Annotated in this window: 49 protein-coding genes, 1 tRNA gene and 1 pseudogene (1 of these 51 only partly in view); 48 read left to right on the top strand and 3 right to left on the bottom strand. The window is 72.0% G+C overall.

The features are described from left to right. Positions 1 to 140: 140 nt before the first annotated feature. From DEI92_RS08960 to DEI92_RS09155, 40 genes and pseudogenes are all read left to right on the top strand, one after another. Positions 141 to 1,502: a replication-associated recombination protein A gene (locus tag DEI92_RS08960; RefSeq protein ID WP_111009363.1), complete on the top strand. Its 1,362-nt coding sequence runs from the start codon at positions 141 to 143 to the stop codon at positions 1,500 to 1,502. Between the two features lie 257 nt (positions 1,503 to 1,759). Then, positions 1,760 to 2,389 carry a 30S ribosomal protein S4 gene (rpsD, locus tag DEI92_RS08965; RefSeq protein WP_111009163.1) on the top strand — a complete coding sequence of 210 codons (630 nt, stop codon included), beginning with the start codon at positions 1,760 to 1,762 and terminating at the stop codon, positions 2,387 to 2,389. Positions 2,390 to 2,506: 117 nt separating this feature from the next. Continuing rightward, positions 2,507 to 2,701, top strand: a complete 195-nt coding sequence (locus tag DEI92_RS08970; protein ID WP_111009162.1) for a hypothetical protein — start codon at positions 2,507 to 2,509, stop codon at positions 2,699 to 2,701. Between the two features lie 84 nt (positions 2,702 to 2,785). Beyond that, on the top strand, positions 2,786 to 5,443 hold the full coding sequence (gene alaS / locus DEI92_RS08975; protein ID WP_111013248.1) for an alanine--tRNA ligase: 2,658 nt from the start codon (positions 2,786 to 2,788) through the stop codon (positions 5,441 to 5,443). A 5-nt stretch (positions 5,444 to 5,448) separates the two neighbouring features. Next, a complete protein-coding gene (gene ruvX, locus DEI92_RS08980) occupies positions 5,449 to 5,892 on the top strand; it encodes a Holliday junction resolvase RuvX (RefSeq protein ID WP_181434789.1) in 444 nt (147 codons plus the stop codon). 55 nt (positions 5,893 to 5,947) lie between these two features. Continuing rightward, on the top strand, positions 5,948 to 7,459 hold the full coding sequence (gene mltG, locus DEI92_RS08985; RefSeq protein WP_258370146.1) for an endolytic transglycosylase MltG: 1,512 nt from the start codon (positions 5,948 to 5,950) through the stop codon (positions 7,457 to 7,459). A gap of 45 nt (positions 7,460 to 7,504) precedes the next feature. Next, on the top strand, positions 7,505 to 8,737 hold the full coding sequence (gene aroC / locus DEI92_RS08990; RefSeq protein WP_111013249.1) for a chorismate synthase: 1,233 nt from the start codon (positions 7,505 to 7,507) through the stop codon (positions 8,735 to 8,737). Between the two features lie 77 nt (positions 8,738 to 8,814). Further along, complete coding sequence (locus tag DEI92_RS08995; protein ID WP_111013387.1) at positions 8,815 to 9,372, top strand: shikimate kinase; 558 nt, start codon at positions 8,815 to 8,817, stop codon at positions 9,370 to 9,372. Then, complete coding sequence (gene aroB / locus DEI92_RS09000; RefSeq protein WP_258368474.1) at positions 9,369 to 10,469, top strand: 3-dehydroquinate synthase; 1,101 nt, start codon at positions 9,369 to 9,371, stop codon at positions 10,467 to 10,469. Before DEI92_RS08995 ends, aroB begins: the two co-directional genes overlap by 4 nt. Before the next feature lie 114 nt (positions 10,470 to 10,583). Next, complete coding sequence (efp, locus tag DEI92_RS09005; protein ID WP_111009159.1) at positions 10,584 to 11,147, top strand: elongation factor P; 564 nt, start codon at positions 10,584 to 10,586, stop codon at positions 11,145 to 11,147. Between the two features lie 12 nt (positions 11,148 to 11,159). Then, a complete protein-coding gene (gene nusB, locus DEI92_RS09010) occupies positions 11,160 to 11,633 on the top strand; it encodes a transcription antitermination factor NusB (RefSeq protein WP_111013250.1) in 474 nt (157 codons plus the stop codon). A 57-nt stretch (positions 11,634 to 11,690) separates the two neighbouring features. Beyond that, positions 11,691 to 12,251: a bifunctional pyr operon transcriptional regulator/uracil phosphoribosyltransferase PyrR gene (gene pyrR, locus DEI92_RS09015; protein ID WP_181434791.1), complete on the top strand. Its 561-nt coding sequence runs from the start codon at positions 11,691 to 11,693 to the stop codon at positions 12,249 to 12,251. Then, positions 12,248 to 13,240 carry an aspartate carbamoyltransferase catalytic subunit gene (locus DEI92_RS09020; RefSeq protein ID WP_111013251.1) on the top strand — a complete coding sequence of 331 codons (993 nt, stop codon included), beginning with the start codon at positions 12,248 to 12,250 and terminating at the stop codon, positions 13,238 to 13,240. The genes pyrR and DEI92_RS09020 overlap by 4 nt, the downstream gene beginning before the upstream one ends. Next, positions 13,237 to 14,598 carry a dihydroorotase gene (locus tag DEI92_RS09025; protein WP_111013252.1) on the top strand — a complete coding sequence of 454 codons (1,362 nt, stop codon included), beginning with the start codon at positions 13,237 to 13,239 and terminating at the stop codon, positions 14,596 to 14,598. Before DEI92_RS09020 ends, DEI92_RS09025 begins: the two co-directional genes overlap by 4 nt. Next, entirely contained in the window at positions 14,595 to 15,146 is a 552-nt protein-coding gene (locus tag DEI92_RS09030; protein WP_111013253.1) for a hypothetical protein, read from the top strand. Before DEI92_RS09025 ends, DEI92_RS09030 begins: the two co-directional genes overlap by 4 nt. Beyond that, the gene (gene carA, locus DEI92_RS09035) at positions 15,143 to 16,384 is read left to right on the top strand and encodes a glutamine-hydrolyzing carbamoyl-phosphate synthase small subunit (protein WP_111013254.1); all 1,242 of its coding nucleotides are present in this window, start codon (positions 15,143 to 15,145) and stop codon (positions 16,382 to 16,384) included. Before DEI92_RS09030 ends, carA begins: the two co-directional genes overlap by 4 nt. Beyond that, the gene (gene carB / locus DEI92_RS09040; RefSeq protein ID WP_111013255.1) at positions 16,384 to 19,656 is read left to right on the top strand and encodes a carbamoyl-phosphate synthase large subunit; all 3,273 of its coding nucleotides are present in this window, start codon (positions 16,384 to 16,386) and stop codon (positions 19,654 to 19,656) included. The genes carA and carB overlap by 1 nt, the downstream gene beginning before the upstream one ends. Then, complete coding sequence (pyrF, locus tag DEI92_RS09045; protein WP_111013256.1) at positions 19,653 to 20,564, top strand: orotidine-5'-phosphate decarboxylase; 912 nt, start codon at positions 19,653 to 19,655, stop codon at positions 20,562 to 20,564. Before carB ends, pyrF begins: the two co-directional genes overlap by 4 nt. Beyond that, positions 20,561 to 21,508: a guanylate kinase gene (gmk, locus tag DEI92_RS09050; protein WP_111013257.1), complete on the top strand. Its 948-nt coding sequence runs from the start codon at positions 20,561 to 20,563 to the stop codon at positions 21,506 to 21,508. Before pyrF ends, gmk begins: the two co-directional genes overlap by 4 nt. A 32-nt stretch (positions 21,509 to 21,540) precedes the next feature. After that, entirely contained in the window at positions 21,541 to 21,804 is a 264-nt protein-coding gene (gene rpoZ / locus DEI92_RS09055; protein WP_111009151.1) for a DNA-directed RNA polymerase subunit omega, read from the top strand. A 3-nt stretch (positions 21,805 to 21,807) separates the two neighbouring features. Further along, entirely contained in the window at positions 21,808 to 23,016 is a 1,209-nt protein-coding gene (metK, locus tag DEI92_RS09060; protein ID WP_111009150.1) for a methionine adenosyltransferase, read from the top strand. A 123-nt stretch (positions 23,017 to 23,139) separates the two neighbouring features. Then, positions 23,140 to 25,146 (top strand): primosomal protein N', encoded by a 2,007-nt coding sequence (locus DEI92_RS09065; RefSeq protein WP_111013258.1) that lies wholly within the window; start codon positions 23,140 to 23,142, stop codon positions 25,144 to 25,146. Between the two features lie 30 nt (positions 25,147 to 25,176). Continuing rightward, on the top strand, positions 25,177 to 26,127 hold the full coding sequence (locus tag DEI92_RS09070) for a methionyl-tRNA formyltransferase (protein ID WP_111013259.1): 951 nt from the start codon (positions 25,177 to 25,179) through the stop codon (positions 26,125 to 26,127). Further along, complete coding sequence (locus tag DEI92_RS09075) at positions 26,124 to 27,548, top strand: RsmB/NOP family class I SAM-dependent RNA methyltransferase (RefSeq protein ID WP_258370147.1); 1,425 nt, start codon at positions 26,124 to 26,126, stop codon at positions 27,546 to 27,548. Before DEI92_RS09070 ends, DEI92_RS09075 begins: the two co-directional genes overlap by 4 nt. A 60-nt stretch (positions 27,549 to 27,608) precedes the next feature. Further along, on the top strand, positions 27,609 to 28,265 hold the full coding sequence (gene rpe, locus DEI92_RS09080; RefSeq protein WP_111013261.1) for a ribulose-phosphate 3-epimerase: 657 nt from the start codon (positions 27,609 to 27,611) through the stop codon (positions 28,263 to 28,265). A gap of 5 nt (positions 28,266 to 28,270) precedes the next feature. After that, positions 28,271 to 28,534: a phosphoribosyl-ATP diphosphatase gene (locus DEI92_RS09085; RefSeq protein WP_111013262.1), complete on the top strand. Its 264-nt coding sequence runs from the start codon at positions 28,271 to 28,273 to the stop codon at positions 28,532 to 28,534. A gap of 67 nt (positions 28,535 to 28,601) precedes the next feature. Further along, complete coding sequence (gene hisG / locus DEI92_RS09090) at positions 28,602 to 29,441, top strand: ATP phosphoribosyltransferase (protein WP_111013263.1); 840 nt, start codon at positions 28,602 to 28,604, stop codon at positions 29,439 to 29,441. 14 nt (positions 29,442 to 29,455) lie between these two features. Continuing rightward, a complete protein-coding gene (hisF, locus tag DEI92_RS09095; protein WP_111009143.1) occupies positions 29,456 to 30,217 on the top strand; it encodes an imidazole glycerol phosphate synthase subunit HisF in 762 nt (253 codons plus the stop codon). 8 nt (positions 30,218 to 30,225) lie between these two features. Next, positions 30,226 to 30,609: pseudogene (gene hisI / locus DEI92_RS09100) on the top strand (phosphoribosyl-AMP cyclohydrolase); the annotation flags it as partial. A gap of 163 nt (positions 30,610 to 30,772) precedes the next feature. Further along, positions 30,773 to 32,257, top strand: a complete 1,485-nt coding sequence (locus DEI92_RS09105; protein WP_111013389.1) for an anthranilate synthase component I — start codon at positions 30,773 to 30,775, stop codon at positions 32,255 to 32,257. Beyond that, positions 32,254 to 32,964, top strand: coding sequence for a Trp biosynthesis-associated membrane protein (locus DEI92_RS09110; protein WP_111013264.1), 711 nt, complete (start codon positions 32,254 to 32,256; stop codon positions 32,962 to 32,964). The genes DEI92_RS09105 and DEI92_RS09110 overlap by 4 nt, the downstream gene beginning before the upstream one ends. Further along, a complete protein-coding gene (locus DEI92_RS09115) occupies positions 32,951 to 33,187 on the top strand; it encodes a DUF6704 family protein (RefSeq protein ID WP_111009141.1) in 237 nt (78 codons plus the stop codon). The genes DEI92_RS09110 and DEI92_RS09115 overlap by 14 nt, the downstream gene beginning before the upstream one ends. A 28-nt stretch (positions 33,188 to 33,215) precedes the next feature. Continuing rightward, the gene (gene trpC, locus DEI92_RS09120) at positions 33,216 to 33,989 is read left to right on the top strand and encodes an indole-3-glycerol phosphate synthase TrpC (protein ID WP_111009354.1); all 774 of its coding nucleotides are present in this window, start codon (positions 33,216 to 33,218) and stop codon (positions 33,987 to 33,989) included. Between the two features lie 46 nt (positions 33,990 to 34,035). Further along, the gene (gene trpB / locus DEI92_RS09125; protein ID WP_111009140.1) at positions 34,036 to 35,250 is read left to right on the top strand and encodes a tryptophan synthase subunit beta; all 1,215 of its coding nucleotides are present in this window, start codon (positions 34,036 to 34,038) and stop codon (positions 35,248 to 35,250) included. Next, positions 35,247 to 36,077, top strand: coding sequence for a tryptophan synthase subunit alpha (gene trpA, locus DEI92_RS09130; protein ID WP_111009139.1), 831 nt, complete (start codon positions 35,247 to 35,249; stop codon positions 36,075 to 36,077). The genes trpB and trpA overlap by 4 nt, the downstream gene beginning before the upstream one ends. A gap of 31 nt (positions 36,078 to 36,108) precedes the next feature. Then, complete coding sequence (gene lgt, locus DEI92_RS09135; RefSeq protein ID WP_111013265.1) at positions 36,109 to 37,101, top strand: prolipoprotein diacylglyceryl transferase; 993 nt, start codon at positions 36,109 to 36,111, stop codon at positions 37,099 to 37,101. A 268-nt stretch (positions 37,102 to 37,369) separates the two neighbouring features. Beyond that, positions 37,370 to 41,944, top strand: coding sequence for a glutamate synthase large subunit (gene gltB / locus DEI92_RS09140; protein ID WP_111013266.1), 4,575 nt, complete (start codon positions 37,370 to 37,372; stop codon positions 41,942 to 41,944). Between the two features lie 80 nt (positions 41,945 to 42,024). Beyond that, entirely contained in the window at positions 42,025 to 43,482 is a 1,458-nt protein-coding gene (locus DEI92_RS09145; protein WP_111009136.1) for a glutamate synthase subunit beta, read from the top strand. A 102-nt stretch (positions 43,483 to 43,584) separates the two neighbouring features. Next, positions 43,585 to 45,030 carry a pyruvate kinase gene (pyk, locus tag DEI92_RS09150; RefSeq protein ID WP_111009135.1) on the top strand — a complete coding sequence of 482 codons (1,446 nt, stop codon included), beginning with the start codon at positions 43,585 to 43,587 and terminating at the stop codon, positions 45,028 to 45,030. Between the two features lie 29 nt (positions 45,031 to 45,059). Continuing rightward, complete coding sequence (locus DEI92_RS09155; RefSeq protein WP_111013267.1) at positions 45,060 to 46,148, top strand: VIT1/CCC1 family protein; 1,089 nt, start codon at positions 45,060 to 45,062, stop codon at positions 46,146 to 46,148. A 73-nt stretch (positions 46,149 to 46,221) separates the two neighbouring features. Here the strand turns inward: DEI92_RS09155 and DEI92_RS09160 are convergent, their stop codons facing one another. Next, positions 46,222 to 46,761: an HdeD family acid-resistance protein gene (locus DEI92_RS09160; protein WP_181434792.1), complete on the bottom strand. Its 540-nt coding sequence runs from the start codon at positions 46,759 to 46,761 to the stop codon at positions 46,222 to 46,224. A 123-nt stretch (positions 46,762 to 46,884) separates the two neighbouring features. Next, positions 46,885 to 47,613 carry a VIT1/CCC1 transporter family protein gene (locus DEI92_RS09165; protein WP_111013390.1) on the bottom strand — a complete coding sequence of 243 codons (729 nt, stop codon included), beginning with the start codon at positions 47,611 to 47,613 and terminating at the stop codon, positions 46,885 to 46,887. A 94-nt stretch (positions 47,614 to 47,707) separates the two neighbouring features. On the opposite strand from DEI92_RS09165, the gene DEI92_RS09170 reads away from it, so the two are divergent. Next, positions 47,708 to 47,789, top strand: a tRNA-Leu gene (locus DEI92_RS09170). Between the two features lie 100 nt (positions 47,790 to 47,889). After that, positions 47,890 to 48,495, top strand: coding sequence for an ANTAR domain-containing response regulator (locus DEI92_RS09175; protein ID WP_111009132.1), 606 nt, complete (start codon positions 47,890 to 47,892; stop codon positions 48,493 to 48,495). Positions 48,496 to 48,522: 27 nt separating this feature from the next. Here the strand turns inward: DEI92_RS09175 and DEI92_RS09180 are convergent, their stop codons facing one another. Further along, positions 48,523 to 48,867 carry a PaaI family thioesterase gene (locus DEI92_RS09180; RefSeq protein WP_111009352.1) on the bottom strand — a complete coding sequence of 115 codons (345 nt, stop codon included), beginning with the start codon at positions 48,865 to 48,867 and terminating at the stop codon, positions 48,523 to 48,525. 128 nt (positions 48,868 to 48,995) lie between these two features. On the opposite strand from DEI92_RS09180, the gene polA reads away from it, so the two are divergent. The 6 genes from polA to DEI92_RS09210 form a co-directional block, all read left to right on the top strand. Then, a complete protein-coding gene (gene polA / locus DEI92_RS09185) occupies positions 48,996 to 51,665 on the top strand; it encodes a DNA polymerase I (protein WP_111009131.1) in 2,670 nt (889 codons plus the stop codon). A gap of 83 nt (positions 51,666 to 51,748) precedes the next feature. Beyond that, positions 51,749 to 53,437: a DUF885 domain-containing protein gene (locus DEI92_RS09190; protein ID WP_111013269.1), complete on the top strand. Its 1,689-nt coding sequence runs from the start codon at positions 51,749 to 51,751 to the stop codon at positions 53,435 to 53,437. 225 nt (positions 53,438 to 53,662) lie between these two features. Next, positions 53,663 to 55,120, top strand: a complete 1,458-nt coding sequence (gene rpsA / locus DEI92_RS09195; RefSeq protein WP_111009129.1) for a 30S ribosomal protein S1 — start codon at positions 53,663 to 53,665, stop codon at positions 55,118 to 55,120. Between the two features lie 69 nt (positions 55,121 to 55,189). Continuing rightward, positions 55,190 to 55,804 (top strand): dephospho-CoA kinase, encoded by a 615-nt coding sequence (gene coaE, locus DEI92_RS09200; RefSeq protein WP_111013391.1) that lies wholly within the window; start codon positions 55,190 to 55,192, stop codon positions 55,802 to 55,804. Between the two features lie 63 nt (positions 55,805 to 55,867). Beyond that, a complete protein-coding gene (locus DEI92_RS09205) occupies positions 55,868 to 56,959 on the top strand; it encodes a hypothetical protein (protein ID WP_111013270.1) in 1,092 nt (363 codons plus the stop codon). 49 nt (positions 56,960 to 57,008) lie between these two features. Beyond that, positions 57,009 to 57,671, top strand: the 5' portion of a protein-coding gene (locus DEI92_RS09210; RefSeq protein WP_111013271.1) for a class I adenylate-forming enzyme family protein. Its footprint extends 879 nt past the window's final position; the window shows 663 of its 1,542 coding nt (coding positions 1–663); the start codon lies at positions 57,009 to 57,011; the stop codon falls past the right edge of the window.

Below are 57,671 nucleotides of genomic sequence, written 5' to 3' on the forward strand. Positions count from 1 at the left end.
GCCCTGGTCCCGCGTCCCGGCCGCCCCGGTGCCAGGGAGGATCGTAGTGGACGACCCGATGACCGATCGCCGCGGCCAGCGGTGGTGGCGTCCTCCCGGTCCCGCGCATCGTGTCGGTGCCGCCGCTTACCATGGGGGACATGGCAGCGGACCGGTCGGTGACGGGCGTGCAGAGCGCGCCGGGCGTCGGTCAGGGCGCGGCGCCGCTCGCCGTGCGCATGCGGCCGACGAGCCTCGACGAGGTCGCCGGGCAGGGGCACCTGCTCGGGCGCGGATCACCACTCGTGTCCCTGGCGTCCGGAGCGGACGACCGTCCCGGTGGCGTCTCGGTCATCCTCTGGGGTCCACCGGGCACCGGCAAGACCACCATCGCGCAGGCCATCGCCCGTTCTTCCGGTCGGGCCTTCGTCGAATTGAGCGCCGTCACCGCAGGCGTCAAGGACGTGCGTGAGGTGATGGAGCGCGCCCTCGCCCACCGCGATCTCTACGGCTCGACCACCGTCCTGTTCCTCGACGAGATCCACCGGTTCAGCAAGGCCCAGCAGGACGCCCTGCTGCCGGGGGTCGAGAACGGCTGGGTCGTCCTCATCGCCGCGACGACCGAGAACCCCTCGTTCTCGGTCATCGCGCCCCTGCTCTCCCGGTCGTTGCTCCTGACACTGCGCCCGCTGTCCGACGCGGACCTCGGGACCCTGGTCGACCGCGCCGTGGAGGATCCTCGTGGACTGGCCGGGACCGTCGTCCTCGGTGACGAGGCCCGTGCGGCGCTCGTCCGACTCGCCTCGGGGGACGCCCGCCGTGCCCTGACCGCCCTCGAGGCGGCCGCGCAGTCGGCGATCGCGGCGTCGGACGACCACGAGACCGTGCCCGTCGTCACGGCCGAGACGATCGCGGCCGCGGTGGACCGCGCGCTCCTGCGGTACGACCGGCAGGGGGACGAGCACTACGACGTCATCAGCGCGTTCATCAAGTCGATCCGTGGCAGCGACGTCGATGCCGCGTTGCACTACCTGGCCCGCATGATCGAGGCGGGCGAGGACCCGCGGTTCATCGCGCGCCGGGTGATCATCTCGGCGTCCGAGGACATCGGGATGGCCGATCCCCAGGCGCTCCCGATCGCGGTCGCCGCAGCCCAGGCCGTGCAGCTGATCGGGATGCCCGAGGGCCGCATCCCCCTCGCCGAGGCGGTGGTCTACCTCGCCACCGCACCCAAGTCGAACGCCGCGTACACCGGCATCGACGCGGCGATCGCCGATGTCCGGGCGGGCCGGATGGGAGTCGTCCCCACCCACCTGCGCGACGCGCACTACCCCGGTGCGAAGCGGCTCGGCCACGGCAAGGGGTACGTCTACGCGCACGACGCCGAGCACGGGGTTGCGCGACAGCAGTACCTCCCCGACGTCCTCGAGGGCACCGAGTACTACAGCCCCACGACGAACGGGAACGAGCGCGAGGTCGGACCGCGACTCGACCGACTGCGGCGCATCATCCGCGGATCCTGACACGGACGGCCTCGCTGCTTCCGACGGCCGCGGCCGCCCTGCTATGCTGTTCGTGCCCACGTCCGGGTCCTCGCGTGCGGCTGCGTCGAGGACCGCAGTGACCGCGGTTCGGACTGTAGCCGTCCGATCCCACAGGCTCATCCCTCTGGATCCCGTCACGGGCGGTCCGATCCGCGTCAGCGGAGCTCCGCAGGTGATCGTCGTGTGCGCACGGCGGGGCCACCGTGATCCGTTCGTTCAGTACAGAAAAGGACCCTGTGTCTACCAAGTCACGTTCCCGCAGCAAGACCCGCCTGTCGCGCGCGCTCGGCATCCCGCTGACGCCGAAGGCGGCCCGTTACCTCGAGAAGCGCCCCTACGGGCCGGGTGAGCACGGTCGCACCCGCCGCAAGGCCGACAGCGACTACGCCGTCCGCCTCCGTGAGAAGCAGCGTCTGCGTGCCCAGTACGGCATCCGCGAGAAGCAGCTCCGCATCGTCTTCGAAGAGGCCCGCAAGTCGAAGGGCCTGACGGGTGAGAGCCTCGTCGAGCTCCTCGAGGAGCGTCTCGACGCGCTCGTCCTCCGCGCCGGCTTCGCCCGGACCACCGCGCAGGCACGCCAGCTCGTCGTGCACCGCCACATCCTGGTCGACGGCAAGCTCGTCGACCGTCCCTCGTTCCGCGTCAAGCCGGGGCAGCTGATCCACGTCAAGCAGCGCTCCGAGTCGCTCGAGCCGTTCCAGGTCGCCGCCGCCGGTGGTCACCTGGACGTCCTCCCGAAGGTGCCCGGGTACCTCGAGGTCGAGATCGACAAGCTCCAGGCCCGCCTCGTGCGTCGCCCGAAGCGCGCCGAGGTCCCCGTGACCTGCGAGGTCCAGCTGGTCGTCGAGTACTACGCCGCCCGCTGATCCACAGCACCACCGCCGAGGGCGGGTCGTCCACAGCGGACGGCCCGCCCTCCGGCGTTCCGGCGGACCGCACTAAGCTGGGCAGGGCACGCCTGCGGGTGTGGGAGGGAGCCGGACGTGAAGCAGCTGTTCTTCGTCGCCGTCGGTCTCGTGGTGGGGTTCGTCCTCGCGCGACGGGTCGACCGGTCGCAGGCTGCCCAGCGCCCCGTGGTCCGGGCCGGATCGGCGGCGAAGGCCTTCGCATCCGCCGTCGCCGATGGCTACCGCTCGCGCGAGGCCGAGTTGCGGGCACGCCCCGGCGACCACGCCTGACCCCATCGGTGCGGCCGGCCCCGGTCTCCGCCCGGGGGCGCCTTCCGTCACCCCGCCAGTCCACCGTCACGACCAGGAAGCACCATGCAGACCGCTGACATCCGCCGCCGCTGGCTCGAGTACTTCGGGGACCGTGGCCACACCGTCGTCCCCTCCGCCTCGCTCGTGTCGGACGACCCCTCGCTGCTGTTCACCGTCGCGGGGATGGTCCCGTTCATCCCGTACCTGTCCGGTCTGGTGCCGGCGCCGTTCCCCAGGGCCACGAGCGTGCAGAAGTGCATCCGCACGAACGACATCGAAGAGGTCGGGCGGACGCCGCGGCACGGCACGTTCTTCCAGATGAACGGGAACTTCTCGTTCGGCGACTACTTCAAGGAGCAGGCGATCACGTACGCGTGGGAGCTGCTCACGTCGAACGAGTCGGACGGGGGTCTCGGGTTCGACCCGAAGGACCTCTGGGTCACCGTGTACAAGGACGACGACGAGGCCATCCGGTACTGGAAGCAGATCGCCGGGCTGCCGGACGAGCGCATCCAGCGGCTCGACAAGGACACGAACTACTGGTCGACCGGTCAACCCGGCCCGGCGGGCCCCTGCTCCGAGATCTTCTTCGACCGCGGTCCTGCCTACGGCGCCGACGGCGGCCCCGCGACCGACGACGACCGCTACGTCGAGATCTGGAACCTCGTGTTCATGCAGTACCAGATCCAGGACGTCCGCTCGAAGTACGACTTCGAGATCGTCGGGGAGCTCCCGAGCAAGAACATCGACACGGGCATGGGTCTCGAGCGCGTCGCCTTCCTCAAGCAGGGCGTCGACAACATGTACGAGATCGACCAGGTCCGCCCGGTGCTCGACCGCGCCGCGGAGCTCTCCGGTCGTCGGTACGGCGCCGACCACGGTGACGACGTCCGCATGCGCGTCATCGCGGACCACGTCCGGTCGTCGCTGATGCTCATGTCGGACGGTGTCCAGCCGTCGAACGAGGGCCGCGGGTACATCCTCCGGCGGCTGCTCCGGCGTTCGGTCCGCGCGATGCGACTCCTCGGGGTCCAGGACGCCACCTTCCCGGAGCTCTTCCCGGCGTCCCGCGACGCCATGAAGGCCGCGTACCCCGAGGTCCACGACGACTTCGACCGCATCGCGCGGCTCGCCTTCGCCGAGGAGGACGCGTTCCTCCGCACGCTCGAGCAGGGCACGACCATCCTCGACGTCGCCGTCGACCGCGCCAAGCAGGACGGGGGTGCCCCGATCGGCGGCGACACCGCGTTCCTCCTGCACGACACGTTCGGGTTCCCGATCGACCTCACGCTCGAGATGGCCGAGGAGGCCGGCCTGCGTGTCGACCGCGCGGCGTTCGACACCCTCATGGCGGACCAGCGTGCTCGTGCCAAGGCCGACGCCAAGAGCAAGAAGCGCGCGCTGGCGGACCTCAGCGTCTACAGCGCCTTCCGTGCCCAGGGCGAGACCGTGTTCACGGGGTACGACACCCTCGAGACCGAGACCCGTGTGCTCGGGATCATCGTCGACGGCCGGGGCGTGGACCGCGCGGTGGCGGGCGACATCGCCGAGATCGTCCTCGCCGAGACCTCGCTGTACGCGGAGTCGGGCGGACAGGACGCCGACCAGGGATCGATCGTCGGCAACGGTTTCGACCTCGAGGTGCTCGATGTGCAGAAGCCGGTCGCGGACCTGTACAGCCACACGGTGCAGGTGCGGTCGGGCGAGGTCGGGGTCGGTGACGCCGCGACCACGGTGGTCGACGCCGAGTACCGGCGCGGTGCGACCCAGGCCCACTCCGCGACGCACCTGGTGAACGCGGCACTGCGCGAGATCCTCGGGCCCGACGCGCTGCAGGCCGGCTCGTACAACAAGGCCGGGTACATGCGGCTCGACTTCTCGTGGAGCCAGCCCGTGTCCCTCGCGACACGGACCGAGATCGAGGACGTCGTGAACGGCGCCATCCGGTCCGACCTCGACGTCACGACCCGTGTCCTGCCGCTCGACGAGGCGAAGGCGCTCGGGGCGCAGGCACTCTTCGGCGAGAAGTACGGGTCCGAGGTCCGGATGGTCGACATCGGCGGACCCTGGTCGCGCGAGCTGTGTGGTGGCACGCACGTGGCGTCGAGCGCCCAGGTCGGGCTCGTCAACCTCGTGGGCGAGAGCAGCGTCGGGTCGACGAACCGCCGTGTCGAGGCGCTCGTCGGGCTCGAGGGTTTCCGCGACCTCGCCGTCGAGCGGACCATCGTGTCGCAGCTGTCGAGCTCGTTGAAGGCGCCGCGCGAGGACCTCCCCGCCCGTGTCGCCGGACTGATGGCCGACCTCAAGAGCGCCGAGAAGCGGATCGCCGAGTTCGAGTCGGCGAACCTGCAGCAGCGCGTCCCGGGCATCGCTCGGACCGCTGGCAAGGTCGGCGACACCACCGTCGTCGCGCAGACGGTCGAGGGCCTGAACTCGTCGGACGACCTCCGGTCCCTCGCGACCGCCGTGCGCGGGCAGCTCGGCACGGACGCGGCCGTCGTCGTGCTCGGTGCGGTCGTGAACGGCAAACCGGCCGTCATCGTCGCCACCAACGACGCCGCTCGACAGCACGGCGTCCAGGCGGGCCCCCTCGCGAAGGAGGCCGCCGGCGTCCTCGGCGGGGGCGGCGGCGGCAAGCCGGACCTCGCCCAGGGCGGCGGCACCGACGTGGCGGCGCTCCCCGCAGCGCTCCGCGCGGTCACCGATCGTCTCGGCGCCTGACCGGCGTGCGCACCGGGAGGCGCCTCGGCGTCGACGTCGGACGGGCGCGCATCGGGGTGGCGGTGTCGGACCGCGACGGCCTGCTCGCCACCCCGGTCGAGACCGTCCGTCGCGATGACCGGCGAGACGTGCCCCGGATCCTCGAGCTCGCGGCGGAGTACGACGCGATCGAGGTGATCGTCGGGCTCCCGTTGTCGCTGTCCGGGGACGACACCCCGTCGACCACGGACGCGCGGGCCTTCGCCGCACGGATCGCGACCCGGGTCCCGGTGCGCCTCGTGGACGAACGGCTGTCGACCGTGAGCGCCCAGCGGGGCATGCGCGAGGTGGGCCGGGACAGCCGGAGATCGCGAGCCGTCATCGATCAAGCCGCCGCTGTTATCATTCTGCAACATGCGCTCGACCGAGAGCGCTCGGGAGGCACTCCGCCGGGGTCACTGATCCCGTGACTCGTGCGAGAGCGACCCGATCCGAGCAACACCGACCCGAGGAACATCGAGCAGCGTGGCAGACGACCTTGATTGGCGTGCGATCATCGCGCCCGGCGACGATGCCGACCAGCAGCGTGACGACCGCGCCGTCGGGGCCGCCGACGACCGGGCACCTTCCGCTCCGGACCGCGCCGGAGCTCCGCTCGGACCCAGCGCCGCCGATGCTCGTCCTCCCCACCTGACCCGCCGCGCAGCTCGAGAGGCCGCGGCCCGGGCCGACCGCAGCAGCGGGGGCGACGACGTCGTCACCGACCCACAGGACCACCACCACAGCGACGTCCGTGCGCTGTTCGGCCACCACAACGACGAGAACGCCGACCGAGACGCGCCCGGCCGGGCCGAGCAGGATGCCGCCGCGGTCGCCGTCGGAGCCGCGGCGGGGCGCGACGGGGGAGTCGGCGACGGGCGTCGCTCCGGGCGTCGCGGTGGGGCCTCCCGGCGTCCGCAGCCGCCGCGCCGCCGTCGCTCGCGGGGCGCGGTCGTCGCGGGCATCGTGATCGTCGCCATCGTGCTCGCGGGGGGTGCCGGCGCCACCCTGTTCGTGGTGCCCAAGGTCCAGTCGGTCGTCGCGAGCCTGACGAAGAAGCAGGAACCCACCGACTACACGGGGAGCGGCACGGGCAAGGTGACGGTCACCATCAAGGAGGGTGACATCGGCAGCGACGTCGCGAAGACCCTGCACCGGAGCGGTGTCGTCAAGACCTCGACCGCGTTCTACCAGCTCCTCCTCACCAAGCAGGACGTCCAGTTCCAGCCGGGTTCGTACCAGCTCAAGCACCACATGAGCGCGAAGGCGGCCCTCGCGGCACTGCAGGACAGCGCGAACAAGGTGACCGCGACCGTCCTGATCCCCGAGGGCGCGGTGCTCAAGGACGTCGAGGCGTCACTCGTGAGCAAGGCCGGCCTCACGCAGGCGTCGGTGACCGCCGCCGCCGCGGACGTCTCGGGTTACGGCCTCCCTGCGGGCGTGACGAGCCTCGAGGGCTACCTGTTCCCCGCCACGTACCCGATCAACCCGTCGTGGACGGCAACGCAGTACTTCCAGTCGATGGTCGACACCATGAACCAGCACCTCGACGACGCGGGGGTGCCGGTGGCCGAACGCGCGCACGTCGTGACGTTCGCCTCGGTCGTGCAGAAGGAAGCCGGACTCGCCGCCGACTACCCGAAGGTGGCCCGGGTGTTCCAGAACCGCATCGACCAGGGCATGCCGCTCCAGTCGGACGCGACGGTCGCGTACGGCACCGGGCACACGGACCGGGTGACCACGACCGACGCCGAACGCGCGGACGCGGGCAACCCGTACAACACGTACCAGCACAAGGGGCTCCCGCCCGGTCCGATCTCGAACCCGGGCGACATCGCCATCAACGCGGTCATGCATCCCGCGGCCGGCAGCTGGCTGTACTTCGTGACGGTCGACCTGCAGACCGGAGCGACCGTGTTCTCGACGACCTACGCGGAACACGAGGCCGCGGTCGCCCAGTGGCAGGCGTGGATGAAGGCCCACCCCGACTACAAGTGATCCCGGGCGGCGGCCGGCCGTTCGGGCTGTGGGAGGATGGACACCATGCTTCGCTGGTTGACCGCAGGTGAGTCCCACGGACCCGAACTCATCGCCGTGCTCGAGGGGCTGCCGGCCGGCGTCCCGGTGTCGTACGAGCAGATCCGCGCCGACCTCGCGCGCCGCAAGCTCGGGTACGGTCGTGGTTCCCGCATGAAGTTCGAGCAGGACGAGCTGCACATCTCGAGTGGTGTCCGCCACGGGTCCTCCCTCGGCAGCCCGATCGCGATCCGCGTCGGGAACACCGAGTGGCCCAAGTGGGTCGAGGTGATGAACGCCGAGCCGGTCGAGACGACGGACGCCTCCCGCGGTCGCAACGCGCCGCTCACCCGACCCCGACCGGGCCACGCCGACCTCGTGGGCATGCAGAAGTACGCGTTCGACGAGGCGCGTCCGATCCTCGAGCGCGCGTCGGCGCGCGAGACCGCGGCGCGAGTCGCACTCGGCGCCGTCGCCAAGTCGTTCCTGGCGGAACTCGGCATCACGTCGGTGAGCCACACGCTGCAGGTCGGCACGGTGCGGGTACCGGACGACGCGCCGCTGCCCGTGCCCACGGACGTCGACCGGCTCGACGACGACCAGCTGCGGTGCTTGGACGCCGCCACGAGCGCGCGCATGGTCACCGAGGTCGAGGCCGCCAAGAAGGACGGCGACACGCTCGGCGGCGTCGTGGAGGTGCTGTTCTACGGTCTCCCGCCGGGGCTCGGGTCGCACGTGCAGTGGGACCGGCGTCTCGACGCCCGGCTCGCCGCCGCGGTCATGGGCATCCAGGCGATCAAGGGCGTCGAGGTCGGGGACGGCTTCGCGACGGCGGCGCGGCGGGGTTCCGCGGCCCACGACGAGCTGTTCCAGGCCGACGGCGAGATCTACCGCACGTCCGATCGCGCCGGCGGCACCGAGGGCGGCATGTCCACGGGCACGGTCCTCCGCGTCCGTGCCGGGATGAAGCCGATCGCGACGGTGCCCCACGCGCTGCACACGGTCGACGTCGCGACCGGCGAGGACGCCTCGGCGCACCACCAGCGCTCGGACGTCTGTGCCGTACCGGCCGCGGGCGTCGTCGCCGAGGCGATGGTGGCGCTCGTCCTGGCCGACGCCGTGCTCGAGAAGTTCGGCGGCGACTCCGTCGGCGAGACCAAGCGGAACCTCGACGCGTACCTCGCGGCGATCCCGGCGTCGTTGCGGACGCGTGGCGTGACGTCGTCCGCCGACGTTCAGCAGCCCACACCGTCCCTGTGAGCGCGACGCCGCCGGGCTCCGGACCGTCGGGCGTCGCTCGCCACGACGACACGTGGACCCGGTCGCATCGGCTGGCGGTGCCCGTGGTGCTCATCGGTCCGATGGGCGCAGGCAAGTCGACCGTGGGCAAGCGCGCGGCGAAGGCGCTCGGCGTGCCCTTCACCGACACGGACCGTGAGATCGTGCGGGGACACGGACCCATCGACCGCATCTTCGCCGAACGCGGCGAGGCGGCGTTCCGCGACCTCGAGCGGGCCGCGGTCGACGCCGCGCTCGACACGGGCGGCGTCGTGGCGGTGGGTGGCGGCGCCGTCACGCACGCCGCCACCCGCGCGGCCATCGCGACGTGCCGGGTGGTGCTGCTCACCGTCTCGGCCGACGCCGTCGCCGAGCGCATCGTCGGGACCGACCGCCCGCTCCTGGCCGTCGGCGGCATCGACGCGTGGACCGCGATCGCGGATGCGCGCGCAGCGACGTACGCGTCCCTCGCGCACGTGGTCGTGGACACCTCACGGCGTCCGATGAGCCGCGTGGTCGACGACGTCGTCGCCTGGGTCCGCGCCGCCGAGACACCAGGACCAGCATCGGCACCAGTGGCGGCCGCCGGCGCGCCGGCACCAGAGGAGGAACCATGACGACGAGCACGGCGCTGCCGGACGGCACGACGCAGATCCGGGTGGGCGGGGACGACGGGTACGTCGTGGCCGTCGGGCACGGTCTCCTCGAGGCGGTGCCGACGGTCCTGCCGCGCGGCGTCGCGAAGGTGCTCATCGTGCACGCTGCGCCGCTCGCGGAGCAGGCCGAGGTGCTCCGCGCGCGTCTCGTCGACGCCGGTCTGGAGGCCCTCATCGCCGAGGTGCCCGACGCGGAGTCCGCCAAGCGGGTCGAGGTCGCGGCCTTCTGCTGGCAGATCCTCGGGCAGGCCGACTTCACGCGGACGGACGCCGTGGTGGGGCTCGGGGGTGGTGCGGTCACCGACCTCGCCGGGTTCGTGGCCGCGACGTGGCTCCGCGGGGTCGCGCTCGTGCAGGTGCCGACGAGCGTGCTCGGCATGGTCGACGCGAGCGTCGGCGGCAAGACGGGGATCAACACGAACGAGGGCAAGAACCTCGTCGGTGCCTTCTACGCGCCCCGCGCCGTCGTCGTCGACCTCGACCTGGCCACGACGCTGCCGAGGAACGAGATCCTCACGGGCTTCGCCGAGATCGTGAAGGCCGGGTTCATCGCCGTGCCCGAGATCCTCGACACGATCGAGCGCGACGTCGACCGCGTCACCGATCCGACCACCCCGGAGTTCCGTCGCGTGGTCGAGCTCGCGATCGACCTCAAGGCGCGGGTGGTCTCGTCGGACTTCACCGAGCAGGGCAAGCGCGAGATCCTGAACTACGGGCACACGCTCGGGCACGCCATCGAGCACGCGGAGCGCTACCAGTGGCGGCACGGAGCTGCGGTCGCCGTGGGCATGGTGTTCGCGGCCGAACTCGCGCGGCTGACCGGTCACCTGGACGACGCGACGGTGGACCGCCACCGGACCGTGCTCGAGTCGCTCTCGTTGCCGACGACCTACCCCCTCGGCCGATGGGAGGGCCTGCTCGCGACGATGCGCCGCGACAAGAAGGCACGGGCCGGCATGCTGCGGTTCATCGTGCTGGACGGCCTCGCGAAGCCGATCGTGCTCGAGGGGCCGGAACCGGCCCTCCTGTTCACCGCCTACCAGGAGGTCGGGGTCTAGCCCCTCCTCCCGGGGCGGCCCGGAGGGGCACCGGGTCGGCTCCGCTACACTTGTCCGAGGCCTCCGGCCACCCGACGAACACCACCATCTCAACATCGAACGGAACACACGCGCATGGCGAGCACCACGGACATCAAGAACGGCGCCGTTCTCAACATGGACGGCCAGCTCTGGTCCGTCATCGAGTTCCAGCACGTCAAGCCGGGCAAGGGCGGCGCGTTCGTCCGCACCAAGATGAAGAACGTCACGTCCGGCAAGGTCGTCGACCGCACGTTCAACGCGGGGGCGAAGCTCGAGTTCGCGACGGTGGACCGACGCGACTTCCAGTACCTGTACACGGATGGCGACGGCTACGTGTTCATGGACACCGACACCTACGACCAGGTCACGATCCCGAGCGAGATCGTCGGTGACGCCAAGAACTTCCTGCTCGAGTCGTCGATGGCCACCATCGCGATGAACGAGGGCAACCCGCTGTACGTCGAGCTCCCCGCCAGCGTGGTGCTCGAGGTCACGTACACCGAGCCGGGCCTCCAGGGCGACCGCTCGACGGGCGGCACGAAGCCCGCCACCGTCGAGACCGGCTACCAGATCCAGGTGCCGCTCTTCCTCGAGACCGGCACGAAGGTCAAGGTCGACACCCGCACGGGTGACTACCTCGGCCGCGTCAACGACTGAGGCGGGGGTTCGATGAGCGCCCGTTCGAAGGCGCGGAAACGCGCACTCGACATGCTCTACGTCGCCGAGGTCCGCGGCCTGCCCATCGCCGAGGTCCTCGCGACCGAGACCGTCCGCCACCTCGACCAGCCCGAGCGGGCCTCGAGCTGGGACTACGCACGCCAGATCGTCACGGGAGTGGACGACGACCGCGCGGAGATCGACCGGATCATCGTGGACCACGCCCAGGGCTGGACGATCGCGCGGATGCCCGTGCTCGACCGCTGCATCCTCCGCATGGGGGTGTGGGAGATCCGCTGGAACGACGAGGTCCCCGACGCGGTCGCGATCGCCGAGGCCGTCGAACTCGCCCAGTCGCTGTCCACCGACGACTCCGCAGGCTTCGTCAACGGGGTCCTCGGGGCGGTCGCCGGCCGCGCGCGGGCACGGACGGCCACGACGGCCGACGACGCCGGTGCGGTGGCGGAGCCCGATCCGGGTCGGTAGGGTTGCTGGCGATCGAGTCCTTTAATGCCGTCCTGTGAGGCGGGGAAGGAGGTCGGCATGGGCGCCCGCACGGTGCTGCAGTCCGCTGACATCACGCGCGCTATGACGCGCATCGCCCACGAGGTCCTCGAGGCGAACCACGGCGGCTCGGACCTCGTCCTGCTCGGCATCCCGACGCGCGGCGCCGTCCTCGCCGAGCGCCTCGCACGGGTGCTCGAGTCGATCGAGACGGGCGCCGGCACGGTCGGCACCCTCGACGTCACCATGCACCGTGACGACCTCGGCAGGGGCATCGGTCGCGCGCCGCACCGGACCGTCATCCCGGCGAGCGGCATCGACGGCAAGGTCGTCGTGCTCGTCGACGACGTGCTCTACAGCGGCCGGACCGTGCGCGCCGCGCTCGACGCGCTGCAGACGATCGGGAGGCCCAGGGCCGTCCGCCTCGCCGTCCTGGTGGACCGGGGGCACCGGGAACTCCCGATCCGGGCCGACCACGTGGGCAAGAACCTGCCGACCGCGGCGGACGAGCGCATCTCGCTCCACCTCGCCGAGACCGACGGTGTCGACGAGGTCGTCATCGAGGGTGCCCGGACCGCGCCCGAGGTCACCGTCCGATGAGGCACCTGCTGTCCACCCGGGACCTCCCGCGTGCCGAGGCCATCGAGGTGCTCGACGTCGCCGAGGAGATGGCCGACACCGGCACCCGCGAGGTCCGCAAGCTCCCGGCGCTCCGCGGCAAGACCGTCGTGAACCTGTTCTTCGAGGACTCCACCCGGACGCGCATCTCGTTCGAGGCGGCCGCCAAGCGACTGTCCGCCGACGTCATCAACTTCGCGGCGAAGGGATCGAGCGTCTCGAAGGGGGAGTCGCTCAAGGACACCGTGCAGACGCTCGGAGCGATGGGGGTCGACGGCATCGTCATCCGTCACGGGGCGTCGGGCGCCCCGCGCGTGCTCGCCGACAGCGCCTGGGTCGACGCGGCCGTCGTGAACGCCGGGGACGGCACCCACGAGCACCCGACACAGGCCCTCCTCGACGCGTTCACCATGCGCCGTCGGATCCACGGCGCCGACTCGCGGGGCCGGGACCTCGACGGGGTGCGGGTCCTCATCGTCGGCGACGTGCTGCACTCCCGGGTCGCCCGCTCGAACGCGTGGCTGCTCCGCACGCTCGGTGCGCACGTGACCTTCGCGGCACCGCCCACGCTCCTGCCGGTCACGCCACGGCCGTTCGGTGCCGCGGTGCACCACGACCTCGACGCCGCGCTGGCGGAGGCCCCGGACGTCGTCATGATGCTCCGGGTGCAGCAGGAGCGCATGCACGACGCGTTCTTCCCGAACCCCCGCGAGTACACCCGGCACTACGGCCTCACCGCGGGACGCTTCGCGGCGCTGCCGGATCGGACCATCGTCATGCACCCCGGGCCGATGAACCGCGGTCTCGAGATCGCGGGCATCGCGGCCGACGACCCCCGGTCGACCGTCGTCGAGCAGGTCGCGAACGGTGTGTCGGTCCGGATGGCCGTGCTCTACCTCTGCCTCACCGGAGGGGACCGCACGGGTGCCCCGACGACGAGCACCCCGACCGCCGAGGAGGCGACGGCATGACGACCACCCACCTGATCCGCGGCGGCACCCTCGCCGACGGAACCCGAGCCGACGTCCTCCTGCGCGCTGGCCGCATCGCGGAGGTCGGCCCGCGCGTGGACGCAGGGTCGGCGCAGGTCGTGGACGCCGACGGCCTGCTCGTCCTGCCCGGGCTCGTCGACCTGCACACGCACCTCCGCGAGCCGGGCTTCGAGGAGTCCGAGACGGTCCTGACCGGGTCGCGCGCGGCGGCCGTCGGTGGGTTCACCGCGGTCAACGCCATGGCGAACTCCTCGCCCGTCGCCGACACCGCCGGTGTGGTGGAGCAGGTGCAGGCGCTCGGCGACGCCGCCGGCTACGTGACCGTCCGCCCGATCGGGGCCGTGTCCCAGGGGCTCCAGGGCGCGCAGCTGTCCGAGATCGGCGCGATGGCGACCTCCCGAGCGCGGGTGCGGGTGTTCTCCGACGACGGCTCGTGCGTCTCGGACCCGCTCCTCATGCGTCGGGCGCTCGAGTACATCACGGGCTTCGGCGGCGTCCTGGCGCAGCACGCCCAGGAACCGCGTCTGACGATCGGCGCGCAGATGAACGAGGGCGCGCTCTCGTCCGAGCTCGGGCTCGCCGGGTGGCCCGCGGTCGCCGAGGAGGCGATCATCGCCCGCGACGTCCTCCTCGCGGACCACGTCGGCGCGCGTCTGCACGTCTGCCACGTGTCGACCGCCGGCAGCGTCGAGGTCATCCGGTGGGCGAAGTCCCGCGGGATCGCCGTGACGGCCGAGGTCACACCGCACCACCTCCTCCTCACCGAGGACCTCATCGCCGGGGGCCCGGACGGCGTCGACGGCTACGACGCCCGGTACAAGGTGAACCCGCCGCTGCGCCGTCGCGAGGACGTCGAGGCGCTGCGATCCGCGCTGGCCGACGGCACGATCGACATCGTGGCCACCGACCACGCTCCGCACACCGACGAGGCGAAGTGCTGCGAGTGGCCGGCCGCGGCGAACGGCATGGTCGGGCTCGAGTCGGCGCTCAGCGTCGTGCACGAGTCCGTGGTCGCCACGGGTGGTCTCGACTGGGCGGACGTGACGCGTGTGTTGTCCTCGGCGCCCGCGCGGATCGGGCAGGTGGCCGGCCAGGGGCAGGCGATCACGGCGGGCGCACCGGCCGAGGTACTGCTCTACGACCCCGCAGCGTCGCGGACGTTCCAGCGGCAGGACCTGGCGGGCCAGTCGACGAACTCCCCGTACCTCGGCATGCGCCTGCCCGGACGGGTGGTGGCGACGTTCCACCACGGCTCCGCGACGGTCCTCGACGGCCGTGCGGTCGACGCCGAGCGCGTCGCGGCAGCGGCGCGCGCCGCGACGGCGGTGTCGGCATGACCTGGTCCACGGAGGCCGTGATCCTCCTCGTGATCGTCGCGCTGCTCGTCGTGATGGCGCGGACGTGGCGGCGGCGAGGACGCGGGCAGGACGCGGTCGTGCCTCCCGGCCCGGTGCCCCCGGGACTGCACACGGCGCTCGGCTCCTGGGACGGCCTGTACGTGGCGACGACCCGCGCCGATCAGCCGCTCGAGCGGATCGTCGGCGGAGGCCTCGGGTTCCGTGGGCGCGCCGCGCTCAGGGTCCACGACGAGGGCGTCGTGCTCTCGATCGCCGGCGAACCCGAGCGGTTCGTGGATCGTCGTGCAGTCCGCGGGGCGGACCGCGCCACCTGGACGATCGACCGCGTCGTCGAGCGCGGCGGACTCGTCCGACTGCGATGGCGGGCGACCGGCGCCGCAGGTGCGACGGACCTCGACAGCTACTTCCGGTTCCCCTCGGGTGATGCGGCTCCGCTCGCGGCCCTGCGGGAACTGACCCAGACGACCAGCCCGGTGACGGGCGAGCGAGGCCCGGCCACGGGCGACGGAGGAGAACCGACACGATGACAACACGCGAACGGGCACTGCTCGTCCTCGAGGACGGCACCCGCTACGAGGGCTGGGCCTACGGCGCCCGCGGCCGCACGCTCGGCGAGGTCGTGTTCGCCACCGGCATGACGGGGTACCAGGAGACCCTGACGGACCCGTCGTACGCCGGCCAGATCGTCGTGCAGACGGCACCGCACATCGGCAACACGGGTGTGAACGACGAGGACCCCGAGTCCGGTCGGATCTGGGTGGCGGGCTACGTGGTGCGGGACCCGAGCCGCATCGTGTCGAACCACCGCGCGAACGCGAGCCTCGACGACCACCTCGAGCGTGACGGCATCGTCGGGATCTCCGGTATCGACACGCGCGCGGTCACCCGCCGGATCCGCGACGCCGGGGCCATGAAGGGCGGCGTGTTCAGCGGCGCGGACGCGGACCTCGGACCCGACGAGCAGCTCCGTGTCGTGCGCGAGCAGACCGACATGACGGGCCAGAACCTCTCCGCGGCCGTCTCGACCCGCGAGGAGTACGTGCTCGAGCCGGAGGGCGACCGCATCGGGACCCTCGCGGTGCTCGACCTCGGGGTGAAGACGTCGACTCTGCGGTACCTGGCGGCGCGCGGGTTCGAGGTCCACGTGCTGCCGCAGGACGTCTCGATCGACCGGCTGCGCGAACTCGACCCCGACGCCCTGTTCTACTCGAACGGCCCCGGCGACCCGGCGGCCTCGGACGCGCAGGTCGAGCTCCTCCGTGAGACCCTGCGTGACGGCCGGCCGTTCTTCGGTATCTGCTTCGGCAACCAGCTGCTCGGTCGGGCGCTCGGGTTCGGGACGTACAAGCTCCCGTTCGGGCACCGCGGCATCAACCAGCCCGTCCTCGACGCGACGACCGGGCGGGTCGAGATCACGAGCCAGAACCACGGCTTCGCGGTGGACGCACCCGTCGGCGAGGTGCTCGAGTCGCCGATCGGCTTCGGACGGGTCGAGGTGAGCCACTTCAGCCTCAACGACAACGTCGTCGAGGGCCTGCGCGCGCTCGACATCCCCGCGTTCAGCGTGCAGTACCACCCCGAGGCCGCGGCGGGCCCGCACGACAGCATGTACCTGTTCGACCGGTTCCGGGACATGGTGATCGCCCGGCGCGAGGGGCGTCCGCTCGACGCCGCCACGGCCGCCGCCACCACGCCCGCCGCCGACCCGACGCACGACCGGCCGAGCGACAGCTCGGCCACCACGACCGGAAGCAGCAACGACTGATGCCCAAGCGCCCCGACATCACATCCGTCCTCGTCATCGGCTCCGGGCCGATCGTCATCGGGCAGGCCGCCGAGTTCGACTACTCCGGCACCCAGGCGTGCCGCGTCCTGCGCGCCGAGGGCGTCCGGGTCGTCCTCGTCAACCCCAACCCGGCGACGATCATGACCGACCCGGACTTCGCCGACGCCACGTACATCGAGCCGATCACGAACGACTCGCTCGAGGAGATCATCAAGATCGAGCGCCCGGACGCCGTGCTCCCGACGCTCGGCGGACAGACGGCGCTCAACGCCGCGATCGCGCTCGACGAGGCCGGCATCCTCGAGCGCTACGGCGTCGAGCTCATCGGCGCCAAGGTCGACGCGATCCAGCGCGGTGAGGACCGGCAGCTCTTCAAGCAGCTCGTGCTCGAGTCCGGTGCCGACGTGGCCCGGAGCCACATCGCCCACACCGTCGACGAGGCCAAGGCGTTCGCGCTCGATCTCGGCTACCCGCTCGTCATCCGCCCGTCCTTCACGATGGGTGGTCTCGGTTCCGGGTTCGCCTACACCGAGGACGAGCTCGTCCGCATGGTGGGGGACGGCCTCCACGCGAGTCCCACGACCGAGGTCCTGCTCGAGGAGTCGATCCTCGGCTGGAAGGAGTACGAGCTCGAGCTCATGCGCGACCACGCCGACAACACGGTGGTCGTCTGCTCGATCGAGAACGTCGACCCCGTCGGCGTGCACACCGGCGACTCCATCACCGTCGCGCCCGCCCTGACGCTGACCGACCGCGAGTTCCAGAACCTGCGGAACATCGGCATCGACATCATCCGTCGGGTCGGGGTCGACACTGGCGGCTGCAACATCCAGTTCGCGGTCGACCCGGCGACCGGCCGGGTCATCGTGATCGAGATGAACCCGCGGGTGTCCCGCTCGAGCGCGCTCGCGTCGAAGGCGACCGGGTTCCCGATCGCGAAGATCGCGGCGAAGCTCGCCATCGGGTACCGCCTCGACGAGATCCCGAACGACATCACCCAGAAGACGCCGGCGAGCTTCGAGCCGACGCTCGACTACGTCGTGGTCAAGGTGCCGCGGTTCGCGTTCGAGAAGTTCCCCGCGGCCGACGCGACGCTCACGACGACGATGAAGAGCGTCGGCGAGGCCATGGCGATCGGACGCAACTACGCGCAGGCACTGCAGAAGGCGCTGCGCAGCCTCGAGAAGCGCGGATCGAGCTTCCACTGGCCGGCGGAGCCGGGCGACAAGGACGTCCTGCTCGCGGCCTCCCGGGTGCCGACCGACGGTCGCATCGTGACGGTGCAGCAGGCGCTCCTCGCGGGTGCCACGGCGGGGGAGGTCTTCGCGGCGACGGGGATCGACCCGTGGTTCGTCGACCAGATCGTGCTCATCAACGAGGTCGCTGCCGAGGTCCGCGGGGCGTCGACGCTCGACGCGGACACGGTCCGGTGGGCCAAGCAGCACGGCTTCAGCGACGCCCAGATCGCGGAGCTCCGCGGGACCGACGAGCAGTCCGTGCGGGCGACCCGCCACGAGCTCGGGATCCGCCCCGTGTTCAAGACGGTCGACACCTGCGCCGGGGAGTTCCCGGCCCTGACGCCGTACCACTACTCGAGCTACGACGCCGAGACAGAGGTCGCGCCGAGCGACCGCAAGAAGGTCGTCATCCTCGGTTCCGGTCCGAACCGGATCGGGCAGGGCGTCGAGTTCGACTACTCGTGCGTGCACGCGTCCTTCGCACTCGCGGCCGCCGGCTTCGAGACGATCATGGTGAACTGCAACCCCGAGACCGTGTCGACCGACTACGACACCTCGGACCGCCTCTACTTCGAGCCGTTGACCGCCGAGGACGTCCTCGAGGTCATCGAGGCCGAGGCGGCGTCGGGCGAGCTGGTCGGCGTCGTCGTGCAGCTCGGCGGGCAGACCGCGCTCGGGCTCGCGAAGCCGCTCGAGGCCGCCGGCATCCCGATCCTCGGCACGAGCCCGCGGTCGATCGACCTGGCCGAGGAGCGGGGGCTGTTCTCCGGCATCCTCGACGAGGCCGGGCTGGTGGCTCCGCGGAACGGCACGGCGCACGACCTCGAGAGCGCGACCGCCGTGGCCGAGGAGATCGGCTACCCCGTGCTCGTCCGTCCGTCGTTCGTCCTCGGTGGTCGCGGCATGGAGATCGTGTACGACAGCCCCTCGCTCGTCGACTACTTCGACCGCGTCGCCGACCAGGCGATCATCGGCCCGGATCTGCCCTTGCTCGTGGACCGGTTCCTGGACGACGCCGTGGAGATCGACGTCGACGCGTTGTTCGACGGCCAGCGGCTCTACATCGGCGGCGTGATGGAGCACATCGAGGAGGCCGGGATCCACTCCGGCGACTCGAGCTGCACCCTGCCGCCGGTGGGGCTCGGTCGTGCCGAGATCGACGCGGTGCGGGCGGCGACCGAGCGGATCGCCCGCGGGGTCGGCGTGGCAGGTCTCCTCAACGTGCAGTTCGCGATCGCGGCCGGTGTGCTCCACGTCATCGAGGCGAACCCCCGTGCGAGCCGGACCGTCCCCTTCGTGTCGAAGGCGCTCGGCATCCCGCTGGCCAAGGCGGCGGCGCGCGTCATGACCGGCAGCTCGATCGACGACCTCGTCGCCGAGGGTCTCCTCCCCGAGCGTGACGGCTCGGTCGTCCCGATGGAGGCCCCGATCGCGGTCAAGGAGGCCGTGCTGCCCTTCCGCCGGTTCCGGACCCGCGACGGCCAGGTCGTGGACAGCGTGCTCAGCCCCGAGATGCGGTCCACCGGCGAGGTCATGGGCATCGACCGCGACTTCCCGCGGGCGTTCCTCAAGAGCCAGATCGCCGCGTACGGCGGTCTGCCCACCTCGGGCACGGTGTTCGTCAGCGTCGCGGACACGGACAAGCGGGCCATCGTCCTGCCGGTGCACCGCCTCCAGCAGCTCGGGTTCACGATCATCGCGACCGAGGGCACCGCCGAGATCCTGCGCCGCAACGGGATCGACGTCCGCGTGGTCGGCAAGTACAGCCAGGGTGGCGAGAACGTCGTCGACCTCCTGGCCCGCGACGAGGTCGACATCGTCATCAACACGCCGAGCGGGGCGGCCGGTCGCGCGGACGGGTACGAGATCCGCGCCGCGACCGTGGCGGCGGACAAGCCGCTCTTCACGACCATCGCGCAGCTCGGTGCGGCGGTCGCGGCGATCGAGACGATCGGCACCCCGCACAGCGTGCGCAGCCTCCAGGACTACGCCCTCGAGCGGGCGACTTGGTGACCGCCGAGGCGACCGCTCCGTCGGCTCGGACGGGAGGCGCGACACGGTTCGGTGCGCGCCTCCGGTCCGCCATGGGGGAGCGGTCGCCGCTGTGCGTCGGGATCGACCCGCATGCCGCGACGCTCCGCGCCTGGGGACTCCCGCGGAACGAGGCCGGTCTGACCGCGTTCGGCGCGGTGCTCGTCGACGCCGCCGTGGGCCGCGCCGCCGCGGTGAAGCCCCAGGTCGCGTTCTTCGAGGTCGCCGGCGCCGCCGGCTACCGGGCGCTCGAGGCCACGGTCCGGCGCGCACGGGACGCCGGCCTCCTCGTCATCGCGGACGCGAAACGCGGGGACATCGGGTCGACGGGGGACGACTACGCCGCCGCGTGGCTCGACCCCTCCTCGCCGCTCGCGTCCGACGCCCTGACGGTGTCCCCGTACCTCGGGTTCGGCGCCCTCGCCGGGACGCTCGACGTCGCGGCGGCGGCGGGGGCGGGCGTGTTCGTCCTCGCCGCCACGAGCAACCCCGAGGGCCGGGTCCTGCAGACCGCCGTGGTGCAGGAGGGGCCCCGTTCCGGGTCGTCCGTCGCCGCCGGTATCGTTCTGGACGTGGCAGACGAGAACCGACGCAGGGCAGGGGAGCACACGGGCGGGCCGGGGGAGCTCGGCTCGGTCGGACTGGTCATCGGCGCGACGCTCGACCTCGCCGACTTCGGTCTCCGCACGGACGCCGTGGGGTCGGCACCGGTGCTCGCGCCGGGGTTCGGCGCGCAGGGGGCCCGGATCGAGGACCTCCGGGAGCGCTTCGGCGCCGTCGCCGACCAGGTCCTCGTGAACGAGTCGCGTGGCCTGCTGGCGTCCGGTCCGGACGGGGTCCAGGACGAGGTCGCCGCGCGCGTCGACCGCATCGCGGCGGCGCTCGCGTGAACGCGGACGGCGCGGACAACGAGGACGTCCCCCCGGGCGGGGCGTCCGGCCCTCGCGGGTCCCGGCCGCCCGAGGTCGACCGCGCCGCGGCCGCCCGGGCCGCCGTCGCCGCACGCCGGGCGCGGGCAGCCGTGAAGGCCGACGTGGCCTCCGGTGCCCGGTCCGGGCTCGACGTCGCGCGGGCTGCCTGGGGGAGCGACGCGGCCACCGCGGAGCAGTCGCTCCGCGTCCGCGACCTCCTGACGAGCCTCCCGGGCATCGGTCCGGCGCGTGCCGAGAGCGTCATGGCCACGCTCCGCATCGCACCGACGAAGCGGCTGGGCGGCCTCGGCACGCGGCAGCGCGGGGAACTCGCGGACTGGCTGGCGTCGCGGTCCGGTCGTCGCCGACGCGCCTCGCGGCTCGTCGTGCTCGCCGGGCCCACCGCGGTCGGCAAGGGCACGGTCTCGGCGTACATCCGGGAACACCACCCGGAGGTGCTCCTCAGCGTCTCCGCGACGACCCGGGCACCGCGCCCGGGCGAGGTCGACGGCGTCCACTACTACTTCGTCGACGACGTCGAGTTCGACCGGATGGTCCGCGAGCGCGAACTCCTGGAGTGGGCGACGGTCCACAACTCCTACCGGTACGGCACGCCCCGACCGCCCATCGACCGCGCGCTCGACCAGGGGCGCAACGTGCTGCTCGAGATCGACCTGCAGGGTGCGCGGCAGGTCCGGGCCGCGATGCCCGAGGCGCTCCTGGTGTTCCTGCTCCCGCCGACGTGGGAGGAACTCGTCCGGCGGCTCATCGGGCGGGGGACCGAGAGCCCCGCGGAGCAGCAACGGCGGCTCGACACGGCGAAGGTCGAGCTCGCCGCCCAGGACGAGTTCGACGTCCGGATCGTGAACTCGGATGTCCGTACCGCTGCGCAGGAGGTCGTAGACTTGTTCTCCGCGCCGTGACCCGGCGCTCGTCAACCTACCGAGGAGCTCCCATGGCCGACCGTTCCCAGGGCATCATCGATCCGCCCATCGACGACCTGCTCGCCAAGGTCGAGTCGAAGTACGCGCTCGTCATCTTCGCGTCGAAGCGTGCGCGGCAGATCAACGACTACTACGCCGACCTGCACGAGGGCAGCCTGTTCGACAACGTCGGCCCGCTCGTCGACTCGACCATCGACGACAAGCCGCTGTCGGTCGCGCTCCACGAGATCAACGAGAACAAGCTGACTGCCACGCCGCAGACGCCCGACGCCTGATCCGTGACGTCCGCACTCCGCCTCTTCACCTCCGAGTCGGTCACCGAGGGGCACCCGGACAAGATCTGTGACCAGATCTCGGACCGCATCCTCGACGCGCTCCTGACCGTCGACCCCCACGCCCGAGTCGCGGTGGAGACCCTCGTGACGACCGGTCTCGTGCACGTCGCGGGCGAGGTCACGACTGCCGGCTACGTCGACATCCCCACGATCGTGCGCGACGTCATCACCGGCATCGGGTACGACTCGTCCGAGGTCAGCTTCGACGGCCACACCTGTGGGGTCGAGGTCTCGATCGGCTCGCAGTCGCCCGACATCGCGCAGGGCGTCGACGACGCGCTCGAGGCCCGGACGGGCGCGACGGATCCGCTCGATCGCCAGGGTGCCGGTGACCAGGGGATCATGTTCGGCTACGCGACGAACGAGACGCCCGAGTACATGCCGGTCGCCATCTGGATCGCACACCGGCTCGCCGAGCGCCTCGCAGCGGTCCGCAAGTCGGGCGAGCTGCCGTACCTCCGACCCGACGGCAAGACGCAGGTCACGATCGGGTACGACGGCGTGACCCCGCGGACCGTCGAGACCGTCGTGCTGTCGACCCAGCACGCGCCGACCGTGTCGCTCGAGCAACTCACCGTCGACATCACGGCCCGGGTGATCCGCCCCGTGCTCGACACGGTCGCGCTGGACTCGAGCGCCGTGGACGTGATCGTGAACCCGACCGGCCGCTTCGAGATCGGCGGTCCCCAGGGCGACGCGGGGCTGACGGGCCGCAAGGTCATCGTGGACACCTACGGCGGCGCCTCGCGGCACGGTGGTGGTGCCTTCAGCGGCAAGGACCCGTCGAAGGTGGACCGTTCGGCCGCGTACGCCCTGCGGTGGGTCGCGAAGAACGCGGTGGCCGCCGGTCTCGCCGACCGGCTCGAGGTCCAGGTCGCCTACGCGATCGGCCGCGCCGCCCCGGTCGGGCTGTACGTCGAGTCCTTCGGGACCGGCCACGTGGACGACGCCGTGATCGTCGACGCCATCCGGGCGGTCTTCGACCTGCGGCCCGCGGCGATCATCCGCGACCTCGACCTGCTCCGCCCCACGTACGCCGCGACGGCGACCTACGGACACTTCGGTCGGGAGCTCCCCGGGTTCACCTGGGAGGCCCTCGACCGTGTCGAGGCGCTGCGGGTCGCCGCCGGGCTCGTGACGGCCGGGGTCTGACGGTCCGTCGTGCCGGAGGACGCGCCAGCGCCCGCTGAAGCGGCGCGGTCCCCGCGCGCGGCCGCGCGGCCGCCCCTGCCCGGCGCCCCAACGGTGCCGACGGTCGAGGCCGCGGCGTCGCCCGTGCCCGCGGGCACGGCGTCGCCCGCGTCCGCGACCCCGCGGATCGCACGCGTCGTCCTCGACTCACCGCTCCCGCAGCTCGACCGGTTGTTCGACTACCGCATCCCGGACGCGATGCGCGAGGCGTGCCTCCCGGGTGTCCGGGTGCGCGTCCCGCTCCGCACGGGTGCCCGGATCGCGGACGCCTTCGTCGTCGAGGTCGCCACCGAGGGCTCGTTCCCCGGCGACCTCAGTCCGCTCGAGGAGGTCGTGTCGCCCGTCCCCGTCCTGGCGCCGGAGGTCTGGCGGCTGGCGCGCGCCGTCGCGGACCGCGCGGCGGGGGTGGCGAGCGACGTCCTCCGGTTGGCGGTGCCACCGCGTCAGGTCCGCGCCGAGAAGGCGTTCCTCGCACGGGACACCACGACGGTGCCGCCGGTCGTCACCGCGCCGGTGGTGACGGCGTACCCGGAGGGCCGCGTGGAGGCCCTGCTCGAGGACGGCGGTCGCGCCGCGATGACCGCGATCGCGCATCCGGTGCGGCTGCCGGACGACTCCTGGGTGGACGGGTGGGCGCGCACCTTCGCCGAGGCGGCGGCCCGGGTGCTCGCGTCGGAGCGGACCGCGATCCTCGTGGTGCCGGACTTCCGGGATCTCGCCGAGGTCGAGCGCGCCGTCGCCGCCTTCGTCCCCGCGGAGCGTGTGGTGCGGTTCGACGCGCGGCAGACGAACGGGCAGCGCGCCCGCGCACTCCTGACGGCCCGGTCGGGTCCGGTCGTCGTGGTCGGCAACCGCGCGGCGGTGTACGCACCGGCCGAGCGCCTCGGGTTGCTCGCCGTCTGGGACGACGGCGACCCCTCGTTCGTCGAGCAACGCGCTCCCTACGTGCACACCCGTGACGCCGTGCTGCTCCGGACCGCGCAGTCGGGGGCGGCCCTGCTGCTCGCAGCGCACGCGCGGAGCACCGACGTCCAACGTCTGGTCGAACTCGGGTGGCTCGACGACGTCCGGCCCGTCCGCGCGGTCGTCCCGCGCGTGGTGCCGACCGCGCAGCAGACGTCCGCGGAGGGCTGGGCCGCGCACGCCCGGATCCCGTCCGCGGCCTGGCGTGCGGCACGCGAGGCCAGCCGTACCGGTCCCGTGCTCGTGCAGGTGGCGAGTCCGGGGTTCGCGACGGGGCTCGTGTGTGCCGACTGCGGCGACCGGGCCCGCTGTCCGCGGTGCGGGGGACCCCTCGGCCGGGCGACGTCGTCCGGCGTGCCGCAGTGTCGCTGGTGCGGGGCCCTGGCGGTCGGGTACCGGTGTCCCACCTGCCAGGGGTCCACGCTCCGTCCGGTCGGCCACGGCGCGCAGCGCACCGCGGACGAGCTGGGACGGGCGTTCCCCGGGACGCGGATCGTCGTCGCCGACGGCGCCCGTCCGGTGGACGAGGTCGACGACCGACCCGCCGTCGTGGTCGCGACCCGCGGTGCCGAACCGTCGACGCCCGGCGGGTACGCGTGCGTCCTCCTGCTCGACGGCGAGCGCATGCTCGCCCGCGAGGGCCTGCGCGTCGCCGAGGACGTCCTCCGGGTCTGGGCGAACGCGGCGGCCCGGACGGCGCGCGGCGGCACGACGTTCCTCGTCGGCGTCGGCGGACGGCTGGCGACGGCGATGGCCACGTGGCGGCTCGAGGTCCCGGCGCACGACGAGCTCGCCGACCGCCGGGTCCTGCACTTCCCGCCCGCCGTCCGCGTGGCGACGCTGACCGGGACGGACGAGGCGGTGGCCGCCGCGGTCGAGGCGCTCGGCGACGCCCTCGTCGGGCCCGTGCTCGGTCCGGTGGCCGTCGACGACCCCGTACCCGGGACGGTCCGGACGATCGTGCGGTTCCCGTACGCGCACGGCACCGAGGTCGCGGCGACGCTCAAGGCCGAGGTGATCCGGCGGTCGTCGACCCGTCGGGTGCTGCCCGGGGGCAACCGTCGCCGCGCCGCACCTACACTCAGGGTGCGGCTCGACGACGTCGAACCGTTCTCCGAGGGCCCCTGAGCCCCCTCCACCGACCACCACCCGGAGTCCATGCGTCTCGTCGTCGCGGGCAGCCCCGCAGCCGCCGTCCCCACCCTCCGTCGCCTCGCCGCGACGGACCACGAGATCGTCGCCGTCCTGACCCGGCCCCCGACGCCGCAGGGCCGCAAGCGCGTGCTCACCCCGACCCCGGTCGCGGTCGCCGCCGAGGAACTCGGGCTCCCCGTGATCACGGCGTCCCGCGTGGACGCCGACGTCACGGAGCGACTCCGCCTGCTCGGACCGGACCTCGGCGTCATCGTCGCGTACGGTGCGTTGCTCCGTCGTGCCGCGCTCGACGTCCCGCGACACGGCTGGCTCAACCTGCACTTCTCGTCGCTCCCGGCCTTCCGGGGCGCTGCGCCCGTCCAGCGCGCCGTCATGGCGGGCGAGCGGTCGACCGCGGCGACCGTGTTCCGCCTCGTCGAGGAGCTCGACGCCGGACCGGTGTACGCCTCCGAGCCGTTCCCGATCGGGCCCGACGCGACGGCCGGCGAGGTCCTCACCGCCATGGCCGAGACGGGCGCCGAGCTCGTCGCGCGCGTCGTCGACGACGTCGCGGCGGGCCGTGCGGTCGGCGTCGCGCAGGTGGGCGAACCCACCACGGCTCCGAAGACGACCTCCGCCGACGGCCACGTCGCCTTCGACCGTCCGGCTGCGGTCGTGCACGCCCACGTGCGCGGGGTGACGCCGGAACCGGGCGCGTACGCCTACCTCGGTGCCACGCGGGTCAAGCTGCTCCGGACCGCCCGCACGACACCGACGACACGGCCGGCAGGCCTGGTGACGACGACCGAGGAGCTCGCACCCGGTGCGCTCGGGCTGGTCGGCGGCGCGCTCCGTGTGGGCACCGCGACCGAGCCGCTCGAGCTCCTCGAGGTGCAGCCGGCCGGGGGGCGTCCGATGCCCGGCGCGTCGTGGGCCCGCGGTCTCGGGGACCTCACGTCGGCGGTGCTCGCGTGACACCCACGACGCCCGAGGGCAGCGGATGGGGGAACCGCGGTGCGGGGACGAGCGCCCGACGCGTGGCGCTCGACGTGCTCCGTGCGGTCCAGGCGGACGACGCGTACGCGAACCTGTTGCTCCCGGTCCGCATCCGACGCGCCGGGCTCTCCGCCCGGGACGCCGGCTTCGCGACGGAGCTGACGTACGGCACCATCCGGATGATCGGCACGTACGACGCGATCATCGAGGCGGCGTCCGGGCGCCAGGTCGCGAACATCGAGGCCGACGTGCTCGACGTCCTCCGCCTCGGCGTCCACCAGCTCGTCGGGATGCGCGTGCCGTCCCACGCGGCCGTGTCGCAGACGGTCGACCTCACCCGGGCGATCGGAGCGCGTCGGGCGAGCGGGTTCGTCAACGCCGTGCTCCGGAAAGTCGGTGGGCGCGACGCGGACGGCTGGGACGCCGAGATCACCCGCGGCCTGACGGGCGACGACCTGCTCGCGAGGCGCTGGTCACACCCGCGCTGGGTCGTCGGTGCCCTCCGCGACGCCCTCGCCGCCGAGCGCGCCCGCGACGAGCTCGTCGCCCTGCTCGCGGCCGACAACGTGCCGGCCGGTGTGACCCTGGCGGCGCTGCCCGGGCTCGTCGAACCCGGCGACGTGTTGCCGGATGCCGAGGCGGAGCCTCCCGTCTCGCCGGCCGGGGTCCGCGGAGTCGCCGGGGACCCGTCGCGGGTCCCCGCGGTCGCCGACGGCCGAGCGCGGGTGCAGGACGAGGGGTCGCAGCTCGCTGCGCTCGCGTTGACCCGCTCGTCGGCCATCGCTCCGGGGGAGCGTTGGCTCGACCTCTGCGCCGGCCCGGGCGGCAAGGCCGCGCTGCTCGCCGCGGAGGCCCGGGTCGCCGGCGCCACGCTCGTCGCCAACGAGCTCGTCCCGGCGCGTGCGGGACTCGTCCGATCGGCGCTCGAACGCTTCACCGACACCGTGACGGTCACCGAGGGCGACGGCCGCCGGTTCGGACGCCCTGGGGAGGCCGGACCCACTGCCCCCGGCGGCTACGACCGCGTCCTGCTCGACGCGCCGTGCACGGGCCTCGGCGCCCTCCGTCGTCGACCGGAGGCGCGATGGCGGAAGGACCCGGAGGACGTCTCGGAGCTCGCGGTGGTGCAGGCGGAACTGCTGGACGCCGCCGTCGCGTCGCTCGCACCGGGCGGCACGCTCGCGTACGTGACGTGCTCGCCACACCTCGCCGAGACCCGTGGGCAGGTGGACGCGCTCCTCGCCCGGCACGGCGACGTCCTCGAGCAGCTCGACACGGCCTCCGTGGTGCGGAGCATCGCCGCTCGGGACCCGCAGGTCGCCGACGGCGCCACCGTCCAGCTCTGGCCGCACCGCATCGGCACGGACGCGATGTTCATCGCCCTCCTGCGTCGGCGCTGACGGGGCGGGAGCGGCTCCGCCCCGTCGTCGCGCTCCGGGCGCTCCCGGTACGCTCGTCGCGTGACGATCCGCATCGCGCCCAGCATCCTGTCCGCCGACTTCGCCAACCTCGAGCGGGAGCTCGGGCGGATCGCGACGGCGGACATGGTGCACGTGGACGTCATGGACAACCACTTCGTGCCGAACCTGACGATCGGTCTGCCCGTCGTGACGCGGCTGCAGCAGGTCTCGCCCGTCCCGCTCGACGTGCACCTCATGGTCTCCGACGCCGACACCAACGCACCGAAGTACGCCGAGACGGGGGCGGCCAGCGTGACGTTCCACATCGAGGCCGCGACGGATCCCGTGGCCACCGCGGCGGCGATCCGGAGCAACGGCGCTCGCGCGGCCGTGGCGGTCAAGCCCGGGACGGACATCGCGCCCGTGCTCGACCACCTCGACGCGTACGACATGGTGTTGCTCATGACCGTCGAGCCGGGATTCGGCGGTCAGGCGTTCATGCCGCAGGTCATGCCGAAGCTCGCCGTCGCCCGCGCGGCGGTCGCGGCGTCCGGTCTCGACGTGTGGCTCGAGGTCGACGGCGGCATCGCGCTGGACACGGTCGATGAGGCCGTGTCGAACGGCGCCGACACCCTCGTCGCCGGCTCGGCCGTCTACGGCGGGGACCCGGCTGAGCGGATCGCGGGCCTGCGGGCGGCTGCGAGCCGGGTAGCCTGATCGCCGTGAAGACGTTCGATGACCTGTTCGCCGAGCTGTCCGAGAAGGCACGGACGCGTCCCGCGGGGTCGGGGACGGTCGCCGAGCTCGACGCCGGCGTCCACCAGATCGGCAAGAAGATCGTCGAGGAGGCCGCCGAGGTGTGGATGGCCGCCGAGTACGAGGGCGACGTGCGGACCGCCGAGGAGATCTCCCAGCTCCTGTACCACCTGCAGGTCCTGCTCGTCGCGAAGGGCCTGACCCCCGAGGACGTCTACGAGCATCTGTGAGCCGCGCCGGTGACCCACCGGCGGCCTCCCCGATCACCCGAGCCGCTCCTCCAGAAAGCGAGACCCGATGCTCCGCGTCGCCGTGCCCAACAAGGGATCCCTGTCCGAGACCGCGACCGACATGCTGCGCGAGGCGGGCTACGCCGGCCGGCGTGACCCGAAGGCGCTCCACCTCGTCGACGAGCGCAACGGGGTCGAGTTCTTCTTCCTCCGCCCACGTGACATCGCGACCTACGTCGGCTCCGGCGCGCTCGACGTCGGGATCACGGGACGTGATCTGCTGCTCGATAGCGGTTCGACGGCCTCGGAGATCGAGGAGCTCGACTTCGCGGATTCCACGTTCCGGTTCGCCGGGCCGCCCGGACGCTTCACGGAGTTGACGGACCTCGAGGGCGTGCGTCTGGCGACGAGCTACCCGGGGCTCGTCGGCGACTTCCTCGCTCGGCACGGGGTGACCGCGGTCCTCGTGAAGCTGGACGGCGCGGTCGAGAGCGCCGTGCGGCTCGGTGTCGCCGACGCGGTGGCCGACGTCGTCTCGACGGGGAGCACGCTGCGCGCCGCGGGACTCGAGATCTTCGGGCCGGTGATCCTCGAGTCGACCGCCGTGCTCGTGACGACGGACGAGTCGATCGAGGGCATCTCCGTGCTGCGACGACGGCTCCACGGTGTGCTGGTGGCCCGGAGCTACGTGATGCTCGACTACGACATCCCGTCCGTGCTCCTGCCCCAGGCCACGGCGATCGCGACCGGGATCGAGTCACCGACCGTGTCGCCCCTGCACGACCCCACGTGGTCGGCCGTGCGCGTCATGATCCCGCGGGTCGACACGAACCTCATCATGGACGCCCTCTACGAACTCGGCGCGCGCGCGATCCTCGTCAGCGCGATCCACGCCGCGCGACTGTGACCGGGAGCACGGGCATGTCGGTCGCGGTCCGGGTGATCCCGTGCCTCGACGTCTCGGCGGGCCGGGTCGTCAAGGGCGTCAACTTCCTCGACCTGCAGGACGCCGGCGATCCGGTCGAGCTGGCGGCGCGGTACTACGAGCAGGGCGCGGACGAGCTCACGTTCCTCGACGTGTCGGCGACCGTCGAGGGCCGCGCGACCATGTACGAGACCGTCACCCGGACGGCCGAGCAGGTGTTCATCCCGCTCACCGTGGGTGGTGGCGTCCGCAGCGTCGACGACGTCGCCCGTCTCCAGCAGTGCGGCGCGGACAAGATCGGCGTCAACAGCGCGGCGATCGCCCGACCGGCACTCGTCGGCGAGATCGCGGACCGCTTCGGAGCGCAGGCCGTCGTGCTGTCGCTCGACGTCAAGCGCGCCGATCGCATGCCCTCGGGGTTCGTCGTGACCACGCACGGCGGTCGGCGCGAGACCGACATCGACGCCCTCGCCTGGGCGCGGGAGGCCGTGGAGCGTGGCGCGGGCGAGCTGCTCGTCAACTCGATCGACGCCGACGGCACGAAGGCGGGCTTCGACCTCGAGCTCGTCGCCGCCATGCGCGCCGTCGCCTCGGTGCCGGTGATCGCGTCGGGAGGCGCGGGTGCGCTCGAGCACTTCGCGCCCGCGATCGACGCCGGGGCCGACGCGGTCCTCGCGGCCAGCGTGTTCCACCGAGCCGAGATGACCATCGGCGACGTCAAGGACGCCCTGCGCGCGGCCGGACACGCCGTACGCTGATGGACGACATGGCCGACAGCACCAGCACCGCAGTACCGTCCCCCTCGTCCACCGAGGCGGTCCTCGACCGCGCCCGCTTCGGGGCCGACGGCCTCCTGCCCGCCGTCATCCAGGAAGCCGCCACCAAGGACGTCCTCATGCTCGGGTACATGGACCGGGAGGCCCTCCGCCGGACCCTGACGGAGGGTCGCGTCACCTTCTGGTCGCGGTCCCGGCAGGAGTACTGGCGCAAGGGCGACACCTCGGGGCACGCGCAGTTCGTCCGAGCGGCGGCGTTCGACTGCGACGCCGACACGATCCTCGTCACCGTCGACCAGATCGGCGCCGCGTGCCACACCGGTGCGCACCGGTGCTTCGACGTCGACCCGCTCGCACCGGTCGTGGGCAGCGCCGAGGGCACGGCCGGCACCGCCGTGGCCCGCACCGCCGCAGCCGGTGGCGACGCGGCCGACGTCGACGCGAGGGAGGCGACCGGTGCCTGAGGCGACCATCCCGGGCACCGAGGCGGCACCCGTCGATCACCCGCACACGACCGCGCGCGCGGAGTTCGACGCCATGCTCGACGGCCACCGCGTCGTCCCGGTCGTACGAGCGCTCTTCGCGGACAGCGAGACGCCCGTGGGCGTCTACCGGAAACTGGCAGCGGGGCGTCCGGGGAGCTTCCTGCTCGAGTCCGCGGGCCAGGGCGGACTCTGGTCGCGCTGGTCGTTCGTCGGGGTCCGCAGCTTCGGCGTCCTGACGCAGGACGGTACCGAGGCGCGGTGGATCGACACGGGCATCGACGCGGAGCGCGCGGTCGGATCGCTCGAGGGCGCGCCGCTCGACGTGCTTGCACGACTGCACGAGCGGTGGGCGACCCCGCGGCTCGCGGGCATGCCGCCGCTCGTCGGGGGCACCGTCGGGTTCATCGGATGGGAGGCCGTCCGTCAGCTCGAGCACCTCCCGGATGCGCCACCGGCCGAGTTCACGGTGCCGGGCCAAGCGATGGCGTTCGTCTCCGAGCTCGCGGCGATCGACCACCGGACCGGACTCGTGCTCCTCGTGGCGAGCGCCCTCAACGACGGCGCGGACGGCCCCGACGCCATGTGGGCGGACGCACAGGCGCGCCTCGACCGTCTCCAGCGCGACCTCGTACAGCCGTCGGCGGCCACGGTCGCCGAGGCCTTCGACGTGGCGGCGCCGTCCCCGTCCGCTCGCTCGACCCCCGAGGAGTACGCGGCGGCGATCGAGCGTTCGAAGCGCTTCATCCGGGACGGCGACGTGTTCCAGGTCGTCATCTCGCAGCGGTTCGACCAGCCCGTCACGGCCGACCCGCTCGACGTCTACCGCGTGCTCCGGACGCTCAACCCGAGCCCGTACATGTACTTCCTCAGTCTCGCGGACACGAGCGACGAGCCGTACTGGATCGTCGGTGCCTCGCCGGAGGCCCTGGTGCGGGTCGAGGACGGTCGCGCCATGACCCACCCCATCGCCGGCTCCCGGCCTCGCGGTCGCACCACCGAGGAGGACGTGCGTCTCGCCGACGAACTGCTCCTCGACCCGAAGGAACGGGCCGAGCACCTCATGCTCGTCGACCTCGCGCGGAACGACCTCCAGAAGGTGTGCCTGCCCGGCACCGTCGCCGTCACCGAGTTCATGCAGGTCGAGCGGTTCAGCCACATCATGCACCTCGTGTCGAGTGTCGAGGGGACGATCCGCCCCGGGGCGAGCGCGATCGACGTGTTCCGCGCGACGTTCCCGGCAGGCACGTTGTCGGGTGCGCCGAAGCCGCGTGCGCTCGCGATCATCGACGAGCTCGAACCCGCCCAGCGGGGCGTGTACGGCGGCGTCGTCGGCTACTTCGACTTCGCGGGCTCGGCGGACGTGGCGATCGCCATCCGTACGGCGCTGATCCAGGGCGGGGTCGCCCGCGTGCAGGCGGGTGCAGGGCTCGTCGCCGACTCCGACCCGGCCACGGAGCACGTGGAGGCCCAGAACAAGGCCGCGGCGCCGCTGCGCGCCGTCGCGACCGCCAACGCCATGCGGGCGGTCCGGTCGTGAGGCGCTCACGCCCGCTCGTCGTCCTCGCCGGTCTCGCGGTCGCGGGCATCGTGCTCCTGTCCTGGACGCAGACCTGGTTCACGGCGCACCTCGACGCCACGAGCGCGACGGCGAGCACGGTGACGGCGGACGGCTCCGTCGTGCCCTACTCAGCCCTCGCGATCGCCATGTTGGCCCTGTCGATCGCCCTGACCATCGCGGGGCGCGTGCTCCGCGTCGTGCTCGCGGTCGTCGAGGTGCTGCTCGGGATCGCGGTCGTCGTGACGGGCATCGGCCGTCTGACCGATCCCGTGGTCGCCGCGCAGTCCGCGATCAGCGGTGTCACCGGCGTGCAGGACGTCCCCGCGATCCGCTCGATCGTACGGAGCATCGACGTCACCCCGTGGCCGTACGTCGGCATCGCGGGTGGCGTGCTCGCCGTGGCGCTCGGCCTGCTCGTGCTCGTCGTCCAGCGGTCCTGGCCCGGCCCGAGTCGCCGGTACGGGGGCACTGGACGGGTGCCGGCGGCCGACGCGCCGCGGGATGCCATCGTCGACTGGGACGACCTCAGCGCGGGCGTCGACCCCACGGCTGCCGGGACCTCCACCGCCGGGGTCGACGGGGTGGCCGCCGCTGACGGGACGGCGGAGGACCGCACGGTAGGATCGGGGGTGCGTCGCACCGAGGACGACGCACCGGACCACGAGGAGCACCGTGAGCAACACTGAGCCCGCAGAACTCGGCGAGGGACACTCGCCCGCCGCCTGGACGGCCGTGATCATCATGCTGGTCGCCTTCGCCATCGGCGTCATCTGCTTCTGGTTCAGCATCGCGTGGGCGGTCTGGGCGTCCGCCGGACTCCTCGTCGTCGGGCTCATCCTCGGCGGCGTGCTCGCGAAGCTCGGGTACGGCGTCAACGGCCCGAAGTACGTCACGCGCACCCACGAGTGACCCGATGACGGCCGAGCCGACCACGGATCTGCTCGCGGGGCTCGTCGCGGGAGCGCTGGAGGACGCCGCGGCGCGACGGCTCGACCGTCCCGCGGCGGACGTCGAGCGCGACCTCGACCGCGTGTCCTCGCCGCGCGACGCGCTCGCGTTCCTCGCTCCCGGTGACCGCGTGCACGTCATCGCGGAGGTCAAGCGGGCCAGCCCCTCGCGCGGGCCGCTCGCCGAGATCGCCGATCCAGCCGAGCTCGCGAGCCGGTACGAGGCCGGCGGCGCCAGCGCGATCAGCGTCCTGACCGAGGGGCGCAGGTTCCGGGGGAGCCTCGCCGACCTCGAGGCCGTCCGGGCCCGGGTGGCCGTCCCGGTGCTGCGCAAGGACTTCATCGCCGATCCCTACCAGGTGCTCGAGGCGCGGGCGTCGGGCGCCGACATCGTGTTGCTCATCGTCGCCGCGCTGGACCAGCCCCGGCTCGTCGAACTCCACACGCTCGTCGAGCAGCTCGGGATGCGGGCACTGGTCGAGGCCCACTCAGCGGACGAGGTCAGCCGCGGGCTCGACGCCGGGGCGCGCATCCTCGGTGTCAACGCCCGCGACCTGACCGACTTCTCGCTCGACCGCGACCTCTTCGGGCGCCTCGTCGGTGCGGTGCCGGACGGCGTGGTCCGCGTGGCCGAGTCGGCCGTGTCGTCGCCCGCCGACGTCGCCCACTACCGCGCCGCGGGCGCCGATGCCGTGCTCGTCGGCGAGGCCCTCGTGACCGGTGACGACCCGGCGGCGACGCTCGCTGCGTTCCGCGTCGTCTAGAACCCATCCGCCGGGCCCGCCCGGACCCTCCTCACCGGAGCACCACGTGACCCACCTCCGCGACCTCCATGGTCCGTACTTCGGCGACTTCGGTGGACGGTTCGTCCCCGAGTCGCTCGTGTTGGCGCTCGACGAACTCGAGCAGGCCTTCCGCGCCGCCTGGGCGGATCCGGCGTTCCACGCCGAACTCGACGCCCTGCAGCGCGACTACACCGGCCGCCCGTCGATCATCACCGAGGTCCCGCGGTTCGCCGAACACGCCGGTGGTGCCCGGGTGGTCCTCAAGCGCGAGGACCTCAACCACACCGGGTCGCACAAGATCAACAACGTGCTCGGGCAGGCGCTCGTGGCCAAGCGGCTCGGCAAGACCCGGCTGATCGCCGAGACCGGGGCGGGCCAGCACGGCGTCGCCACCGCCACCGCCGCGGCGCTGTTCGGCATGGAGTGCGTGGTCTACATGGGTGCCGTCGACACGGAGCGCCAGGCGCTCAACGTCGCGCGCATGCGGTTGCTCGGGGCCCAGGTCGTCGCCGTCGAGACCGGTTCGCGCACGCTCAAGGACGCCATCAACGAGGCCCTGCGGGACTGGGTGGCGAACGTCGACACCACGCATTACCTGCTCGGCACGGTCGCCGGCCCGCACCCGTTCCCCGAGATGGTCCGTGAGTTCCACAAGGTGATCGGCGAGGAGGCCCGTGCCCAGGTCCTCGAGCTCACCGGGCGCCTGCCCGACGCGGTCGCGGCGTGCGTCGGTGGCGGGTCGAACGCGATGGGCATCTTCGAGGCGTTCCTCGACGACGAGTCCGTGGCGCTGTACGGCTTCGAGGCGGGTGGCGAGGGCGTGCAGAGCGGACGGCACGCGGCGAGCATCACCCTCGGCCGGTCGGGCGTCCTCCACGGGGCGAAGTCCTACCTCATGCAGGACGACGACGGGCAGACGATCGAGAGCCACTCGGTGTCCGCCGGCCTCGACTACCCGAGCGTCGGCCCGGAGCACGCTCACCTCGCTGCGATCGGGCGCGCCACCTACGAGCCGATCACCGACGTCGAGGCCATGGACGCCTTCCGGCTGCTGACGCGCACGGAGGGGATCATCCCGGCGATCGAGTCGGCCCACGCGCTCGCGGGCGCGGTGAAGCTGGGGGCGCGGCTCGGCCCCGACGCCATCGTCCTGGTGTCGCTGTCCGGGCGCGGGGACAAGGACGTCGCGACCGCCAGCCGCTGGTTCGGGCTCATCGACGAGGGAGCGGAGCAGCTGTGAGCACCACGACGTCGCGGTCCGTGCGCGCCGCCATCGACACCGCGAACGCCGAGCGTGCCGGGGCGGTCGTCGGCTACCTCCCCGCGGGGTTCCCGGACCTGCCCACGAGTGTGGCAGCTGCGGTGGCCCTCGCCGAGAACGGGGTCGACGCGATCGAGCTCGGCCTGCCGTACTCCGACCCGGTCATGGACGGCCCGGTCATCCAGCGCGCGACCGAGACGAGTCTCGCGAACGGCTTCCGCGTGGCGCACGTCTTCGATGCCGTGCACGCGATCACCGAGCGGGCCGACGTCCCGGTCCTCGTCATGACGTACTGGAACCCGGTGCTGCGCTACGGCGTCGACCGGTTCGCGGACGACCTCGCCGCCGCGGGCGGGTCCGGGCTCATCACGCCCGACCTCATCCCGGACGAAGCAGGCGAGTGGATCGCCGCGTCCGAGCGCACCGGCGCCGACCGCGTGTTCCTCGCCGCGCCGTCCTCGTCCGACGACCGCATGCGCCAGGCCGTCGAGGCGAGCCGGGGCTTCGTGTACGCCGTGTCCACCATGGGCGTGACGGGTGCTCGTTCGGGCGTCGACGCCGCTGCGCGCTCGGTCGTGTCGCGCCTGCGCTCCGCGGGGGTCGAGCGCACCTGCGTCGGTCTCGGGATCTCGACCGCGGAGCAGGTGTCGGAGATCCTCGCCTACGCGGACGGCGCGATCATCGGTTCGGCGTTCGTCCGGGCACTGCAGGACGAGGGCGTCCGCGGCGTCGGCCGCCGCGCTGCCGACCTGACCCGTGGCGCTACAGTGATCTCCGACGACGGCCCGGCCTCGCCGGTCGTCTGACGGAACAGCGACGAAAGGCGTACGCCCCTCCATGCTTCCCCTGAGCATCCCGAGCCCGAGCACGGCCTGGCAGTACTTCGACCTGACGAACTGGCTGGACCGGGTCTTCGGGTGGTCCTTCCCACTCGACTTCCGGATCCACGCCTACGCCATCTGCATCCTGCTCGGGATCGTCGCCTGCGTCGTCATCACCGACCGTCGGCTGGTGCGTCGCGGCGTCGAGAAGTGGGTCATCGTCGACATCGCGATCGGCGCGGTCCCGCTCGGCATCATCGGCGGGCGCGCCTACCACGTGTTCACCCACGTCGGGGACTACTTCGGGCCGGGCATCGCATGGTGGGAACCGTTCGCCATCTGGGAGGGCGGGCTCGCCATCTTCGGCGCCCTGATCGCCGGCGCCCTCGGTGCCTGGTGGGCCTGCCGGTACGTCGGGCTCCGGTTCACCACCTTCGTCGACGCCGTCGCGCCCGGGCTGCTCGTCGCTCAGGCGTTCGGCCGGCTCGGCAACTACTTCAACCACGAGCTCTTCGGCATGCCGACGAACCTGCCCTGGGGGCTCCAGATCGAGCAGTCGAACCCCGCGTACCCAGTCGGTCTGCCGGCCGGGACGCTGTTCCACCCGACGTTCCTCTACGAGATCATCTGGAACCTCGTCGGGTTCGCGGTCATCATGCTCATCGACCGGCGCTTCCACCTGCAGTGGGGCCGCGTGCTCGCGCTCTACCTGATCTGGTACGGCGCGGGGCGGTCCGTGCTCGAGTCGATCCGGGTCGACACGAGCGAGACCTTCTTCGGAGTCCGCACGAACGTCTGGGCCGCACTCGCGGCGATCGTGCTCGGCATCGTCATCTTCGTCGTGCAGACCCGGCGACACCCGGGTACCGAGCCCAGCGGGTACCTGGCCGGTCGCGGTCCGCGCGCGGCCAGCAGTGTAGGATCTGACGACACCTACTCGGAGTCCGACGACGAACCGCTCGTCGTCACCGATCCGGAACCGGTCGCCACCGCCGCCGACCGCAGCTAGGGCACACCCGAGCTGAACTCCGACCGACCGCGGCAGAGCCGCGGTCCGACGACAGCACGTCCACAGCAACTCGTGATGTCGTCCGGGTCCCGCGCGGGACCCGACCGTCGTAGGGTCACCACAAGTGGCCCAGCACCTCGCACGCCGCCCGGAGCACCGTCACGGGCGGCTGTGCCCGGGCACACGCCTCGCCGCTCGGCGACGTACCACCGGGTCCAGTCGGCCGCTCGACGTCCCAGTTCCCCATCTCCTCGTGAGGACGGTTCCCATGGCGCTCCTGCCACCCCACCAGCGTTTCAGCGCGGTCCCGGCCGCCGTCGGCGCGTACGACCCGGCGAACGAGAAGGACGCCTGCGGTCTGGCCATGGTCGCCACGCTCCGCGGAACGCCCGGTCACGACATCGTCGACGCGGCGCTCGGTGCCCTCCGTCACCTCGAACACCGCGGTGCCATCGGCAGCGACGCCGGCACGGGTGACGGCGCGGGGATCCTCTGCCAGGTCCCGGACGCCTTCCTCCGCGAGGTCGTGCCGTTCGCGCTGCCCGACGCGGGCGGGTACGCGGTGGGTACGGCGTACCTCCCGACCAACCTGGACGCGCGCGCCGCCGTCAAGGCGGCGATCGAGGCCGTCGCGGCGGACGAGGGGCTCCGGGTCCTCGGTTGGCGTGAGGTGCCCGTGCGCCCGGACGAGCTCGGCACGCTCGCGCGAGCTGCCATGCCGGCGTTCGAGCAGTGCTTCGTCGCGAGCGAGCGCCACGACGAGGACGGCACGCCGCGGTCGGGCATCGCGCTCGACCGACAGACCTTCCGCCTCCGCAAGCGGATCGAGCGCGACCAGGACGTGTACTTCATGTCGCTGTCGAGTCGGACCATCGTCTACAAGGGCATGGTCACGACCCTCCAGCTCGAGCCGTTCTACCCCGACCTGAGCGACGAACGGTTCGCCTCGAAGCTCGCGATCGTGCACTCGCGCTACTCGACGAACACCTTCCCGTCCTGGCCACTGGCGCAGCCGTTCCGGATGATCGCGCACAACGGCGAGATCAACACGGTGCGCGGCAACCGCAACTGGATGCGCGCACGGCAGTCGCAGCTCGAGAACGAGCTCCTCGGCGACATGGCGCCGTTGCTGCCGATCGTCAGTCCGGCCGCGAGCGACTCGGCGTCGTTCGACGAGGTCGTCGAACTCCTCAGCCTGTCGGGCCGATCGCTGCCGCACGCCGTGTCGATGATGGTGCCCGAGGCGTGGGAGAACCGCGCGGACATGGACCCCGACCTCCGGGCGTTCTACGAGTACCACTCCATGCTCATGGAGCCGTGGGACGGCCCCGCCGCCATCACGTTCACCGACGGCTCGCTGGTCGGTGCGACGCTGGACCGCAACGGCCTCCGGCCGGGTCGCTTCCTCGTGACCGACGAGGGCCTCGTCGTGCTCGCGAGCGAGACGGGTGTCATCGACGTCCCGGCCGAGCAGGTCGTCCGGAAGGGGCGCCTGCGGCCGGGCCGGATGTTCCTCGTCGACACCGAGGCCGGGCGCATCATCGAGGACGACGAGGTCAAGCGTGAGCTGGCCGCCTCCGGGCCGTGGGCCGCGTGGCTGGCCGCGGGCCGGATCAACCTCGAGGACCTGCCGGACCGCGAGCACGTCGTGCACACCCCGGCGTCCGTGACCCGACGGCAGCGTGCCTTCGGGTACACGGAGGAGGAAGTCCGGATCCTGCTGCGTCCGATGGCGCAGACGGGAGCCGAACCCCTCGGCGCCATGGGGTCGGACACGCCCATCGCGGTGCTGTCGGAGCGACCCCGGTTGCTGTTCGACTACTTCACCCAGCAGTTCGCGCAGGTGACGAACCCGCCGCTCGACTCGATCCGCGAGTCCGTCGTGACGAGCATGGGACTCGGGCTGGGCCCGGAGCGCAACCTCCTCGACGCGACGCCGGAGCACGCGAAGCAGATCGTCCTGGACTTCCCGGTGATCGACAACGACCAGCTCGCCAAGATCGAGCACTTCGAGACCGAGTCCGGCCGGCAGCTCACCGTCACGGTCAAGGGGCTCTACCGCGTCGACGCGGGCGAGCAGGCGATGCAGACGCGCATCCGCGGGGTGCTCGACGAGGTCGACGCCGCGATCGAGGCCGGCAAGCAGTTCATCGTGCTCTCCGACCGTGACGGCACCGTGGACCTCGCGCCCGTTCCGAGCCTGCTCATGCTCGCGGCCGTGCACCACCACCTCATCCGGACCGAGCAGCGGATGAAGGTCGGTCTGATCGTCGAGGCCGGCGATGTCCGCGAAGTCCACCACGTCGCGACCCTCATCGGGTACGGCGCGTCCGCGATCAACCCGTACCTCGCGATGGAGACCTGCGAGAACCTCGTCCGGTCGGGGATGCTCCCCGGCATGACGCCAGAACAGGCCGTCAAGAACGTCATCAAGGCGCTCGGCAAGGGCGTGCTCAAGATCATGTCGAAGATGGGCATCTCGACGGTGTCGAGCTACGCTGCGGCGCAGGCGTTCGAGGCCGTCGGACTGAGCCAGGAGTTCGTCGACGAGTACTTCACCGGCACGTCGTCGATCCTGGGCGGGGTCGGCATCGAGGTCATCGCCCGTGAGAACGCCGAACGGCACGCGAGCGCCTACCCGCAGGACGGTGCGGTCAGCGCACACGAGCGCCTGGCCACCGGTGGTGAGTACCAGTGGCGCCGCGAGGGACCGCCGCACCTGTTCAACCCCGAGACGGTGTTCCGGCTGCAGCACGCCACCCGCGCCCGCCGGTACGACATCTTCCGCGAGTACTCGTCCGCGGTCGACGACCAGGCCGAGCAGCTCATGACCCTGCGCGGACTCTTCTCGTTCCACAAGGGACTCCGCCCGCCGGTGCCCCTCGACGAGGTCGAGCCCATCGAGTCGATCGTCAAGCGGTTCAACACGGGTGCGATGAGCTACGGCTCCATCTCCCGGGAGGCCCACGAGACACTCGCGATCGCCATGAACCGGCTCGGCGGACGCTCGAACACGGGTGAGGGCGGGGAGGACGTCGAACGACTGCTCGACCCCGAGCGCCGGAGCGCGATCAAGCAGGTCGCCTCGGGGCGCTTCGGCGTGACGAGCATGTACCTGACGCACGCGACGGACATCCAGCTCAAGATGGCGCAGGGTGCGAAGCCGGGCGAGGGTGGCCAGCTCCCGCCGGCCAAGGTCTACCCCTGGGTCGCGCGCACCCGCCACGCCACCGCCGGTGTCGGCCTCATCTCCCCGCCGCCGCACCACGACATCTACTCGATCGAGGACCTCAAGCAGCTCATCTTCGACGTCAAGCGAGCGAACCCGTCCGCGCGCGTGCACGTCAAGCTCGTGAGCCAGTCGGGCATCGGTGCGGTCGCGGCGGGGGTCACGAAGGCACTCGCCGACGTCGTGCTCGTCTCGGGCCATGACGGCGGCACCGGCGCGAGCCCGCTCAACTCGCTCAAGCACGCGGGGACGCCGTGGGAGATCGGTCTGGCCGAGACCCAGCAGACGCTCATGCTCAACAAGATGCGCGACCGCGTCGTGGTCCAGGTCGACGGTCAGATGAAGACCGGGCGTGACGTCGTGGTGGCCGCACTGCTTGGGGGCGAGGAGTACGGGTTCGCGACGGCACCGCTCGTCGTCGAGGGCTGCATCCTCATGCGGGTGTGCCACCTGGACACGTGCCCGGTCGGCGTCGCGACGCAGAACCCGGAGCTCCGCAAGCGCTTCACGGGCAAGCCGGAGTTCGTCGTGAACTTCTTCGAGTTCCTGGCACAGGAGGTCCGCGAGTACCTCGCCGAGCTCGGGTTCCGCAGCCTCGAGGAGGCGATCGGGCACACCGAGGTCCTCGACGTCGACCGCGCCGTCGAGCACTGGAAGGCCTCCGGGCTCGACCTCGCCCCGGTCCTGCGCGGGCCGGAGTTCGCCGACGACGAGCCGCGCCGGAACCTGCGCGAGCAGGACCACGAGCTGGACGCCCACTTCGACAACGGGCTCATCCGCGCCGCGACCGACGTCCTCGAGCACGGCGGCCACGTCGCGCTCGACCTGCCGGTCCGGAACACCGAGCGCGCGGTCGGGACCATGCTCGGGCACGAGGTGACGGTGCGACACGGTGAGAACGGCCTCCCGGCCGGCGCGATCGAGGTGACGCTCCGCGGATCCGCTGGGCAGTCGCTCGGCGCGTTCCTGCCCTCGGGCGTCCGCATCCGGCTCTTCGGCGACAGCAACGACTACGTCGGCAAGGGGCTCTCCGGCGGCGAGATCGTCGTCCGCCCCACCGAGGGTGCCGGGTTCGCGGCCGAGGAGAACGTCATCGCCGGCAACGTCATCGGATACGGCGCCACGCAGGGGTCGATGTTCATCCGCGGGATCGTCGGCGAGCGGTTCCTCGTCCGGAACTCGGGCGCCACGGCCGTGGTCGAGGGCGTGGGCGACCACGCGCTCGAGTACATGACCGGCGGTCTCGCACTGATCCTCGGCGCGACCGGCCGCAACCTCGGCGCCGGCATGTCGGGCGGCACGGCGTACGTCCGCGGGCTCCGACCGGAGGACGTCAACCAGGACGCCCTCGCGTCCGGCGAGCTCGTCCTGTCGTCGCTCGACAGCGCGGACGCCGAGATCGTCACCGATCTGCTCGAGCGTCACGTGGCCGAGACCGATTCCGGGCTGGCCCGGTCGATCCTGGCCGAGGACCCGGACCTCACCGCGTTCGTCAAGGTGCTCCCGCGCGACTACGCTGCCGTCCTCAAGACCCGCCAGACCGCGGTCGACGAGGGGCTCGACCCCGACGGCGACGTCGTCTGGAACCGCATCCTGGAGGTCACCGGTGGTTGAGCGCACCCGGATCCGATCCGTCCCACCCACGGGGTCAGTCCGACCCCGATCGACCCGCACGTCACCGGAGGTGATGACCCGTGGCTGACCCGAAGGGCTTCCTCAAGGTCCAGGAACGCGAACTGCCGCCCCGTCGGCCCGTGCCGGTGCGGCTCATGGACTGGAAAGAGGTCTACGAGCAGCAGGAACCGGGTGCGCTCCGGCGCCAGGCCGGCCGCTGCATGGACTGCGGCGTGCCGTTCTGCCACCAGGGCTGCCCCCTCGGGAACCTCATCCCCGAGTGGAACGACCTCATGTGGCGCGGCGAGGGCCGACAGGCGATCGAGCGCCTGCACGCGACGAACAACTTCCCGGAGTTCACCGGGCGGCTGTGCCCGGCACCGTGCGAGGCCGCGTGCGTGCTCGGCATCAACCAGCCACCGGTGACGATCAAGCAGGTCGAGGTCTCGATCATCGACCAGGCGTTCCAGAACGGCTGGGTGACGCCGCACCCGCCCGAGCGACTCACGGGCAAGACGGTCGCGGTCGTCGGGTCGGGTCCCGCGGGACTCGCCGCCGCGCAGCAGCTCACCCGCGCCGGGCACACCGTCGCGGTGTACGAGCGCGACGACCGGATCGGCGGCCTCCTGCGCTACGGCATCCCCGACTTCAAGATGGAGAAGCGGCAGATCGACCTCCGTCTGCAGCAGATGCAGGCCGAGGGCACCCGGTTCCGCGCGGGCGTGGAGATCGGCGTGGACATCAGCTGGTCCGACCTGAAGAGCCGGTACGACGCCGTCGTGGTCGCCACGGGCGCGACGGTCCCGCGCGACCTGCCGATCCCGGGCCGGGACCTGTCCGGCGTCCACTTCGCCATGGAGTACCTCGTGCAGCAGAACCGCACCGGTGCCGGCACGGTGGTCGACAACCAGATCACGGCGGAGGGCAAGCACGTCGTCGTGATCGGTGGCGGTGACACGGGCGCGGACTGCATCGGCACCGCGCACCGGCAGGGCGCCATCAGTGTGACGAACCTGGCGATCGGCAAGCAGCCGCCGCTCGAGCGTCCGTCGGACCAGCCCTGGCCGATGTTCCCGACGGTGTTCGAGGTCTCGAGCGCGCACGAAGAGGGCGGCGAGCGTCGGTACCTCGCCTCGACCGTCGAGTTCCTGGCGAACGAGGCCGGCGAGGTGCGGGCCCTCCGGGTCGCGGAGACCGAGTACCTCGACGGCCGCCGTGTGCCGAAGTCGGGGACCGAGCGTGAGATCCCCGCGGACCTCGTGCTCATCGCGATGGGCTTCACCGGACCGGAACGCGACACGCTCGAGCCGCAGCTGGGCCTCCCGTTCGCGCCGTCCGGCGCCCTCGAGCGGGGCGCCGACTACACGACCAACGAGCCCGGGGTGTTCGTCGCCGGTGACGCCGGTCGCGGGCAGTCCCTCATCGTCTGGGCGATCGCGGAGGGCCGCGCGGCGGCCGCCGAGGTGGACCGCTACCTCGAGGGATCCACTCGCCTCCCGGCCCCGGTCCGTGCGACCGACCGCGCGATCAGCGTCTGACGGAGCGGCACCGGCCGCTAGGCTGCCGGTGGCCGGTCGTCCGGCCGGGACCGCCCGTGCGGGCGCCACCGCAGCACGACATCCACCACACGAAGGACACCATTGAGACGCGCAAAGATCGTTTCGACGCTCGGACCGGCGACCTCGGACTACGAGACCGTCAAGGACATCATCCAGGCGGGCGTCGACGTGGCCCGGCTGAACCTCAGCCACGGTGACTACAGCGTGCACGAGGCGAACTACGAGAACGTCCGACGTGCGGCGGACGACCTCGGCAAGCCCGTCGCGGTCCTCGTCGACCTGCAGGGCCCGAAGATCCGCCTCGCGCGGTTCGCGGACGGCCCCCACGAGCTCGCGGCCGGCGACGTCTTCACGATCACCACCGAGGACGTCCCCGGCTCGAAGGACGTGTGCGGGACGACGTTCAAGGGGCTCCCACAGGACGTCAAGCCCGGCGACCCGCTCCTCATCGACGACGGCCGTGTCCGCCTCCGGGTGCTCGACTCGGACGGCGTCCGCGTGCGCACCGAGGTCGTCGTGCCCGGGACGGTGTCGAACAACAAGGGCATCAACCTCCCCGGCGTCGCCGTGAACGTCCCCGCGTTGAGCGAGAAGGACGAGGCCGACCTCCGCTGGGCGATCCGGCAGGGCGCCGACCTCATCGCGCTCTCGTTCGTCCGCAACGCCGCCGACGTCGAGCGCGCCCACGAGATCATGGACGAGGAGGGCAAGCGGCTCCCGGTCATCGCGAAGGTCGAGAAGCCGCAGGCCGTGGACGCGCTCGAGGAGATCATCGACGCCTTCGACGCGATCATGGTCGCGCGCGGGGACCTCGGTGTCGAGCTGCCGCTCGAGGCCGTGCCGATCGTGCAGAAGCGCGCCGTCGAGCTGTCCCGCCGCATGGCGAAGCCCGTCATCGTCGCCACGCAGATGCTCGAGTCGATGATCTCGAGCCCCATCCCGACGCGCGCCGAGACCTCGGACGTCGCGAACGCGGTCCTCGACGGCGCGGACGCGGTCATGCTCTCGGGCGAGACGAGCGTCGGCGAGTACCCGGTGGAGACGGTCCGCACCATGGCCCGCATCGTCGAGTCGACCGAGGACCACGGCCTCGAGCGGATCGCGCCGCTCGGCACGAAGCCCCGCACCCTCGGCGGTGCGATCACCCTCGCCGCCGTCGAGATCGCGGAGTTCACCGAGGCGTCGTACCTCTGCGTCTTCACGGAGTCCGGCGACTCGGCTCGCCGCATGTCCCGGCTCCGCCACGGTCTGCCGATCATCGCCTTCACCCCGAACGAGGCGACGCGACGCCGCATGGCGCTGACGTGGGGCGTCCGCTCGTTCCTGGTCGAGCGCATGACGCACACCGACGAGCTCTTCCCGCAGGTCGACGACCTCCTCATCGGGCACGGCCTCGCCAAGCCCGGCGACCGCGTCGTCGTCACGGCCGGTTCGCCTCCCGGGCTGCCGGGGTCGACGAACGACCTCCGCGTGCACCGCGTCGGCGACGCCCACGCGGAGGCTGCTCCGGCCTACGTCCGCAACTGACCGCCGGATCCGAACAGGAGGCACGGGGCGTGGTCTCGACGTCGACCGACGGTCGCGCGCGACGTCCGCCGACCGAGCTCCGGCGCTGGCGCCGGTACCTCGCCGACGAACGCGCCGAGGCGACGGTCTACCGGAACCTGGCCGCGCGGCGGTCCGGTGAGGAGCGGGACATCCTGCTCGCCCTCGCCGAGGCCGAGGGGCGCCACGAGCAGCACTGGCTCGAGCTGCTCGGCGACGACGTGGGGCGTCCCCTCCGTGGCGATCTGCGGACCCGGATCCTCGCGGGCCTCGCGAAGCGCTTCGGTTCGGTGTTCGTGCTCGCGCTGATGCAGCGCACCGAGGACCGGTCTCCGTACGGGGCGGACGTCGATGCCTCGGCGGCGATGGCGGCGGACGAGCGCATCCACGGCGAGGTCGTGCGCGGTCTGGCGAACCGGGGGCGACTCCGTCTGTCCGGCACCTTCCGGGCCGCGGTGTTCGGCGCGAACGACGGCCTGGTGTCGAACCTGGCGCTCATCATCGGCATCGGCGCGTCCGGCGCCGACCAGCACGTCGTGTTGTTGAGCGGCGTGGCGGGGCTGCTCGCCGGTGCACTCTCCATGGGGGCGGGGGAGTACGTGTCCGTGCGGTCGCAGCGCGAGCTGCTCGACGCCTCCGCTCCGCATCCCGAGGCCGGCCAGGCCGTGGTCGACCTCGACGTCGACCAGAACGAACTCGCGCTCGTCTACCGAGCGCGCGGGATGGACGAGGCCGCGGCGGCGCAGCACGCCCACGAGGTGCTCACCGGACTCCGGCAGACGTCGGAGACGGGGGCCGTCGGCACGCTGGAGCACGAGGCGGTCGGGAGCGGGCTGAGCGCCGCGTTCTCGAGTTTCGTGTTCTTCGCGTCGGGGGCCGTGGTCCCCGTCCTCCCGTACCTGTTCGGACTCGGGGAGTGGTCCGCCGTCGCGGTCGCCGCGGTGCTGGTCGGCATCGCGCTGCTCGTGTCCGGGGCGGTCGTCGGTGTGCTCTCCGGTGCGTCCCCCGCACGGCGGGCCCTGCGGCAGCTCGCGATCGGGTACGGTGCGGCAGCGGTGACCTACCTGCTCGGGTTGCTGTTCGGGACCGCCGGCATCTGACCGTCCGGGTGGTCCGGTCCCCGGCCGTCCTCCCGCCGGCACGTTCCGGTGCGGGACGCACGGTGCCGTGGCGTCATCCGCGGATCGCGGCGCGGGGCGGGACGAGCAGCAGCGCCGCGATGCCGACGACGACGAGGACGATGCCGGCGAGGACGACGAACGCCGCCAACGCGAGGCCGGGTGCGACCAGGACCGCCACACCGGCGAGGATCGACAGCGCACCGCTCACCGCACTCGGTCCGCGCGACGAGCCCGGGTGACCGACGACCGCGCCGACGAGTGCCGCGACACCCTCGGCGACGAACCCGATCCCGCCGAGCGTCGCCAGGACGACGAGCGGGGCCGCCGGGTCGAGCAGGCAGACGAGCCCCGCGGCTGCCACGAACACGCCACCGACGATCGACACCCAGCGCCAGACCCGGTGCGTGCCCCGGCCGATCGCCGCCGAGGCCACCCGCAGGACCCCGGCGACGACGAGATCGACGCCGAACAGGAGTGCGAGCACGACGAGCGTCGGGCGTGGCCACAGGATGCCGACACCGCCGAGCACGATCGCGACGACCGCGGTGGTCACCACGAACACGCGGAAGGTCCGGACCGCACGTGTGTCCACGTTGGCTGTCCCTCTCCGTCGGGTCCCGGGCTCGGGGTCGGATCCGGGTTCCGGGCAGACGGTACCGATCGGGCGGGCGCCGCGCTCAGCGGGTGTTCAGCGAGCCGACGGAGGACCTCGCGATCATCCGCCGACGTGCGCGCCGAGGAGCAGTCCGGCGGCGTAGGTCGCCGCGAGCGCGAGGGCCCCGCCGACCACCACCCGCACCGTCGCGCGGCCGCGGGCCGCGCCGCCGAGGGTCGCCCCGGTCGCGCCGGTCACGGCGAGGGCGAGGAGCACGGCGACGATCGTCGCGGGCACCCGAGCACCGGCTGGCGGGATCAGGATGGCGAACAGGGGCAACAGGGCGCCGACCGTGAACGTCGCCGCCGAGACCCACGCGGCGCGCCACGGGCTGACCATGTCGGCTTCCTCGTCCGCGAGGGCGATGGCGGCGCGTCGACGTCGCACCTCGGGACGCACGAGCTCGGCCGCGATCGACGCTGCGGTGTCGGGGTCGACGCCGAGGGCGGCGTAGTGACCGGCGATCGCGCCGGCGTCCTCGGCCTCTGCCGCGCGCTCCGCTTGGCGTGCGGCCAGTCCGGTGCGCTGTGCGTCCCGCTGGCCGCTGACCGAGACGTACTCGCCGAGGGCCATCGAGATGGCGCCTCCGACGAGTCCGGCCGTGCCGGCGGCGGCGATCGCTCCGGTCGACGCGCCGGCACCCGCCACGCCGACGACGATCGCCGCGACGGACACGATCCCGTCGTTCGCACCGAGGAGGCCCGCCCGGAGCCAGTTGAGTCGACCGGCGCTCGTCGCGTCGTCGACGGCGCTCGTCTCCGGGAGGGCGAGATCCGTTGCGTGCGACATGCAGGAATGGAACCACCACCGGACCTGCGCCGCCAGCATGGACAGGCTTGCCTCACCTGGTGCCGTCCGGCCCTCCTGCTAGCCTGAGCAGGACGCGAGTGTGGTGGAATCGGCAGACACGGGGCACTCAAAATGCTCTGCCTCACGGCGTGCGGGTTCGAGTCCCGCCACTCGTACCGACGGCGCCCGGCAGGATCACCGGTCGCCGGAACGACGTCGCCTGCTGACCGTCCCGGGACTCCGGGAGGGCCGGGATGCGCATAGTAGGATTGCCGCGTGAGTGACACAGAAGCAACCCCCACCGCACCCCGTCGCGTCGTCGTCGCGGAGGACGAGTCGCTCATCCGCCTCGACATCGTCGAGATCCTCCGGGACAACGGCTTCGACGTGGTCGGCGAGGCCGGCGACGGCGAGACCGCTGTCGCGCTCGCCACGGACCTGCGGCCCGACCTCGTGATCATGGACGTCAAGATGCCGCAGCTCGACGGGATCTCCGCGGCCGAGCGGCTGTCGAAGAACCACATCGCGCCGGTCGTGCTGCTGACGGCCTTCAGTCAGAAGGAGCTCGTCGAGCGTGCGACCGAGGCCGGTGCCCTCGCATACGTCGTGAAGCCGTTCACCCCGAACGACCTGCTGCCCGCGATCGAGATCGCGCTCTCTCGGCACCAGCAGATCATCACGCTCGAGGCCGAGGTCGCCGACCTCGTCGAGCGGTTCGAGACCCGCAAGCTCGTCGACCGCGCGAAGGGGCTCCTCAACGAGAAGATGGGCCTGACGGAGCCCGAGGCCTTCCGGTGGATCCAGAAGGCCTCGATGGACCGGCGGCTCACCATGCACGACGTCGCCAAGGCGATCATCGAGCAGCTCAGCGTCAAGAAGTAGCGCGACCGGCCAGCGGCGCGGCGTCGTTCAGGCGTCGCGGAGCAGGTTGGTGATGCGGACCGTCGAGCAGCGTCGCCCCTCGTCGTCGGTGAGCACGATCTCGTGCGTGCACAGGGTGCGGCCGAGGTGGATCGCGGTGCACGTACCCGTGACGACGCCCGTCGTGGCGCTCCGGCTGTGTGACGCGTTCAGCTCGATGCCGACCGCGATGCGCCCGGGGCCGGCGTGGACGGTCGCCGCCATCGAGCCCAGGCTCTCGGCGAGGACCACGAACGCCCCGCCGTGCAGCAGCCCGACCGGCTGACGGTTGCCCTCGACCGGGATCGTGCCGACGGCGCGCTCGGCGCTCAGCTCGAGGATCTGCATGCCCATCTTCTCGGCGAGTTCACCGATCCCGCGCTGGTCGTACCGCTCGACGCCCTCGGGGGAGCCGGTGATGGTCGGGCTGTCGGTCACTCGTGGCCTCCGAGGTTGTCACCGGCCGTGGATAGGCTGTCCGGGTGTCGGACGCGGAAAAGCCTACCCTCCTGGTCATCGACGGACACTCGCTGGCGTTCCGGGCGTTCTACGCGTTGCCGGTCGACAGCTTCGTGAACCGCGAAGGCCAGCACACGAACGCTATCCACGGCTTCATCTCGATGCTGCTCATGCTCTTGCAGCGCGAACGACCGACCCACATCGCCGTGGCGTTCGACATCTCGCGGTTCTCGTTCCGCACCCGTGAGTACGAGGACTACAAGGGCACCCGCTCCGAGACCCCCGAGGAGTTCAAGGGGCAGATCCCGCTCCTGCAAGAGGCCCTGCACGCCATGGGCATCACCACGGTCACGAAAGAGGACTACGAGGCCGACGACATCCTCGCCACGCTGTCGCTGCAGGGCGCGCAGCAGGGGTACCGCGTGTACGTCGTCTCGGGTGACCGCGACGCCATCCAGCTCGTCGACGACGACGTGACGCTGCTCTACCCGTCGGTGCGGGGCGTGTCCGAACTGACCCGCTACGACCGCGACAAGGTGTACGAGCGGTACGGCATCGAACCGCACCAGTACCCGGACATCGCGGCGCTCGTGGGCGAGACCAGCGACAACCTCGTCGGGATCGACAAGGTGGGCGAGAAGACCGCCGTCAAGTGGATCACCCAGTACGGCTCGCTCGACGGTGTCCTCGAGCACGCCGACGAGATCAAGGGCGTCGTGGGCGCCAACCTCCGCGAACAGAAGGACCGCGCGGTGCGGAACCGCCGCCTGAACCGTCTCGTGCGCGACGTCGAGCTGCCGGTGGGGCCCGCCGACGTCGTCATCCGTCCGGTCGACGAGGCCGCGGTGCGTGAGCTGTTCGACCGCCTGCAGTTCCGCACGCTCCTCGACCGCGTGTTCAAGGTCGCCGGGACCGGTGACGGCGGCGACGCCGCGACCGAGGGCGGGGTGGACGACGGTGCTCCGACGCCGCCGGCCGCGCGGACCCTGATCGACGAGGAGCTGGGACACTGGCTCCGCACCAAGACCGAGCACGACGCGGACAACGGCTTCGGGGTGTCGGTCGAGACCGTCGACGGGCGTCTCAGCGCGATCGGCATCGCGACGCATGACGACGCCGTGCTCGTGCCCGGGGGCAGTGGAGCGCGTGACTACGAGCAGTTGCAGACCTGGCTCGCCGGGGACGCGCCGAAGCACCTGCACGACGCGAAGGCAGCGGTCCAGGCGCTCGCGACGGCGGGGTTCACGCTCGGCGGCCTCGCGGGCGACCCCCGCGTGACGGGGTGGCTCGCGAACCCGGCCCGGCAGGGGCAGTCGCTCGAGGACCTCGTCTACGGCGAGCTCCGCGAGACCATGCCCACGGCCGACCCGAACCAGCTCGTCCCCGAGTCGGAGCCGGCGAGCGCGGCGACACGAGCCTGGTACACCCTCCGGGTCGAGACCGCGCTCCGCGCCCGGATCGACCCCGGGTCGTTGCGCGTGCTCGACGATATCGAGCTCCCGCTCGTGTCCGTCCTCGCCGACATGGAGTCCCGGGGCGTCGCGATGGACCACGCGGTCCTCGCCGACCTGTCGGGCGAACTCGGGGAGCGCGCCTCGGAGCTCGCACAGCAGGCGTTCGCGGAGATCGGGCACGAGGTCAACCTCGGGTCGCCGAAGCAGCTCCAAGAGGTCCTGTTCACCGAGCTCGCGATGCCGAAGACCCGCAAGACCAAGACGGGCTTCTCGACCGACGCCGCGTCGCTCGCGGACCTCCAGGAGCAGCACCCGCACCCGTTCCTCGGCCTGCTGCTGCAGCACCGCGACGCGACCAAGCTGCGGCAGATCGTCGACACCCTCGACGCCGCCGTGGTCGACGGTCGCGTGCACACGACCTACGAACAGACCGGGACGAGCACCGGACGCATCTCGTCGACCGACCCGAACCTCCAGAACATCCCCGTCAAGACCGCGGTCGGCCGTCGGATCCGGTCCGCGTTCACGGTGGCCGCTCCGTACACGACCCTGCTCACCGCCGACTACTCCCAGATCGAGATGCGCATCATGGCGCACCTGTCGGGGGACCCGGGCCTCATCCAGGCGTTCAAGGAGGGCGAGGACCTGCACCGGTTCGTCGGTGCCCGTGTGTTCGGGGTCGAGCCCGCCGACGTCTCCCCGGAGATGCGCACGAAGGTCAAGGCGATGTCGTACGGACTCGCCTACGGACTGAGTGCGTTCGGCCTGTCGAAGCAGCTCCGGATCGACCAGAAAGAGGCACGCGGCCTCATGGCCGAGTACTTCGCGCGCTTCGGAGCGGTGCGCGACTACCTCCGCAACGTCGTGGAACAGGCCCGCGAGGACGGCTACACCGAGACCATCTTCGGTCGCCGGCGTCCGTTCGGCGACCTCAAGAGCCCGAACCGTGTGCTCCGGGAGAACGCCGAGCGGGCTGCGCTCAATGCGCCGATCCAGGGTTCGGCCGCGGACATCATGAAGATCGCGATGCTCGGCGTCGCGGCGGACCTCGACGCGGGTGGCCACGACTCGCACCTGTTGCTGCAGGTGCACGACGAACTCATCCTCGAGGTCGCTCCGGGCGAACAGGACGCGGTCGAGGAGATCGTGCGTCGGCGCATGGGCGGTGCCGCGGACCTGAGCGTGCCCCTCGACGTCCAGGTCGGTACGGGGCCGAACTGGGAGGCAGCGGCGCACTGAGCGACCAGGCGCGATCGCCCGGTCGGACGGTCCGCCGGGGTCGCTCCGGGCCTCCCGGATCGCGGAGTCGGTATGGTCGCACCATGAGCTCCGAGCGTCCTGTCCGCAATCCGTCCGCCGTCGACCTCGTCGCGGAGGACTGGGTGACGACACTCGTCGACCTCGACCCGACGATCGGGACCTACATCGGCGTGGGCGGTCGGCAGGGTGAGTACGGTGACACGTCGCCCGCGGGAGCGGACGCCCTCGCGGACGCCGCACGCGCGGCCCGCCGGAGCCTCGACGCCGCGGAGCCCGTCGACGCGATCGACCGCGTGACGAAGACGGACCTCGGCGCGGAACTCGACCTGGTCGTCGAGTCGTACGACCGGCGACTCCACCTCCGGGACCTCAACGTCATCGCGAGCCCGGCGCAGCACCTGCGGGACGTCCTCGACCTCATGCCGACGGCGACGGCGAACGACTGGTCGGACATCGCGAACCGGCTGTCCGCGCTCCCCGACGCGCTCGAGGGGTACCGCGAGACCCTGCTGCAGGGGACGCGCGAGGGCGTGACCCCCGCGAAGCGACAGGTCGCCGCCGTGGCGCAGCAGGCCCTCCGGAACGCCCGCGACGGCGGGTTCTTCGACGAGCTGGCCGCCGGCGCCGCCCTCGACGACGGTGGTGCGCTGCCGGAGTCGGTCCGTGCCGATGTCACCCGTGGCGCCGCCGTCGCGGCTGCCGCGTACCGATCGCTCGGTCGGTTCCTCGAGCACGAGCTGATGCCGCTCGCCACCCCGGTGGACGCGGTCGGACGCGAGGACTACGAGCTGCACTCCCGTCGGTTCCTCGGCGCGGTCGTCGACCTGGACGAGACCTACGCGTGGGGGCTCGAGGAGCTCGCGCGGATGCGGTCCGAGCAGGAGCGCATCGCCGACCGCATCGAGTCCGGGGCCAGCGTCGCCCGGGCGATCGCGGTGCTCGACGAGGACCCGGCCCGGAAGCTCCACGGCACCGACGCACTCCGCGCCTGGATGCAGGAGACCTCGGACGCCTCGGTCGAGGCCCTGGCGGGGACGTACTTCGACATCCCGGACCCCATCCGTCGCCTCGAGTGCCGGATCGCCCCCACCCACGACGGCGGGATCTACTACTCGGGCCCGAGCGACGACTTCAGCCGGCCGGGCCGCATGTGGTGGTCCGTGCCCGACGGCGTGACCGAGTTCGCGACCTGGCGCGAGAAGACGACGGTGTTCCACGAAGGCGTCCCGGGCCACCACCTGCAGATCAGCCAGGCGGTCTACAACCGCGGCGAGCTCAACACGTGGCGGCGTCAGCTCGCCGGCCCCTCGGGACACGTCGAGGGTTGGGCGCTCTACGCGGAACGGCTCATGGAGCAGCTCGGCCACCTCGACGACGACGGCGACCGCCTCGGCATGCTCGACGGCCAGCGGATGCGGGCGGCCCGCGTCGTCCTCGACATCGGGGTGCACCTGCAGAAGACGAACCCCGACGGCGGTGGTTGGACGCACGAGTACGCGCTCGACTTCATGCGACAGAACGTGAACATGGACGACGCGTTCGTCCGGTTCGAGGTCGACCGCTACTTCGGCTGGCCGGGACAGGCCCCGTCGTACAAGGTGGGTCAGCGTGTGTGGGAGTCCATCCGCGACGAGGCCGCGGCGCGTGCCGGTGCCGACTTCGACCTGCGGGCCTTCCACCGCGACGCCCTGGCCCTCGGCGGGGTCGGACTCGACACGCTCCGGTCGGCGCTGCTCCCCGAGCGGGAATGACCCCCGCCCCGGGGCGGTTACACCCCCTGTCGGGGGTCCCGGGACGGAGCCGTCGCGGGTCCCGCTCGCGGTTGTGACCGTGGGGGAGGCCCGGCTAGACTGGTGCGGCGCAATCCGCGTCAAGCATCCACTTCGCCATGCCGAAGCGTGCACGGACCTCCCGTGCTCGCCAGGGGGACCCCGATCGTCATGGCCCGATCAATGCCCGTTCGGAGCAATCTCTACATGACAACCACCACGACCAAGGCTCCTAAGCAGGTCGCCATCAACGACATCGGTTCGGCTGATGACTTCCTGGCCGAGGTCGAGAAGACCCTGAAGTTCTTCAACGACGGCGACCTGATCTCCGGGACCGTCGTGAAGATCGACCGCGACGAGGTCCTCCTCGACGTCGGTTACAAGACGGAGGGTGTGATCCCCTCCCGCGAGCTCTCGATCAAGCACGACGTCGACCCCAACGAGGTCGTCGAGGTCGGCGACGACGTCGAGGCCCTCGTCCTCCAGAAGGAGGACAAGGAAGGCCGTCTCATCCTGTCGAAGAAGCGCGCGCAGTACGAGCGTGCGTGGGGCGACGTCGAGAAGATCAAGGAGTCCGACGGCGTGGTGACCGGCACGGTCATCGAGGTCGTCAAGGGCGGTCTCATCGTCGACATCGGCCTCCGTGGCTTCCTCCCGGCCTCGCTCATCGAGCTCCGTCGCGTCCGTGACCTCACGCCGTACCTCGGCCAGGAGATCGAAGCGAAGATCCTCGAACTCGACAAGAACCGCAACAACGTGGTCCTGTCGCGCCGCGCCCTGCTCGAGCAGACGCAGTCCGAGTCGCGCACGACGTTCCTCAACAACCTCCACAAGGGCCAGGTCCGCAAGGGCATCGTCTCGTCGATCGTCAACTTCGGTGCGTTCGTCGACCTCGGCGGCGTCGACGGTCTCGTCCACGTGTCCGAGCTCTCCTGGAAGCACATCGAGCACGCCAGCGAGGTCGTCGAGGTGGGCCAGGAGGTCACCGTCGAGATCCTCGAGGTCGACCTCGACCGCGAGCGCGTGTCGCTCTCGCTCAAGGCGACGCAGGAGGACCCGTGGCAGGTCTTCGCCCGCACCCACGCGATCGGTCAGGTCGCGCCGGGCAAGGTCACGAAGCTCGTGCCGTTCGGTGCGTTCGTCCGTGTGGCCGACGGCATCGAGGGCCTCGTGCACATCTCGGAGCTGTCGAACAAGCACGTCGAGCTCGCGGAGCAGGTCGTGTCCGTCGGTGACGAGGTCTTCGTCAAGATCATCGACATCGACCTCGACCGTCGCCGTATCTCGCTCAGCCTCAAGCAGGCGAACGAGGGCGTCGACCCCGAGGGCGACGAGTTCGACCCGGCGCTCTACGGCATGCCGACCGAGTACGACGAGCAGGGCAACTACAAGTACCCCGAGGGCTTCGACCCGGAGACCAACGAGTGGCGCGAGGGCTTCGAGACCCAGCGCGACGCGTGGGAGAAGGAGTACGCGGCTGCTCAGGCTCGCTGGGAAGCGCACAAGAAGCAGGTCGCCGCGTCGATCGCCGAGGAGTCCACGCCCTTCGACGCGCCCGCCGCGTCCGCTGGGTCGTCGTTCTCGAGCGAGACGGCTGGTCAGGGCACCCTGGCCGACGACGCCTCGCTCGCGGCGCTGCGCGAGCGGCTCAGCTCGAACAGCTGACCGCCCGACGCGTCCCGAGAGCCCGGTACCCACGAGGGTGCCGGGCTCTCGCCCGTTAAGGTGGTGGACGTGCGGATCATCGGACTGACGGGTGGCATCGCGGCGGGCAAGTCGACGGTGTCCGCGCGCTGGGCGGAGCGCGGTGCGGTGGTCGTCGACGCCGACCTCCTGGCGCGCGAGGCGGTCGCGCCCGGGAGCCCGGGGCTCGCGGCGATCCGTGAGCGGTTCGGCCCGTCGGTGATCGCGCCGGACGGGTCCCTCGATCGCCCGGCCCTCGGCGCGGTCGTCTTCCGCGACGCGGAGGCGCGCGCCGCCCTCAACGCGATCATCCACCCCGAGGTGTGGCGCATCGCGAAGGAGCGCTTCGCCGAGGCCGAGCGGGCAGATCCCGACGCCGTGGTGGTCTACGACGTGCCGTTGCTGGCCGAAGCCCAGGAGGGACGGCCGCTCCGCTTCGACACCGTGGTCGTCGTGCACGCGCCCGCTCCGGACCGGATCGAGCGCCTGGTGCGCCACCGTGGCATGGAGCGTGGGGACGCGGAACGTCGGGTCGCGGCACAGGCGAGCGACGAGGAGCGGCTCGCGCTCGCGGACCTGGTCGTCGACGCGACCGGTTCGCCAGCCGACACGATCCGCGCTGCGGACGAGGTGTGGGACCGCATGGTCGCGTCTCAACCTGAGTAGTTCTTCTGACCGGTCAGGGAGCAAGCAGCCTGCTCGCGGCGGCGTCCGGTAACGTCCCCGCACGTGTCCTCGGCCGCGCGTCACGCCCTCCATGCCCTGCTCGTGGTCGTACTCGCCGTCACCGTCGTGGTCGCGGTCGTGGTCGTGGTCGACACGGCGTCCGAGCACCAGCAGGCCACCGCCGAGGCTCCCCGGGGTCCGTCGGGGTCGCTCGGCCACGTCGGCCCGCCCGCGGAGACGCATGACTTCCGTCGGTTCCGGATCGGTGCCGTCGACGGGCAGCGCCTCACGCCGAACGCGACGGACTTCGCGTCCCGATCGGTCGGCGACGGCCCCCTGCTGCTGTTCCTGCCCGCCACGCGGGCGCGCCCCGCGGACTACCGGACGTTCCTGTCGGTCGCGTCCCAGGCCGGGTACAACGTGCTCGGACTCGACTACTGGAACCTCGGGACGACGCTGTCCGGGACGTGCGAGAACGACCCCCGCTGCTACACGCAGGTCCAGCGGAACCGGTTCGACGGCACCGATGCCTCCCAGTTCAGCGACGTCGGACCTGCCGGGTCGATCACCGCTCGCCTCCGGGACGCCGTGGCGCACCTGTCGAGCGCGGACCCCGCGGGCGGATGGAACCGCTTCGTGGACGGTTCGGGTCACATCGCCTGGGACCACATCGTGGTGGCCGGCCACTCCCAGGGCGGCGGCGAGGCGGCCTTCATCGCGCACATCCGACCGGTGCTCGGTGCGCTCATGTTCTCGTCGCCTGTCGAGTCCGACGGTGCGGCGCACGCGGCGTGGATGGACCGCCCGGGTGTCACGCCGATCACCCGCGAGTACGCGATCGACGACGTGCGTGACGTGTTCGGGCCGCGCATCCGCGGCTCGTGGCGCGTGCTCGGTCTCGACGGTCCGCACGGCCCGTCGGTCACGACGACGCGGCCTCCATCCGGCGACCCGCACGCGATCCTCACCCGGTTGGACGTCGGTGACCCCGACCAGGCGCACTCGCTCATCATCGACGACGCCACCCCGCTCCAGGCGAACGGCACCCCGCGCATGCTGCCGCTGTGGCACTGGATGCTGACGCGGTTCCCGCTCCCGCAGACCCACGAGCCGAACCCCACGCGCTCCGCGGCACCGACGCCGTCCCAGGGGTGAGGATCCCGCGCCTCTGCACGTTCATAGGGAGCCGCAATAGCATGGGCGAGTGCAACGTGGAGTGGACGACGTCAGCGGAGACCGGCATCCGGAAGGCTCCGGGAGCAGGTCAGCGGAGACCCTCGCCGCCCTGATCCGACGTCGGGGAACCGACGACCCGGACCACCACTACCTGGAGGACGCCCGGTCCGACCGGGTGCTGACGTACCGGGCCTTCGCCGAAGCGGTCCAGGCCTGGACGTCGGTGTTCGACGACCTCGGGATCGCCCCCTCCGGCGCGGTCCTCGTGGATCTCGGGGACCCGCTGTCGTTCGCGGTCGTGCACCTCGCAGCGCTGTCCTCCGGCCGTCGTGCGGTCCCGGTGGACACGGGGCAGCCGACCTCCGAGCCCCTGCGCCTCGCGGACCTGCTCCATGGCGCCTCCCTCGTCGTCTCCGACCGTGCAGACGACGCCACGATCGCCGGGACCGCGGCGGCGCACATCGACCCCGCCACCGGTCACCCGATCGACGTCGTGGCCGGCACCGTCCCGTCGAGCGCTCCCGACGCGCTCGACACCGGGTCCGTCGTGCTGTTCACGTCCGGTTCGACGGGCACGCCGAAGGGCGTCGAACTGCCCGAACCCCAGCTCGTGTTCGTGGCACGAGCGGTCGCCGACCACAACGAGCTCACCCGGGAGGACCGGGGCTTCAACTCGCTCCCGCTGTTCCAC

Origin of the sequence: Curtobacterium sp. MCBD17_034 (assembly GCF_003234515.1) — a bacterium.
In the GTDB taxonomy this organism is placed as follows: Bacteria; Actinomycetota; Actinomycetes; order Actinomycetales; family Microbacteriaceae; genus Curtobacterium.

What these genes read in the sequence shown, in the direction of transcription:
- DEI92_RS08960 (WP_111009363.1), top strand. Translation starts at nt 141, where the DNA reads ATGGCAGCGGACCGGTCGGTGACGGGCGTGCAGAGCGCGCCGGGCGTC.
- alaS (WP_111013248.1), top strand. Translation starts at nt 2,786, where the DNA reads ATGCAGACCGCTGACATCCGCCGCCGCTGGCTCGAGTACTTCGGGGAC.
- aroC (WP_111013249.1), top strand. Translation starts at nt 7,505, where the DNA reads ATGCTTCGCTGGTTGACCGCAGGTGAGTCCCACGGACCCGAACTCATC.
- aroB (WP_258368474.1), top strand. Translation starts at nt 9,369, where the DNA reads ATGACGACGAGCACGGCGCTGCCGGACGGCACGACGCAGATCCGGGTG.
- efp (WP_111009159.1), top strand. Translation starts at nt 10,584, where the DNA reads ATGGCGAGCACCACGGACATCAAGAACGGCGCCGTTCTCAACATGGAC.
- nusB (WP_111013250.1), top strand. Translation starts at nt 11,160, where the DNA reads ATGAGCGCCCGTTCGAAGGCGCGGAAACGCGCACTCGACATGCTCTAC.
- pyrR (WP_181434791.1), top strand. Translation starts at nt 11,691, where the DNA reads ATGGGCGCCCGCACGGTGCTGCAGTCCGCTGACATCACGCGCGCTATG.
- DEI92_RS09020 (WP_111013251.1), top strand. Translation starts at nt 12,248, where the DNA reads ATGAGGCACCTGCTGTCCACCCGGGACCTCCCGCGTGCCGAGGCCATC.
- DEI92_RS09025 (WP_111013252.1), top strand. Translation starts at nt 13,237, where the DNA reads ATGACGACCACCCACCTGATCCGCGGCGGCACCCTCGCCGACGGAACC.
- DEI92_RS09030 (WP_111013253.1), top strand. Translation starts at nt 14,595, where the DNA reads ATGACCTGGTCCACGGAGGCCGTGATCCTCCTCGTGATCGTCGCGCTG.
- carA (WP_111013254.1), top strand. Translation starts at nt 15,143, where the DNA reads ATGACAACACGCGAACGGGCACTGCTCGTCCTCGAGGACGGCACCCGC.
- carB (WP_111013255.1), top strand. Translation starts at nt 16,384, where the DNA reads ATGCCCAAGCGCCCCGACATCACATCCGTCCTCGTCATCGGCTCCGGG.
- rpoZ (WP_111009151.1), top strand. Translation starts at nt 21,541, where the DNA reads ATGGCCGACCGTTCCCAGGGCATCATCGATCCGCCCATCGACGACCTG.
- DEI92_RS09070 (WP_111013259.1), top strand. Translation starts at nt 25,177, where the DNA reads ATGCGTCTCGTCGTCGCGGGCAGCCCCGCAGCCGCCGTCCCCACCCTC.
- hisG (WP_111013263.1), top strand. Translation starts at nt 28,602, where the DNA reads ATGCTCCGCGTCGCCGTGCCCAACAAGGGATCCCTGTCCGAGACCGCG.
- hisF (WP_111009143.1), top strand. Translation starts at nt 29,456, where the DNA reads ATGTCGGTCGCGGTCCGGGTGATCCCGTGCCTCGACGTCTCGGCGGGC.
- DEI92_RS09105 (WP_111013389.1), top strand. Translation starts at nt 30,773, where the DNA reads ATGCTCGACGGCCACCGCGTCGTCCCGGTCGTACGAGCGCTCTTCGCG.
- lgt (WP_111013265.1), top strand. Translation starts at nt 36,109, where the DNA reads ATGCTTCCCCTGAGCATCCCGAGCCCGAGCACGGCCTGGCAGTACTTC.
- gltB (WP_111013266.1), top strand. Translation starts at nt 37,370, where the DNA reads ATGGCGCTCCTGCCACCCCACCAGCGTTTCAGCGCGGTCCCGGCCGCC.
- DEI92_RS09165 (WP_111013390.1), bottom strand. Translation starts at nt 47,613, where the DNA reads ATGTCGCACGCAACGGATCTCGCCCTCCCGGAGACGAGCGCCGTCGAC.
- DEI92_RS09180 (WP_111009352.1), bottom strand. Translation starts at nt 48,867, where the DNA reads ATGGGCATGCAGATCCTCGAGCTGAGCGCCGAGCGCGCCGTCGGCACG.
- DEI92_RS09190 (WP_111013269.1), top strand. Translation starts at nt 51,749, where the DNA reads ATGAGCTCCGAGCGTCCTGTCCGCAATCCGTCCGCCGTCGACCTCGTC.
- rpsA (WP_111009129.1), top strand. Translation starts at nt 53,663, where the DNA reads ATGACAACCACCACGACCAAGGCTCCTAAGCAGGTCGCCATCAACGAC.